The sequence below is a fragment of the Mesorhizobium sp. AR07 genome (genome assembly GCF_024746815.1).
Classification (GTDB): Bacteria; Pseudomonadota; Alphaproteobacteria; order Rhizobiales; family Rhizobiaceae; genus Mesorhizobium.
Window position 1 is genome coordinate 2,325,182 of record NZ_CP080525.1, and the last position, 56,693, is coordinate 2,381,874.

General features: G+C 59.0%; 54 protein-coding genes and 2 pseudogenes (2 of these 56 running past the window's edge). 33 read left to right on the forward strand and 23 right to left on the reverse strand.

Annotated features, from left to right (window positions below; all coding sequences use genetic code 11):
* Positions 1-577, reverse strand: the 5' portion of a protein-coding gene (locus tag BPNPMPFG_RS11810) for an APC family permease (protein ID WP_258595524.1). It extends 893 nt beyond the left edge of the window; only the first 577 of its 1,470 coding nucleotides appear in the window; its start codon is at positions 575-577; the stop codon falls past the left edge of the window.
* Positions 578-763: 186 nt separating this feature from the next.
* On the opposite strand from BPNPMPFG_RS11810, the gene BPNPMPFG_RS11815 reads away from it, so the two are divergent.
* Together BPNPMPFG_RS11815 and BPNPMPFG_RS11820 are read left to right on the forward strand one after the other, a co-directional pair.
* A complete protein-coding gene (locus tag BPNPMPFG_RS11815; RefSeq protein ID WP_258595525.1) occupies positions 764-1,522 on the forward strand; it encodes a DeoR/GlpR family DNA-binding transcription regulator in 759 nt (252 codons plus the stop codon).
* A gap of 97 nt (positions 1,523-1,619) precedes the next feature.
* Complete coding sequence (locus BPNPMPFG_RS11820) at positions 1,620-2,660, forward strand: SIS domain-containing protein (RefSeq protein WP_258595526.1); 1,041 nt, start codon at positions 1,620-1,622, stop codon at positions 2,658-2,660.
* Between the two features lie 1,022 nt (positions 2,661-3,682).
* Here the strand turns inward: BPNPMPFG_RS11820 and BPNPMPFG_RS11825 are convergent.
* Complete coding sequence (locus BPNPMPFG_RS11825; protein ID WP_258595528.1) at positions 3,683-4,069, reverse strand: hypothetical protein; 387 nt, start codon at positions 4,067-4,069, stop codon at positions 3,683-3,685.
* 119 nt (positions 4,070-4,188) lie between these two features.
* Positions 4,189-5,067 (reverse strand): SDR family oxidoreductase, encoded by an 879-nt coding sequence (locus BPNPMPFG_RS11830; protein ID WP_258595529.1) that lies wholly within the window; start codon positions 5,065-5,067, stop codon positions 4,189-4,191.
* A 116-nt stretch (positions 5,068-5,183) separates the two neighbouring features.
* Between BPNPMPFG_RS11830 and BPNPMPFG_RS11835 the strand changes: the two genes are divergently transcribed.
* A complete protein-coding gene (locus BPNPMPFG_RS11835; protein WP_258595530.1) occupies positions 5,184-6,053 on the forward strand; it encodes a LysR family transcriptional regulator in 870 nt (289 codons plus the stop codon).
* Positions 6,054-6,409: 356 nt separating this feature from the next.
* On the opposite strand, the gene BPNPMPFG_RS11840 is transcribed toward BPNPMPFG_RS11835, so the two are convergent.
* From BPNPMPFG_RS11840 to BPNPMPFG_RS43135, 5 genes are all read right to left on the reverse strand, one after another.
* On the reverse strand, positions 6,410-7,618 hold the full coding sequence (locus BPNPMPFG_RS11840; protein ID WP_258595531.1) for an acyltransferase family protein: 1,209 nt from the start codon (positions 7,616-7,618) through the stop codon (positions 6,410-6,412).
* Positions 7,619-7,802: 184 nt separating this feature from the next.
* The gene (locus BPNPMPFG_RS11845) at positions 7,803-7,970 is read right to left on the reverse strand and encodes a hypothetical protein (protein WP_258595532.1); all 168 of its coding nucleotides are present in this window, start codon (positions 7,968-7,970) and stop codon (positions 7,803-7,805) included.
* A 779-nt stretch (positions 7,971-8,749) separates the two neighbouring features.
* Entirely contained in the window at positions 8,750-10,960 is a 2,211-nt protein-coding gene (locus tag BPNPMPFG_RS11850) for a GumC family protein (protein ID WP_258595533.1), read from the reverse strand.
* Between the two features lie 1,484 nt (positions 10,961-12,444).
* Positions 12,445-14,118: a phosphatase PAP2 family protein gene (locus BPNPMPFG_RS11855; RefSeq protein ID WP_258595534.1), complete on the reverse strand. Its 1,674-nt coding sequence runs from the start codon at positions 14,116-14,118 to the stop codon at positions 12,445-12,447.
* Between the two features lie 220 nt (positions 14,119-14,338).
* Positions 14,339-14,776, reverse strand: a complete 438-nt coding sequence (locus BPNPMPFG_RS43135; protein ID WP_413776845.1) for a transposase — start codon at positions 14,774-14,776, stop codon at positions 14,339-14,341.
* A gap of 684 nt (positions 14,777-15,460) precedes the next feature.
* Here BPNPMPFG_RS43135 and BPNPMPFG_RS11865 point away from each other — a divergent pair.
* The 6 genes and pseudogenes from BPNPMPFG_RS11865 (at position 15,461) to BPNPMPFG_RS11890 (ending at position 21,264) form a co-directional block, all read left to right on the forward strand.
* Positions 15,461-15,694 carry a hypothetical protein gene (locus BPNPMPFG_RS11865; RefSeq protein ID WP_258595536.1) on the forward strand — a complete coding sequence of 78 codons (234 nt, stop codon included), beginning with the start codon at positions 15,461-15,463 and terminating at the stop codon, positions 15,692-15,694.
* A gap of 209 nt (positions 15,695-15,903) precedes the next feature.
* Entirely contained in the window at positions 15,904-16,611 is a 708-nt protein-coding gene (locus tag BPNPMPFG_RS11870; protein ID WP_258595537.1) for a CDP-diacylglycerol diphosphatase, read from the forward strand.
* A 287-nt stretch (positions 16,612-16,898) separates the two neighbouring features.
* Positions 16,899-17,100: pseudogene (locus BPNPMPFG_RS11875) on the forward strand (integrase core domain-containing protein); the annotation flags it as partial.
* Between the two features lie 931 nt (positions 17,101-18,031).
* Positions 18,032-18,616, forward strand: a complete 585-nt coding sequence (locus BPNPMPFG_RS11880; protein WP_258595538.1) for a glycosyltransferase — start codon at positions 18,032-18,034, stop codon at positions 18,614-18,616.
* Entirely contained in the window at positions 18,613-19,872 is a 1,260-nt protein-coding gene (locus BPNPMPFG_RS11885) for an O-antigen ligase family protein (protein ID WP_258595540.1), read from the forward strand. The genes BPNPMPFG_RS11880 and BPNPMPFG_RS11885 overlap by 4 nt, the downstream gene beginning before the upstream one ends.
* A 294-nt stretch (positions 19,873-20,166) precedes the next feature.
* Positions 20,167-21,264 (forward strand): acyltransferase family protein, encoded by a 1,098-nt coding sequence (locus tag BPNPMPFG_RS11890; RefSeq protein ID WP_258595542.1) that lies wholly within the window; start codon positions 20,167-20,169, stop codon positions 21,262-21,264.
* A gap of 166 nt (positions 21,265-21,430) precedes the next feature.
* Here the strand turns inward: BPNPMPFG_RS11890 and BPNPMPFG_RS11895 are convergent, their stop codons facing one another.
* Complete coding sequence (locus tag BPNPMPFG_RS11895; RefSeq protein ID WP_258590038.1) at positions 21,431-22,381, reverse strand: IS630 family transposase; 951 nt, start codon at positions 22,379-22,381, stop codon at positions 21,431-21,433.
* A gap of 680 nt (positions 22,382-23,061) precedes the next feature.
* Between BPNPMPFG_RS11895 and BPNPMPFG_RS11900 the strand changes: the two genes are divergently transcribed.
* Both BPNPMPFG_RS11900 and BPNPMPFG_RS11905 read left to right on the forward strand, forming a co-directional pair.
* Positions 23,062-23,631, forward strand: a complete 570-nt coding sequence (locus tag BPNPMPFG_RS11900; RefSeq protein ID WP_258595544.1) for a DUF3102 domain-containing protein — start codon at positions 23,062-23,064, stop codon at positions 23,629-23,631.
* Positions 23,632-24,048: 417 nt separating this feature from the next.
* A complete protein-coding gene (locus tag BPNPMPFG_RS11905; protein WP_258595546.1) occupies positions 24,049-24,312 on the forward strand; it encodes an exopolysaccharide production repressor protein in 264 nt (87 codons plus the stop codon).
* A 556-nt stretch (positions 24,313-24,868) separates the two neighbouring features.
* On the opposite strand, the gene BPNPMPFG_RS11910 is transcribed toward BPNPMPFG_RS11905, so the two are convergent.
* Entirely contained in the window at positions 24,869-25,969 is a 1,101-nt protein-coding gene (locus BPNPMPFG_RS11910; RefSeq protein WP_258590521.1) for an ISAs1 family transposase, read from the reverse strand.
* 397 nt (positions 25,970-26,366) lie between these two features.
* Here BPNPMPFG_RS11910 and BPNPMPFG_RS11915 point away from each other — a divergent pair, with 397 nt between their 5' ends.
* From BPNPMPFG_RS11915 to BPNPMPFG_RS11925, 3 genes are all read left to right on the forward strand, one after another.
* Positions 26,367-26,597 carry a hypothetical protein gene (locus BPNPMPFG_RS11915; protein WP_258595548.1) on the forward strand — a complete coding sequence of 77 codons (231 nt, stop codon included), beginning with the start codon at positions 26,367-26,369 and terminating at the stop codon, positions 26,595-26,597.
* 45 nt (positions 26,598-26,642) lie between these two features.
* A complete protein-coding gene (locus BPNPMPFG_RS11920; protein WP_258595549.1) occupies positions 26,643-26,864 on the forward strand; it encodes a DUF768 domain-containing protein in 222 nt (73 codons plus the stop codon).
* 67 nt (positions 26,865-26,931) lie between these two features.
* Complete coding sequence (locus BPNPMPFG_RS11925; RefSeq protein WP_258595550.1) at positions 26,932-27,240, forward strand: hypothetical protein; 309 nt, start codon at positions 26,932-26,934, stop codon at positions 27,238-27,240.
* A gap of 291 nt (positions 27,241-27,531) precedes the next feature.
* Here BPNPMPFG_RS11925 and BPNPMPFG_RS11930 read toward each other — a convergent pair whose 3' ends face one another.
* From BPNPMPFG_RS11930 to BPNPMPFG_RS43140, 5 genes are all read right to left on the reverse strand, one after another.
* On the reverse strand, positions 27,532-27,756 hold the full coding sequence (locus BPNPMPFG_RS11930) for a hypothetical protein (RefSeq protein ID WP_258595551.1): 225 nt from the start codon (positions 27,754-27,756) through the stop codon (positions 27,532-27,534).
* A 158-nt stretch (positions 27,757-27,914) separates the two neighbouring features.
* A complete protein-coding gene (locus BPNPMPFG_RS42880) occupies positions 27,915-28,742 on the reverse strand; it encodes a diacylglycerol kinase family protein (RefSeq protein ID WP_319945987.1) in 828 nt (275 codons plus the stop codon).
* 456 nt (positions 28,743-29,198) lie between these two features.
* Positions 29,199-29,825 (reverse strand): transglutaminase-like cysteine peptidase, encoded by a 627-nt coding sequence (locus BPNPMPFG_RS11945; RefSeq protein ID WP_258595552.1) that lies wholly within the window; start codon positions 29,823-29,825, stop codon positions 29,199-29,201.
* A 59-nt stretch (positions 29,826-29,884) separates the two neighbouring features.
* Entirely contained in the window at positions 29,885-30,406 is a 522-nt protein-coding gene (locus tag BPNPMPFG_RS11950) for an SDR family NAD(P)-dependent oxidoreductase (protein ID WP_258595554.1), read from the reverse strand.
* Between the two features lie 168 nt (positions 30,407-30,574).
* A complete protein-coding gene (locus BPNPMPFG_RS43140) occupies positions 30,575-30,928 on the reverse strand; it encodes a LysR substrate-binding domain-containing protein (protein ID WP_413776846.1) in 354 nt (117 codons plus the stop codon).
* Positions 30,929-31,120: 192 nt separating this feature from the next.
* On the opposite strand from BPNPMPFG_RS43140, the gene BPNPMPFG_RS11955 reads away from it, so the two are divergent.
* From BPNPMPFG_RS11955 to BPNPMPFG_RS11980, 6 genes and pseudogenes are all read left to right on the forward strand, one after another.
* Positions 31,121-32,026 carry a LysR family transcriptional regulator gene (locus BPNPMPFG_RS11955; protein WP_258595555.1) on the forward strand — a complete coding sequence of 302 codons (906 nt, stop codon included), beginning with the start codon at positions 31,121-31,123 and terminating at the stop codon, positions 32,024-32,026.
* A gap of 173 nt (positions 32,027-32,199) precedes the next feature.
* A complete protein-coding gene (mgrA, locus tag BPNPMPFG_RS11960) occupies positions 32,200-33,225 on the forward strand; it encodes an L-glyceraldehyde 3-phosphate reductase (RefSeq protein WP_258595556.1) in 1,026 nt (341 codons plus the stop codon).
* 62 nt (positions 33,226-33,287) lie between these two features.
* On the forward strand, positions 33,288-34,319 hold the full coding sequence (locus BPNPMPFG_RS11965) for an aldo/keto reductase (RefSeq protein ID WP_136616857.1): 1,032 nt from the start codon (positions 33,288-33,290) through the stop codon (positions 34,317-34,319).
* 47 nt (positions 34,320-34,366) lie between these two features.
* Positions 34,367-35,272, forward strand: coding sequence for an NAD-dependent epimerase/dehydratase family protein (locus tag BPNPMPFG_RS11970; RefSeq protein WP_258595557.1), 906 nt, complete (start codon positions 34,367-34,369; stop codon positions 35,270-35,272).
* 254 nt (positions 35,273-35,526) lie between these two features.
* Positions 35,527-36,411 (forward strand): NAD(P)-dependent oxidoreductase, encoded by an 885-nt coding sequence (locus BPNPMPFG_RS11975; protein ID WP_258595558.1) that lies wholly within the window; start codon positions 35,527-35,529, stop codon positions 36,409-36,411.
* Between the two features lie 225 nt (positions 36,412-36,636).
* Positions 36,637-36,822, forward strand: a pseudogene (locus BPNPMPFG_RS11980) (ferritin-like domain-containing protein); the annotation flags it as partial.
* A gap of 558 nt (positions 36,823-37,380) precedes the next feature.
* On the opposite strand, the gene BPNPMPFG_RS11985 reads toward BPNPMPFG_RS11980, so the two are convergent.
* The 3 genes from BPNPMPFG_RS11985 to BPNPMPFG_RS11995 all read right to left on the reverse strand — a co-directional run bounded on the left by BPNPMPFG_RS11985 (position 37,381) and on the right by BPNPMPFG_RS11995 (position 39,846).
* On the reverse strand, positions 37,381-38,382 hold the full coding sequence (locus BPNPMPFG_RS11985; protein ID WP_258595559.1) for a sugar ABC transporter substrate-binding protein: 1,002 nt from the start codon (positions 38,380-38,382) through the stop codon (positions 37,381-37,383).
* 51 nt (positions 38,383-38,433) lie between these two features.
* Complete coding sequence (locus BPNPMPFG_RS11990) at positions 38,434-39,180, reverse strand: ABC transporter permease (protein ID WP_258595561.1); 747 nt, start codon at positions 39,178-39,180, stop codon at positions 38,434-38,436.
* Between the two features lie 333 nt (positions 39,181-39,513).
* Positions 39,514-39,846: an ATP-binding cassette domain-containing protein gene (locus BPNPMPFG_RS11995; RefSeq protein ID WP_258595562.1), complete on the reverse strand. Its 333-nt coding sequence runs from the start codon at positions 39,844-39,846 to the stop codon at positions 39,514-39,516.
* Here BPNPMPFG_RS11995 and BPNPMPFG_RS12000 point away from each other — a divergent pair.
* From BPNPMPFG_RS12000 to BPNPMPFG_RS12015, 4 genes are all read left to right on the forward strand, one after another.
* Entirely contained in the window at positions 39,780-40,373 is a 594-nt protein-coding gene (locus tag BPNPMPFG_RS12000) for an SOS response-associated peptidase (RefSeq protein ID WP_258596723.1), read from the forward strand. The genes BPNPMPFG_RS11995 and BPNPMPFG_RS12000 overlap by 67 nt on opposite strands.
* Before the next feature lie 188 nt (positions 40,374-40,561).
* Positions 40,562-41,800 carry an SIR2 family protein gene (locus tag BPNPMPFG_RS12005; protein ID WP_258595563.1) on the forward strand — a complete coding sequence of 413 codons (1,239 nt, stop codon included), beginning with the start codon at positions 40,562-40,564 and terminating at the stop codon, positions 41,798-41,800.
* Positions 41,800-42,330 carry a hypothetical protein gene (locus tag BPNPMPFG_RS12010; protein WP_258595565.1) on the forward strand — a complete coding sequence of 177 codons (531 nt, stop codon included), beginning with the start codon at positions 41,800-41,802 and terminating at the stop codon, positions 42,328-42,330. Before BPNPMPFG_RS12005 ends, BPNPMPFG_RS12010 begins: the two co-directional genes overlap by 1 nt.
* Positions 42,327-44,390: an AAA family ATPase gene (locus tag BPNPMPFG_RS12015; protein WP_258595567.1), complete on the forward strand. Its 2,064-nt coding sequence runs from the start codon at positions 42,327-42,329 to the stop codon at positions 44,388-44,390. The genes BPNPMPFG_RS12010 and BPNPMPFG_RS12015 overlap by 4 nt, the downstream gene beginning before the upstream one ends.
* Positions 44,391-44,418: 28 nt before the next feature.
* Here the strand turns inward: BPNPMPFG_RS12015 and BPNPMPFG_RS12020 are convergent, their stop codons facing one another.
* Positions 44,419-44,751 (reverse strand): hypothetical protein, encoded by a 333-nt coding sequence (locus tag BPNPMPFG_RS12020; RefSeq protein WP_258595569.1) that lies wholly within the window; start codon positions 44,749-44,751, stop codon positions 44,419-44,421.
* 435 nt (positions 44,752-45,186) lie between these two features.
* Here BPNPMPFG_RS12020 and BPNPMPFG_RS12025 point away from each other — a divergent pair, with 435 nt between their 5' ends.
* Together BPNPMPFG_RS12025 and BPNPMPFG_RS12030 are read left to right on the forward strand one after the other, a co-directional pair.
* Positions 45,187-45,372: a hypothetical protein gene (locus BPNPMPFG_RS12025; RefSeq protein WP_258595571.1), complete on the forward strand. Its 186-nt coding sequence runs from the start codon at positions 45,187-45,189 to the stop codon at positions 45,370-45,372.
* A 76-nt stretch (positions 45,373-45,448) separates the two neighbouring features.
* Positions 45,449-45,838 (forward strand): hypothetical protein, encoded by a 390-nt coding sequence (locus BPNPMPFG_RS12030; RefSeq protein WP_258595573.1) that lies wholly within the window; start codon positions 45,449-45,451, stop codon positions 45,836-45,838.
* 301 nt (positions 45,839-46,139) lie between these two features.
* On the opposite strand, the gene BPNPMPFG_RS12035 is transcribed toward BPNPMPFG_RS12030, so the two are convergent.
* Entirely contained in the window at positions 46,140-46,310 is a 171-nt protein-coding gene (locus BPNPMPFG_RS12035) for a hypothetical protein (protein ID WP_258595574.1), read from the reverse strand.
* 96 nt (positions 46,311-46,406) lie between these two features.
* On the opposite strand from BPNPMPFG_RS12035, the gene BPNPMPFG_RS12040 reads away from it, so the two are divergent.
* On the forward strand, positions 46,407-46,652 hold the full coding sequence (locus BPNPMPFG_RS12040) for a DUF768 domain-containing protein (protein ID WP_258595575.1): 246 nt from the start codon (positions 46,407-46,409) through the stop codon (positions 46,650-46,652).
* 422 nt (positions 46,653-47,074) lie between these two features.
* On the opposite strand, the gene BPNPMPFG_RS12045 is transcribed toward BPNPMPFG_RS12040, so the two are convergent.
* Together BPNPMPFG_RS12045 and BPNPMPFG_RS12050 are read right to left on the reverse strand one after the other, a co-directional pair.
* A complete protein-coding gene (locus BPNPMPFG_RS12045; protein WP_258595576.1) occupies positions 47,075-48,631 on the reverse strand; it encodes a sensor histidine kinase in 1,557 nt (518 codons plus the stop codon).
* Between the two features lie 547 nt (positions 48,632-49,178).
* Positions 49,179-49,394, reverse strand: a complete 216-nt coding sequence (locus tag BPNPMPFG_RS12050) for a CsbD family protein (protein WP_258595577.1) — start codon at positions 49,392-49,394, stop codon at positions 49,179-49,181.
* A 945-nt stretch (positions 49,395-50,339) separates the two neighbouring features.
* Between BPNPMPFG_RS12050 and BPNPMPFG_RS12055 the strand changes: the two genes are divergently transcribed.
* The 4 genes from BPNPMPFG_RS12055 to BPNPMPFG_RS12070 all read left to right on the forward strand — a co-directional run bounded on the left by BPNPMPFG_RS12055 (position 50,340) and on the right by BPNPMPFG_RS12070 (position 53,522).
* Complete coding sequence (locus BPNPMPFG_RS12055; protein ID WP_258595578.1) at positions 50,340-51,629, forward strand: NRAMP family divalent metal transporter; 1,290 nt, start codon at positions 50,340-50,342, stop codon at positions 51,627-51,629.
* Between the two features lie 213 nt (positions 51,630-51,842).
* On the forward strand, positions 51,843-52,760 hold the full coding sequence (locus tag BPNPMPFG_RS12060; RefSeq protein ID WP_258595579.1) for a hypothetical protein: 918 nt from the start codon (positions 51,843-51,845) through the stop codon (positions 52,758-52,760).
* Between the two features lie 121 nt (positions 52,761-52,881).
* Positions 52,882-53,133: a response regulator gene (locus BPNPMPFG_RS12065; protein ID WP_258595580.1), complete on the forward strand. Its 252-nt coding sequence runs from the start codon at positions 52,882-52,884 to the stop codon at positions 53,131-53,133.
* Positions 53,134-53,345: 212 nt separating this feature from the next.
* Positions 53,346-53,522 carry a hypothetical protein gene (locus tag BPNPMPFG_RS12070; RefSeq protein ID WP_258595581.1) on the forward strand — a complete coding sequence of 59 codons (177 nt, stop codon included), beginning with the start codon at positions 53,346-53,348 and terminating at the stop codon, positions 53,520-53,522.
* A 108-nt stretch (positions 53,523-53,630) separates the two neighbouring features.
* Here the strand turns inward: BPNPMPFG_RS12070 and BPNPMPFG_RS12075 are convergent, their stop codons facing one another.
* Positions 53,631-54,812, reverse strand: coding sequence for an extracellular catalytic domain type 1 short-chain-length polyhydroxyalkanoate depolymerase (locus BPNPMPFG_RS12075; protein WP_258595582.1), 1,182 nt, complete (start codon positions 54,810-54,812; stop codon positions 53,631-53,633).
* A gap of 211 nt (positions 54,813-55,023) precedes the next feature.
* On the opposite strand from BPNPMPFG_RS12075, the gene BPNPMPFG_RS12080 reads away from it, so the two are divergent.
* Both BPNPMPFG_RS12080 and BPNPMPFG_RS12085 read left to right on the forward strand, forming a co-directional pair.
* A complete protein-coding gene (locus BPNPMPFG_RS12080; RefSeq protein ID WP_258596725.1) occupies positions 55,024-56,457 on the forward strand; it encodes an IS701 family transposase in 1,434 nt (477 codons plus the stop codon).
* Positions 56,458-56,618: 161 nt separating this feature from the next.
* On the forward strand, positions 56,619-56,693 hold the beginning of the coding sequence (locus BPNPMPFG_RS12085) for an AI-2E family transporter (protein WP_258595583.1). 1,080 nt of this gene lie beyond the right edge of the window; only the first 75 of its 1,155 coding nucleotides appear in the window; it begins with the start codon at positions 56,619-56,621; its stop codon lies beyond the right edge, outside the window.

The window sequence follows — 56,693 nt, forward strand, 5'->3', positions numbered from 1 at the left end:
GATTGAAACCGCTGAACGAGATACCGCCAGGTCCTGGTGAAATCAGGCCGGAGATCGCAAGCGCGAGGACGATCAGCATCTCGATGATCGACAGGATCGTCAGCATCTTGCCGGAGACCTTGATCCCCCGATAGCCGATGTATCCAACCAGAAGGAGGATGGCCAGCGTCGTGATCTGCCAGGGCAGATTGAAACCATAGTGCTGCTGCAGCTCCGTTTGCAGAACGAAGCCGGTATAGGACGCGAGGCCGCCTGGGATGATTGCGACAAACCAGGAGTAGAGCCATCCGACCAGGAAGCCGGAATGCGGGCCTACGGTGGCGCTGACGTAAGTGTAGAAGCCGCCGGCCGACGGCAGATGCCGGCCGAGTTGCGCAAGGGAAATCGCGACCACCAGGCCGATCACGAATGCGGCGATATAGGTGGATGGGGCACCGAGGCCCGCTTGCTGCGTATTGAACCCGATTGTCGTGAGCACGCCAACCGCTGGTGCAATCTGGGCGATGCTTTGCATGAGCACCGTTGTCAGGCCGACCGAGTCTCGTTGCAGGCCTTCGTCTGAATGGTCCTTGACCATGCGATTCCCCTTTTTTGTTTTATGACGAATGGTGCGGGGCAGCGTCTTACGGATACATATCCCGCGGCTAATAACTATATTGCACGAAATCGTGCAGTCAAGGCGCAATATCGTGCACATCCGGTTGCACGAATTGTCCATTCCGGCTACGGTGGGCCTGGTGCAATTTTCATAAGATCGGGAATCATGAATACTTCGGAGAGGCGCCGTGCCCTGCTGCAGCGCGCGCGTGAAATGGGATATGTCGATGCCGGATCGCTTGCCCATGTCTTTGGCGTCGACAGCTCAACGATCCGCCGGGACCTCGCACAGCTCACACGGGCGGGTCTCATCCGGCGCACGCACGGCGGCGTCCTGCCAGCAGATCCGGGAACCGTCATCGATACACCCTACGCCGTGCGCCAGAATGAAAACCTCGAAGCCAAGCAGGCGATCGCACGCGCTGCGGTCGACCTCGTGCAAGACGGTCAGATCGTCATCCTCGACAATGGCTCGACGACATATCAGGTCGCCAGCGAACTGCGGCGACGTCGTAATTTGACTATTATTACCAATGACTTGCTCGTCGGCGTCAGAACCGCAGGGCATCCCACCAATCGTCTCCACATGACGGGGGGCGTGCTGCTCGACACCGTGTACACGCTGGTCGGCCCTGCCGCAGTTGCGGCATTCGATGGACTTCACGCGGATTGGGCGTTTCTGGGAGCCGAAAGCATCGATGCAGAGGCAGGCGTGACCAACATCAACGTCGTCGAAATCCCGATCAAGCACGCGATGATGGCAGCGGCGGCAAAAACGGTTTTCGTTGCCGACAGTACGAAATTCGGCCGCCGATCTTTTGCCACGGTTTGTCAACTGAGCCAGGCAGACCTCATCCTCACCGACGACGGGTTGGCCATTGAGAGGCGGCCGGCATTTGGGACAAAGCTGCGTTGCGTGCACTGAAATGACTCTCTGCATGGGGGATTGCACGAAAGTGTGCAATCGTGCATAGAAATGGAGCAGGCGTTCCCGCGCCATTGTTCCACTGAGAGACTTCCCCATGACCCTGCCCATGATCGCCGGCTTCGAACAAGACATACTCGATCAGCCGGATGCCCTTGCATCCTTCGCCTCCAGGCCCTTGCCGACAGGTATTGCGTCACTCGATTTGACGCAGTTCGATCGCATCATCATGACCGGCATGGGGTCGTCCGACTATGTAACGATCCCGCTCGAACTTTTGCTCGCTCGCCGCGGCATGCCGATCTGGCGCTTGCAGACGAGCCGGCTCCTGGAAACCCTGGAGATGATCACGGATCGGACATTGCTCTGGATCACCTCCCAATCAGGCCGCAGCGGTGAAGTCGTGGCGTTGCTCGACCGATTGTCGGCGGGCCGCAGAGCCATTGTCGTGGCGGTGACGAATGACCCCGAAAGCCCGCTAGCACGCGCTGCCGATCACGTCATCGAACTCCATTGCGGCAAGGAAGCGACTGTAAGCAGCAAAAGCTACCTCAACACGCTGGCGGTGATACATAGGGTTTGCGCCCGTGTGGAGGGTCGCGCGGACGAGGCGGCAGTCAACGATGTCCGGACCTTGGCCGGCGAACTGCGCACCGCCATCGAGGCGCCGCCAAGGATCATCTCGGTCGTGGCGGAGCGAGCACTGGCAGCTTCAAATCCGCGGTTCGCCCTGATCGGCTCTGGGCCCGATGCTGCGACGGCCCTTACCGGCGCCCTGATCCTCAAGGAAGCCTCCAAAGTCGCGGCGGAGGGGTATATCGGCGGCGCCTTCCGACACGGGCCGCTGGAACTGGCAGGCCCCGGGCTTACCGCATTCCTGTTCGGGTCGGGCACGGACGAGGACCTAACCCTTCGCCAACTCGTGCAGGATCTTTCCAAGACTGGCAGCACCGTGGTCACCATCACACCGCGCAACTACGACGGAGCCGAGCACATTGCGATACCGTCGCATCCTGTATGCAGCCGTATGGCGCACGCCATGATCGTCGTGCAGCATCTCAGCGTCAGCCTTGCACGGCAAGCCGGTTTCGTACCAGGTGAATTTCGCTACGGCCAGAAGATTACGGCACTGCTGTGAGTGTGGTTTTCGCAGGTGTCGACCTTGGCGGAACAGGGAGCCGCTTCGTCGCGCTGGGGCCGCACGGCGTTCTTGCGTCGAGTGTCTTGAAGACCTCGGAACTTGGCGCGGGGGACCTTGAGACGAGGCTGAAGCGCTTGGTCGGCACTATCCGTGATCTGGTGCCTCGAGGGGGCACTTTGGCTGGCGTTGGGATCGGTGCAACCGGACCGGTTGATCGGGCGGGGCCTGTCGATTCTTCACGCCCATTACATGCCCCGCGTTACCGTGTTGGGTGGGAGCGCGGCAGCCTATCTTCACCTGTTCGAGGAAAAGCTGCACAGGGCCATGGAGAGAACTCCAGCCTTCACTGTCGATTCGGTAATACATGTCGCTGCCCTGGGCGACGAAGCTGGAGCAATAGGCGCCGCCTTGATTGCACAAGACCTATTGGCGAAGGGCTAGTGATCGGCCGTCAGTCGTGGAAGCCGAAGACTTCGGATCGCGAGGGGCTTGCTATGGCACTTGATTTTCACTGGCTTTTTCGTCTGGTCCCGCTCGATAACCCACGGATATTCTGGATCATGATCGAGCGCGCTTCGATCTAAACTTCTTTGATTGAGGGCTTACGAGATGTGCTTTGGCCCTGCCCACCGTCCTGCAATGGGTGGTGGAAAGCAAATGTACCCGCTTTGCCCACGGCGTTGCTGCGAGGGCAAGAATGCCCCGCCCGGCCCCCCCCCACAGCTTTCGACAAACCTTCTGAACGCTCAAGATATGGCAGGGTGGGGCAACCGCGACCTCAGCGGCGGCACCAGCATTGTCCGCTTTTGGTACGCGGGCAAGTCGGCCGTAATGACCGAGATAAAGGCGCGAAGCAGCCATTCGGTATAAGATAAATGCCCTTCGGCGAGTGGCTGAGCCAGCTCTTAGGAACTGCTGAGACCGAAAGCCGACATGTAAATCTCTGGGCGCCGAGAAACAAAGAATTTTCATCGGTGATCGTGCGGTCTGCTGAGACGCAAGCCGCAGGATCAGCAGGCTCATCCTCTGCTGCCAAGCTGCCGGACGGCCGCCTCGGCCGTATCCTCTGGGCGCGTATTGAACGCGATTACTGCTTTCGGCGCTGCTCGATGAATCGTGTTGACCACTATCTCGAACAACGGCAGACTCTTCGGCGGTATCCTGAGACCGCCTCCGACCACGACGCAGTCGTAGGACGTGCTCTCCAGCTGCTTCTCGAGCATCTCCCTGCCGACCTCATCCGGGGTGATCATGCAAGTGTCGCCGTGCCAGCCACGCTCCTCAATATTATTGACCGCGACGGCAATGCCGGCATTGATCTTCTCAGCGTTGAAGCCCGGCGGCAGCGACGGGTCCGAAAAATCGACGGTTTCGGGTTTTTGCCCGACGAACAAGATTTTGGTCACTTTGTTTCTCCTTTTGGGGCGGCCACACCATCGTGGCGCCATGTGTCGAAATCAGAGGTCGAGATTATGCCGTAGGAATGCGCCGATCAGCTCGAGCGCCTCGCGCGCGGCGGGTTCTCTCATCCCTTTGCCCATTCCGCGGCCATGCCGTTCGCGAAGTCGCGATAGGAACGCGGCGGATGGCCGAGCAGGTGACTCACGCGTGCAATGTCGTCGGGGGTCGCGATCGCGCCATCGCTCTGATACCGGCGCATCATCAGCTTCATGTCATAGGCGTACCAGATTGCACCCGTTGCCTTAATGCGCTGCTCCAGACCGTCCAGATCGTCGCCGGCATATTTGATTGGACGGCCGAGCACATCGCGCCACAAGGTGGCCAGTGCGTCTCCGGTCAGGACGTCAGGGCCGACCAGCGCATAAGTCTCGCGGGGCAACGGCGCGGCGGCGCGCTCGCGTCGCAGCAGTTCGTTTGCGGCCGCCTCGCCGATGTCACGGACATCGACCATCGATATGCCCTTGGGGCCGATCGGCATGCCATACACGCCGCCGCCAAGCAGAGCGTCCTTCTGGCGCGCATCGTTCTGGATGAAATAGGCAGGGCGCAGGATAGTGACCGGCAGGTCGCCGGCCTCGATCATGCGCTCGACCGTCATCTTGCTACCAAAGTGCGGCACGTCGGCATAAGCTTCGCCCTTGAACACCGACAGATACACAACCCCCTTCACACCGGCATCGCGCGCCGCGTTGAGGGTAAGCATCGCCTGGGTCAGTTCGTCAGGTGCGTTCGGGGCGAGCAGGAACAACGTCGTCACGCCGTCGAGCGCGGCACGCACGCTGTCGACATCGGAAAGGTCGCCCTTCACCGCCGTCACGCCGGCCGGAAACTGAGCCTTTTCAGGCGAGCGGGTGAGTGCACGTACCTCGGCACCCTGCCCGGCAAGGAAGTTCAGCACCTGGGTCCCAATCGTGCCCGTGCTGCCAGTCACCAATATAGTCATGTCATATCTCCTTGGTCTTTAGGACGACCCGTTGTCGCTGGATGGAAGATAGATGTTCCACTGCTGTAGAATAGATGGCATGATAGAGACGTATCGTCTCAAAAATGGAACGACTTATGGACCTTCCGGCACTCGCTGATTTCAACCTGATTGCAACGCATGGCGGTTTCGGACGGGCCAGCCGAAGCAGCGGCAGGCCTAAGGCGACACTGTCGCGCAAGGTATCCGAGCTGGAGGCGAGCCTGGGCGTCCGGCTGATCGAGCGCGGATCACGGACCTTACGTTTAACCGACGAAGGCCGCGCGCTTCACGAACGGACGCTGGGCCCACTCGCAGAAATCGCGGATGCCGAGCAGGCCGTTGCCGCCGGCGCTTCCGTGCCGAAAGGCAAATTGCGGGTCAGCGCGCCTATCGTACTGGCACATGTCTTGTTGTCGGGAATCGCCGCCGAGTTCGTGCGCACTTACCCCCTTGTCGAACTCGAAATCGTCGCCGAGGATCGCAAGGTCGATCCGGTCGATGACAATTACGATCTCGTGATCCGCGTCGATCCAAGTCCCGACGAAAGATTGGTCGGGCGGCGGATCATGGAGGATCAGCGCCTGCTGGTCGCGCCGCCCGGGATGCACATCGCCGTTCCGCCGGAACATGACGACTCGTCGGAGCGCGTGACGGCGGTCGGTCACGTTGCGACGGCGAGCGACATTGTCTGGCGGATCGATACCGATCGCGGCATGCGAATAGTTCGGCCGCACTTTGCATTGCGCTGCTCTTCCTTTCTGATGATCCGTGACGCCGTACTTGCCGGAGCCGGCGTGGCGCTCATGCCGAAATTGCTTGTGCGCCATGATTTGGCCGCCGGTCGTCTCGTTTCGTTGGGCGCACAAGCAGGGCCGAAGGTAGAGATATGGGCGCTCCAGAACGCGCGTCGGCTGTCGAGCTCGAAAGTCCGCAATTTTCTGGACGCAGTGGCCAGTATCGGTTGATTCAGCGGTGGGATGTCAAACGGCTTCCAAAACTGACCCCCGATTGGAGTGGGCCCCTCGGGCCGGACAGAGTCAGGCCCGAGGGGCCTACTCCATTATAGGGTCAATTTTGCACGCCGATTCACAATCCAAGTTCTCTATTATGCCGCTGACGTGCCGTTGTTGCAGTCGATCTACGATGCGCGGGAATGAAAGGGGTTGATGTCGGGCGCCACCATTTCTGCGGGCAAGCTGCGGATGGCATTCGATCGGATCGTCGCTAGAGCAGCGGAGATTGGGGGCATTCCAAAGGAGCCAATCCCGATGACCGGCCGGCCGTCGCCCGGCTCGTACTTCAACAGGGCTGGGACGCTCAATCAATCTGTCTCAGGATACGCTGTCAGGGGGAATTGGCGTGGCGGCCGCTGGATTCCTCCCCCGGCTCCGAGAAGACGTCGGACATAACGCGTCAGAGGCTTCTCGAACCAGCGGTAGGTGAACAGAGCCGCGCCGAAGGAGATCGCCAGCGCCAAAGCGATAAAGGCCCATGGGCCAAGAAACGCGATCAAGCCGGTTCGCCAAAAGATGACGCGCATGGAGCGGATCACGAACGGGTGAAGCAGATAGAGGGCGTAGGACGCATCGCCAACACCGGCGCCCCATCGCGCGGCCAGGCTTTCAGGCCTCCGCCCGCGTGGGGCCAGGGCAGCACCGCCGACAATAAAAGCTGCGGGGAGGCCGTAGACGAGCGGTCGCGGGAGCAAGACGGAGACATCGGGAAATGCCGCCGCGAGCATCAGGGCAGCAAGCCCCGCTCCGGCGACACAGGCTCGGGCCACGCCGGGGAGCTGTAATCCCCAAACACACATGATTCCGATTGTTACGCCGAAGGCGAACTCAAGGAGGATCGGATCGGTCCAGAATCCAAAAGGTTCTGGCAACGGCGCTGCGAGACGGCCAGCTACCACCAACCCCGCCAGGGTCGCGAGCAATGCCGCCAGGGCCCAGCGCACAGGCAGCACGATTGCGGCCGTGAACAACACATAGAAGAGCATTTCATAATTGAGGGTCCAACCGAGTTCGTAAACAGGCTGGACGACTCCGTCGGGACGCGAGGCTGGAATGAACAAGTAAGATTCAATCACAAACCGGAAATTAACGTAGTCCTGATTGAGGAAGGTCGGGGCGAGCAGTGCCACCCCGAGGTAGAGCGTGGTCGCAAACCAATAAAGCGGGACAATCCTGGCGATCCGACGGGAAAGGAAGAGCCGCGCCCCACCCTGTTTTGCGAACAGCTGTTGCGACGCGTGCACCATAATCAGACCGGAGATCACGAAGAAGACGTCAACTCCGGCACTCCATGGGATGGGGTTCCATGCCTGAAAGGTGTGACCGGTCTGTAGTTCCAGGGTTGCTGCGTCATGCTGGGCATGGCGCACCGCAACCGAAGTGGCAGCGATGGCGCGCAGGACCTGGACTTGTGTGAGCGTTTCGCGTTGCCGAGGCTCGCCAAGGACCGATCTCTCGGGCCGACCGCGCGTCGAAGGCGTTGAGACTATCGCGGCCGGTTCTCGTTCGCCAGGCATGCAGGCACTCCGAAGCTTCGCGGGATCACCATTGCACAGCGCCGGAGCCCATGCATCCTGCGAATGACGGACGCGGCCTTAAACGGTGGGGAGCGTACGCGGTAATCAAAGGCACCGCCGCACCGAACAGCGTCGCCGCCGCCAGGATCTTTGCAGGGCGAATCTGATTACCCCTCGTGCCAGATCAAGACGTCCGTTGGCCCTGTAGGCGGGCACGAAGCGCAACAGAGATGCCGAAATTGCGGGGGCCGATGAGGCACGCAATCAACAACTGCGCCAGGTTGGTCAGCCCCGCACTACCGATATCGACCATGAGGGCGAAGACGCTCGCTTGGGCAAGGCGCCGGCCCATGTCTTCCCTCCGCGACGGAATTAAATCCGCTACTTCATCGGCTGGCAGGGGCTTTGAAGCAAGAATGACGGTAGGATGGAATGGGAGTTTTGTGTATGATCGTCGACATCGGTTTGGTATCGAGCGCCTCTTGTCTTTGCTCTCTCTCGGCTGGTCCCGCATCCGCTCGTAACAGTTTCGAAATAATCTGCCTCGGCACGGCAAATAATTTTTGAATGTCAGCTGGCTATCGGGATTATCAATAGAAATAACATTTCGACCAGATTCTACGAGAATACCATTTGTACCTTCAAATAAAAGAGCGCTTATTTATATTAAAATCAGCTTCAAAACCCTGCTCTGCTGGCGGCTCGTGCTCCATCCGTTTTCGCAAGCGTTCCTCCAATATCGGGCGATTGCTCCGAATGAGCCAAACAACGCGAAAGATGCAATATATATTGCCAGATTCGAGCACGCCATATTCGTCGACTCGGCGGGATTAGTCTTACCATCGACAACGAAATAGAAAAGGTCGTTCGCTCTTCCTCTGGAGGAAAACAATATTCTTGAAGTTGAAAATATCGCCGATGTTATTCTTGACCTGATGCTAGGCTCATAGCTGAGAGCAACCTTGGCGTGATACCCTCTCCCACGCAACTGCCGAACGAGCGCGTGTGCAAACGTTGTTTTGCCGGATCCTGGCGGTCCGAAAAATTCAGTGATCATTCTGGGTCAGGCTCAATCATGGGAACGCACTTGGTTCCCTGTGATATTTTTTGGGAGCGGAGACGACGGCCTCATCAAACCCTCGCGAGCAGGAGGTCGGCGCTATCCCCCATCCGGTAGCCAGCATGCTTCTTGAGATTCACCTGGGTGAGAACGCTCGCCACGGGGACTGCGGCTGACCCACGGGCCTGGAGTGGTTCCAGAACACCACGCGCGATACTGCGATGCGTCTTGCCCCAACGAACAGCGAAAAGAACCGCGTCCGCCCAGTACGTCAGAAATCTGGTTTCCGGCCCTCCGAGTCCCAAGGGTCCGTTTATGATGACGACGTCGTAAACTGAGAGCAGCTCATCCGTGAATTGCGAACTGTCCGCCGTAGACAGCAGCGTCAGCAGATCATCCGAGGGTGCAGGAGCGGCCATGAGATCGATGCCGATTTCTGGCATTCTCGTGATTGCATCCTGCAGGGCACAACGGTCACTCACAAAGTCTCCAAAGGAACTGTGAGCCATGACGGTGCTGAATTCGCCACGAAACTCGTTCGTGAGCCGCGCATCCTTGCTGTCCAGGTCGAGGAAAAGCACCTTTCCCCCCAGTCGCGTTGCCGCCAGCGCCAAGCTCCACGCCAACTCGGTCTTGCCATCATCGTGGACGCTCGACGTTACGAGGATGATATGTGGCGGGCGACCATTCGGCTGAGTAGGCGCAGCAGTGACAAGAACGGACGTCACGGCGCGGCTGAACGGCGAGTTCCGCTGGTTCAGAACCAAATGACGCAGCTGCTTCGCGTGAATTCCCGAAACCTTGGGAAGCAGCCCTACGCACGGAATCCCAAGTTCGGCTTCGGCTTCGGCTTCGCTGCGCAAGGTCTGATTGAAGCTGTTGCGGACTATGACGAGGACCGCCCCCAATAGACCGAACACGATCATACCGGGCGGGACCAGGAAAATTGGCGACAGGGTTTTCGCATTTGATGGCGGCCATGCCGCTGAAAGGATCATTACACCTGGCGAAGGCGTCGCGATGCGCCGTATCAAGTCCTGTTGCCGGCCAAGAAGATCGTTGTAGTGCTGTGTTACGATAGCCACCTGCGGCTCAAGGGAACGCAAGCCGGAAAGCTGGTTCGCAATGTCGGCCACAGCCGCGTCGAGCACCCTCTTGCGTCCCTCCAGGGCCGCAACCTGGGCGCGATATACGTTTGCCTCGGCAGCGATGCGCGCGACGTCCTGTTCCATCTCATGGTTGATCGCGTTGCCCAGACCCTCGTCCGCAGCGGCACCCGGCTGGCGGGCCACCAGATCGGCCAATACCGGCGATCCGATTTCTTCAGCCATCACCGAGACAGCCGCGCCCGCCTTTCGCAAATCCTCGATACGGCGAAGGTGTGATTCCGAGGCGGAGAGATCGGCTTTCGACAAGGAAATCTGTCGGCTGAGTTCCGCTGTCTCATTGGCCGCGTTGTTCGCCGCACTTTGATCGACGGCGCCGTGGGTCAGCCGATACGTCTCCAGACGGTCGGTTGCGTCGACCAGATTGGCTTGTACTTGCGGCAGGCTGGCGACCAGCGATTCCAGTTCAAGCTGATCCGATGCACGTCGTTTCTGTATGAGATCGTCGATATAGACCTGAGCGAATGTGTTCGCGACCAGCGCAGCGCGCGCCGGATTGTTATCGGTGTAGCCGATGGTGATGACCCGCGACCGCAGCTCTTGTCCAACCCGCATTCCATTCCGCAGCGTCTTCAGTTCGGCGGCATCCGCTGCTTGCGGACTTCCCGCCGCGGGCTTGCCTTGCGGCCACACGCTGTTCACGAGACCGCTGAGGAACGAGCCCGTATTGCGCTGATCGCCCGAAACGGCGCTCGAGCCGCTTTTTCCAGCAGCATCGGCTGCCTCGGCCTTGCGCAGCGCCGCCAGAACTCGACGCAGATGGACTTGCGACGAAAGCATCGTCAGATGGTCATCGATGCTCGAATCCAGCAAGTCCTGAACGGACTCGGTAACACCCGCACTCCTGCTTGGAGCGTCGATGATTATCTGCGTCGTCGCCTCGAACAGCACCGGGCGAGCAAGGCCGGCAAGCCCGGCCAGGATGCCACCCAGAACCGCGATGGCAAGCAGGAACCATTTTCTCGTCGCCACGGTGACGACGAGCTGATGGAAGGGAGACGACGTTTGCATGGGCTCGCGCAGCGATCGCCGCATCCGCGAGTTGGTTTCGAGCGCAGCTACCGCCATTTGCGTGGCTCGCGGAAGGTGAATGCGGCTGACTATGGAACCTTCCATCTTATACCCCTGTCAGTTCGATCTCGTGAGAAAAGCGTGTTGTCGGCGCCGATGGCCGCATGGCTTCGTTGCGCCACGCCTGGAACATAAGAAGCGGCCACAAATCGCGAGAATGATCTCGTCTTCCATCCACGTGATCGCGCCTGCAGGCGTCGACCTTTGCAGAATCGAAATCCCGTCTCCGGCGAGGCGTATATCGGCGAGAAGATCTGTGGCCCCAGACACCCAGTCCACGCTAGCGACAGGCTTATTCGTTGTCCTCGTCTATTTGAATGAAGCAAATTGAATGAAGCAACCGCATTTGGGACCACGATCGTTTGTATCAAGCTGTTGTTGCATTGAAGCAGTTCTGTTTTCCGACCGGCGAGATCCGAAGAGAATGATCCGACAGTATCTTACCGGGGCAGCATGGGTTTCCCTACAAGACAAGACAAGACGGAAAGTAGCTTATCCGACAAATCCATTGCCTGCCGAACGACGTCGGCCATTCGGAAACCCACGGGGCCGGATCAATTGACGGGCGGTCGATGGCTTGCATCCATATCGCCATCGGCGCGGATATCGCCGCGAAACGCCCGGTTGCGTACGTCACGGTCGGTTTTGGAAACTCGGCAGACAAGGTTTCCGCCTGCCGATCCAGCGACACGGTTCCCCAATGACGCCGTATGTTCTATTAGCTCGGAGTTGTCGATCCGGACATATTTCTTTGGCGGCGCGTTGAATTGCAGAACTGCAAAGTGCCGAAGACCATTTCAATGCGGCCCGTCGTGTAGTCCTCGACGGCACGAAAAGGGGTGACAGTCCAGATCGGCTCGATCGAAAACCGCCTTCTCTTCATGGCAATTCTCCTCTTAGCTAAAGGAAAATCCGCCGAATAACTAACCTAAAATCCAAACCACTCTTACCGTGTCACCTTAGGTCTTTGCGCGATGCTAGGCGTGGCCGGCAAAGCCGGTCCGGATTGAGTAGCCGGCCATAGAGTCGCCTCCGAAGCGGTGGACGACAGCCAACGTCGAGTGCGGCCTCGACTGTGTCGTACAACGCGACGGCAGAACGCCCTAGGCGGGTCTTGGCGCCGACAGCGGCGATCCACTCGCGCAACCCCTTTGCGATGATCTCGGGGCCATAGCACCTACGGAATGGACGGAGATGAGGGCCACGAGACAAGATAATATGCCCGCCACCGCCGTTGATGATGTTGGCGCTGGCATTACCCTGGATGGTCTGGCAGAAATCGTTGCTGATCAGGTTGATTGCCGGCGTGCCGGGCGGGTTCGTGATGGCGAGTAGGTCGATCTCCGAGCCGACTGAAAGAGGCGAGCACTTTGTCGGTGCCGCCACCTACCGTTTCTTTCATCTTATCGCGGAATTGTTGACATAATAGTTTGCCGCCATTGCCGATCATTGTGTCGGCGACGGTTGTTCTGTCAAACACGTCCGTGCCGCTGGTGCCATGAAGAATATGATCGGTGACTGTGGGCAGATTATCGACGGGAAAGATTATCGACGGGGATATTATCGAGGTTGTGGAGATTATGTTGAAGGAAAAAGGCTTGCAGTGCCGGAGCGCTTCCGAGCGCGGTGTCGCCTTGCTGAGAACCCCAAGCGTAAGCATAGTCGAACGCGGGTGACGGAACCAGCGTGGCCCAGTGGGCCATCATGGTCTGTTCCTGGGCGACGGTGGGAAGGGCGTATTTGCCGCCCGTCTCGGTGGTAAAGTTGCCGCCCCCAAACGTCTGATAGACCGGAACGACCTGGCTGAGCGGGACGCCCGACGCCACAGCGGCAGCCACGGTTCTGTCGATCATGTTGTAGTCGACCGCACTTGTTCCAGTTTGCACCGGATAGGCATCCACTCCATAGTAGTCGATATGCGTGTTGGCAGGATTGAAGGTGTTCGAAAAATCCGGATTCGCAAAAGACCCCATGTTCATCGTGGTGATAAAGGTCTTGGCGCCCGGCAAATTGGAATGAATCCAGTCGGATTCCGCTTTCAGATTCGCCGCGGTTGCGTAAGTGCCCCATTTGCCTGTGGGATCCGGCTCATCGACAAGGAAAAAGCCAAATACCTTCGGATTGCCAATGAACGGAGTGACTTTCTGGACGAAAGATGATGATGCCCCGTTGACCTCGTCGAGCCAGACCAATCCTTTCATGCCAGCCGGAAGTGCCTTGAGCTGCTCAACAGATGAAACGTCAGCCAGATTAAAGCCTGCGGTTGCGATTTCTGCGGCTGATCCACCTGATGCGTAATGGAGAGCCATTCGATTTCCTTTGTTTGTTTCGACAACGCCCAGGCTTGAATGGTTGCGATGAACCAGAAATCCTCCCCAAGCGACGCAAAGGACACAAGCGACTGGCGCGATCCAGGCGTGCCTTGGATAAGGATCTGTCTCGATCGTGGACGCTCTCGCGACACCGAACGACGTGACGACGACCGTCAACCATGCGGCGCCGAGGGCCAAACTTGCGAGAACGTCAGACGGCCAGTGCACCCCCAGATAAATCCGAGAAAAGCCAATTGCGAGTATGACCACGGCCGCCAGAAGCGCTATTAAGACCTTTGTCCTCCAGGTCTGCGCCCGATCGATCGCAAACCAGGCAATCAAGCCGTAGAAGGAAACCGCGATGAACGCGTGGCTGCTCGGGAAGCTCCAGCCCTCAGCAGGGACCAACGCATTGGCGATATCCGGCCGCGGGCGGGCAAAACCCGTCTTGCCCAACCAGCTGAGTATTTCCTCACCAACAATGGAGATGAGCAATGCCAAAATCCAGCGCCATTGCTTTGTCACTGCGAGATAGACTGCAATCAGGCCGGCGCAGGCCCCAACGATCTGCCAGTTTCCCAAACAAGTGATGAACGCCATGACCTTGTTCAAATGCGGAGAGCGATACATCTGAACCAAGGACATTAGATGCAGATCGGCCAGAACGAGAGAATCCCAGGGTTTTAGTTCATCACCGATGGAGAAGAAAAGCCAAAGGAAGACCAGAGAGAGAGCAGTCCCGACGGTGAGCCGGAGCCCGAACGGCTCGCCTGTGCTGAACCGCCGTGCGAGCCATCTCCAAAAGCGTGGGTGTGAGGCGAAATTGCGCTGGACTTCTGGATTGTCCCGAATAGCCTCGGTATTGACAGCAGCCCTGATTTCGGCGGGCACCACATCTCGCACTAGGTCCACCTCGTGCTGCTAGCGCGTTAGCGTTGCGCTAAGACGAATAGCATTCCGACAGCCAGTGCACCAATGCGGATCAGCAGCATGTCGATGACAGCTATTCAGGATGCGACTCTCCCATAGCCTCGGAGCGCAGTCATCCTTCGAATGATGGCATCGGGGAACAGCCCCTTTTTGAGCAGACGCGCCACCATTTGATGCGCCTTCAAATGGGTGGCGTGATCATCAACTGAGTGGGCTTGCCGGCTTTCGCCGCCAATTCAGCGAAGATCCGGTTAGATACCCCAAGCCCGGTTCCAACGGATAAGGCGTTGCAGATCGTCTTGTGGAGACCATACTCCTCGGGCGCATCGCGCAACTGCAGCCCGTTCCTGATCACAAATAGGATGCCACTGATCACCCGCCAGTCGTCAACCCGAGGCACGCCGTGCGAGAACGGAAAATACGGCTCGATCCGGGCATCTGCGCTTGCGACAATCAGATCAATCACTCGTCGGCGCGCCTGATTGCGCAGTAAGTGAATCAACCAATCGCCATCTTCGAAAAGGCTGAATTTCACGATCAGATTGCGGCGTCGATCGATGCCCTGGGAGTTGTTGAGGTGTGCGGCCGAGCGCTTCTTCAAAAGCTGCTCGACAGTCACTCCGGATAGCCTGCGTGGAATTTGGAACGCTGCAAGTTTCCGTACCAGTCGGCTGCGCTTAGACATCAGGTTATCGGCTCAACGCGCTCATCAAAAAACGCAACATGCAGGGCCGCGACGGACATTCGTAACTGCGGCAGAGGACATTGATGAAGACCCGAGCGCCTCTGATGAGGATGTTCCGTGATCGGCGGCGATTTCCCTTGCGATTGGGGCTCGGAAACCTCGCATGATTGTCATTCATTCGTGTGATGCGAGTTTCTATCTCGGGAGCTAGGAATTGAGCGGAATCGGTGGACGTGTCTAACCGGGGAATCGGGTTTCGGGACAGCTGCGATGCTGGCAGGATTAGGCACTTGGGAACCTCTCAAAAGGAAGCTGTCGCACCAAGACGAGGATTTGCGAAAGCGCGCGCCCAGGCTCAGTTTCTCGGCAGAATAACAAACGGGCCATTGAGTTGATGCGTACATTCCTTGAGGCGGCCACACGTTTCAGCAATTGGATAATCCTTCACTAAAGATTTTGTTCGGGTTAGGGAGTGTAGTTGTGCAAGAGCAGCGTTCCGGTGTACCAGTCTTGGTCGCACTGGGAAACTCCGGGAGGACGATCTATGCTGTCAGGTGCGCCGTCAATGCTGCATGGATCCCTCTGAATCGGCGGCCTTCGACAACAGTTCAGCACCATGTGGTTGCCGGCAAGGCCTGCCTTGGCGCAACTGAACGGCTGAAGGATGAGCGTTTTGAGTGCTTTCCCGAACCCTCGGGCGGCTGGCTGGTGTGGGACAACGAAGCCGACGAACCGGCGATGGTGGCCGAGACTGTTCTCAGTGGCGTTTCGGAACGGGAGGCTTCTTTCGTGACCGATATTCTTAACGGAATGGGCGATCGGTCGTTGAGTGTTGACACGCTTCGCCGGTAGGATCTTGGCGTGTCTTTCCTGTGCGTAGTAAGCCTGATGGTATTGTGGTCACGGCCGCGCGAGCTTCTATCGTTGAAAGTCAGCGGGCAGCGGCTGTACCTTTGGCAATCGCGCGCTGTTGGCTCCAGGGCATTTATCGGCCGATGGACGCCGCTTGTGGGGCTTTTTTGGCTAGATGCTGGGTTTTCCAAGCTATACTGACAGTGGCAGTGACCGTGTCGGCCACTACTGTCGGCGCCGCTGCCGTGCACCGCAACGCGCTATGGCAGGTGGTGCAAGTTTGCGTCGTTGCATCTGTGCGTCTTGGCGTTGCTTTCCCCTGTGAGGAAGTGATCCTCGCCAGAGAGGGTGTGCCTGGATCAGCTCTCATCAAATCGCCTCTGCTCAAGACTGAGTTTCTGTTGACCCCGCTTACGCCTATTGCCGGGGTGGAAAGCCTGCCTCTCCGTTCGGAGAATAGTTCCCAACTTTGGAATCGGGCATGGGAAGCTCGAAGCAAGGTTTCAACGAGCCTCGGACGATATCTGCCACGCTCGGCCATTGCTCTGGCAGTGAACTCCAGAACAGAGCGGTCCCAGGATCAGTTCCACATCCACGTAGATTGCCTCGCGGCGCCGGTGGAAAAGAAACTCGCGTTAGATGGACCGAAGATTGAGGGACCTTGGCGCCCGTTTCCACGGGAGCTGATGGGGCAACGCTATTGGATCAAGGCGGTAGATAAGTCGGATTTGGAAACCACAAATGTGATCGGCATGATTGCGGCCGGGTTGCCGCAAGCGCGACGCGTTCTGCATCGGGTAAATATCGTTGTCGTCGGGGCCGAACTCGCCGATGCGAGGCCCGGATTTTACATTCTGGCCAACTGGGAACGCTCCGCAGCGGAGGATCTTATGGATCACGACTGTACTTCGCGATGAGAGGCTCAGGCAACTGACCCAAAAGATGACGCCAAGAGAGCGATGCCGAGAATTGTCGCCTGGCGCAGCGATCACAGGCCGATCGGGTTGGGTAAAATCATTTTACCTAGTCGGATGATAGAGGGCTGCTCTGTGTCGGCTGACACGACCTTGCCTCTATCGCTCGAGCGATGAGGAGAGGATGACTTCCTGCATAGAGCCGCTGGGCAATTCGGCCAAGTCTCGGACGGACGGCAAGAGCGCACAGATAAGTGGCTTGTTGGCGGACATTGAGACTTCCGCCACATGGGCCTGCTCTTGATAATGCGATGGTCGAAACGTTATTCAAGACCCTGAAATCCGAATGGCCTGGCGCCCTCGGTTTCAAACCAGCTGGACGCCAAGCGGATCATTGGCCGCAAAATCGCCGGCTTCTACAACCCAGTCAGGCGACACTCCGCCCTCGATTACCAAAGCCCGGTTCAGTTCGAAAACTGGGCAAGAAAATGAGCCATTAGCTGTTCACTAAAGCGGGGCAAGTCCAGAAAAGACCCCGATGACACTTGGACGGTGGTCGACGTGCTCGCAGGCGGCATGCTGAGGTGGATGGGAATTTGATGTTGGAATTGGATGTTGATGATACCGATGACATCGTCGACCTTCTCAACTTCAAGGACATCAAGGGACTGCCCTGAGCGGGGTGAAAGAAAAGGCAAGGTTTCCCGCCGTGTTGCTTACTGAGATCAGTCATCTATGGCAGTCACATCCAATCGCTATTTGATGATCTTCGAGCGCGACGGTGAGGTAATCGCCCACGAGACAGTTGCTGCGCCACGCGAGTTAGACGCACGGATTGAAGCAGCACACCGCAATCGCGAGATTTCGCGCTTCATGGAGGGATCACTGGGGGCGGGAAACAGGGGGAACGGGGATTGGCCAACCAAGGTTCGACCTTAGGAAAAGCTGGACGGGACGTGGACGGTTTTCGACGTCTACCTGTGGCAACCAAGAGTGGCCAGACATCGACTCGGCGGACGATCTGGTCAGTTTTCTCAATCTCCTAGATGTCAAGCGCCGGGGCACCCTCAATCAGCCTTAGGTTCCCCTCATGACTACTCAGCGGTTGACTGGATTTGTCGTTGGCATGCCAGTGAGCGGCTGTTCGCTCACTGGCCGCTTCACATCACCGGCAATTCGGTTGCCGCCTCAGAGCTGCCTGGGATCGGCAGGTTGCCTCGCCGATACGCAACTGCTTCGGTGCATCACAGCATGTTCCGAGCGGGGTGTGCTTCATTCAAACAGACGAGGACAGTGGGTAAGACTGCCCCTAGCGTGGGCTTGGCGTTATGCGCACAGAAGCGATGAACTGGGCCCATGAAAGCAGACCCAAAAGCCAGCCAATTCGCGCGATGAGATGCCGCGAGCATTCAGGAGAGGCAGGATGAACCCGCACCTGGTTTGCGTGGGAGGTGAGGATCACCCATTGAGAATCCCGTTCCTATTGGCGCTGCGCGAGAGGGGCTTTCGGGTCACTGCGGTCTCAAGCGAAGCTGGAACCGCCTTTTCGCCCCATGACATTCCACATCGCCAATTTGGGTTCGATCGCTTTTCCAGTGGCGGCGGAAAATGGGGGGCTATCAGAGCAATTCGCAAATTGATGTTGGAACTCCGGCCAGACGTTGTCCAAAGCTTCGACACCAAGCCCAACCTGCTGACTCCACTCGCAGTGCGCGGGCAGGTTCCGGTCATCGGCACGATCAATGGCCTCGGCTGGACATTCTCATCGCTGGAACCGCGGGCTCTGGGCTTGCGTCCAGTCTTTTGCGGCCTCCAGTGGCTGGCGTCATTCTGGACAGCCATGATAGTCTTCCAAAATCGGGACGATCAGGCTTTCTTTGAGCGTTATCGGCTGGTAGGCCGCGGCAAATCTCGACTGATCCGCAGTTCTGGAATCGACGTCGATGCGTTCGCGATTTTGATGGAAAAGGGTACGGGAAACCGCGGGCTGTGTGAGGCGCGCCGATGATCCGTGACGCGTTCCTGGCTTTCGGCGTCGCGATGTCCTATGCGGCGCAACTCACCGTTCCGGGGATGCCCTTTGGATACAGCGAACTGTTCCTTGTGCTTTGGATCATGCTGTCGATCGGGCGAATTCTCGCTGGTGGCCGCTTGGAGGCTTCACCTGCCCTGACCAAGCTCGGGAGTTTCTGGCTGCTCCTGACACTTGCTCTGGGGGTAGGTACCATCGTTGGCTATCTGACAACCGTCCTGTTCCTGGACGGCCTGCTGCACGACACGTTCGCCTACGTCCTGGCGGCCGGCATCACCTGCTTGGCTGCCGCGGAGCCCGACGCTGATCGCCATCTGCGCCGTAGTGGCTGGTGGGTAATCGCTATCGCGAATGCAGGCTTTGCTATTCAGTTGGGGCTTGGTTGGGGTTGGATCCACCAATCCGGCGTGGATCCATGGTACTGGGATCGTTTCCGTGGCTGGTCCGAGAATCCGAACCAGCTTGCGCTCTATTGTGCACTCTTTGGGCCTCTGGCCCTGCATCTTGCAACCACCACCAGCAATCGTTGGGGGAGGTTCCTCGGGCTCTGCAGCCTGATCCTGACCTTCTATGTTGGAAGGCTGACAAAGAGTGACACCTATCTGTATACGACGATCCTGACTTGCCTGATATTTCTGGGGCTGCGGGTTCGGACCTGGCTCACAACCGGTGGCGACAAGGTCAGCCTTTCCCGGCAAATCGCCCTTTTGTTCATGGTTGGGTTCGTTCCGCTGGCGATGTCCATGGCGCCTTATGCCCTTACCGAGGTCGCCAGCGCTGAAAACTTCGCCAAGAGCCTCACCAAGGACAAAGGCGGGGACGCGACGGTGGAAAGCGCTGCGCTGCGCCTTTACCTCTGGAACGAAGCATTTGACACGGGCGTGAGATCTGGGTCGCTAGGCCTTGGTCCGGGCCCACACCTTGACCGCCCCCCCGTCACCGATCAGCAGTTTCTGCCGCGACCTTTTGAGGCTCACAGCACAGTCCTCGATCTTTACACCCAAGGTGGCCTGATCGCAGTCCTCGCCCTAGTGTGGATCGTCGGCTCGGCCGCGTTGTCCGCATGGCGCGCCAAGCATGAAGCCCTCCTGGCACTCGCTTCGTCGATCGTCGTCTTCGGCATTCCGCACCTGATCATCCGCCATCCGATCGTGTGGTTTGCTCTAACCATTTGCCTTGTCGCCGGAACTCCGCGGGCGACTCCGGCGACTGTTCGCCACCGGCGATATTAGGATGTGTGGGATTGCCGGAATTCTTCTTGCGCCCGATGGCAAGCCGCCGCAATCGGGACTGACCCAAGACGACATTGAACTCTTCGGATCGCCCAGGCCGCGGCAGCTTCGCTGCTCAGGCATCAAGCCCGTCATTCCAAAAGGGCGGCGGGTATCCGTCCCGGCGCCGGCTGGCGACCAGGGTCGAGGGTCCGCCATCGTCTCCCCGCAAAGGGCAGATCGGCAGTTTCAACGTTTTCCTGCCGTTGTAATCCATCCGGCTTAATTGCCTTGGCGCGGCTGTAGGAGGAAGCAATGGCGTCTGGACCGAGAAGCCTCAAAGCCGAGCGCATGGGTTCGCTGGATTTGCTGCGCCTGGTTGCGGCCTTGGCTGTTGTCTGCTTCCACTACCTGTTTCGGGCGTCGATCGCGCCGCCGGTTCTGGCGCACGGCTATCCCGAAGCCAGCGCCTTCGCCATGTATGGCTATATGGGCGTCAATCTGTTTTTTCTGATTAGCGGTTTCGTCATCGCATGGTCGGCCGAAGGCAGGAGCTGGACGGAGTTCGCCGTGGCAAGGTTCGCGCGCCTTTATCCCGGCTTCCTTGTCTGCATGACCGCCAGCTTCATCGTGCAATCCGTGGCTGCCGATCCCAACCTTCCGTATGATCCAAGCACGTGGGTCGCCAATCTGTTCATCGTCGCCCCGGCGTTCAAGAGACCCTTTATGGACGGCGTCTACTGGTCGATCGTCTGCGAGATCGTTTTCTATGGCTGGATCGCGATCGGCCTGTTCTTTGGCGTCTTTTCGCGCTGGAAATTGCAGCTAGTGGCGACATGGCTGCTGATTTCCGTCGTCAACACGATGGCCGTTCACAGCACGGCACTGCAAATGCTATTCATCACGCAATACGCGCCCTTCTTCGCCGGCGGTATCCTTGCTCAGCACATAGTGGCAAAGGGCTTTTCAACCGCGGCGCTGATCCTGCTCGGCACGGCGTTCGTGCTGTCCTGCAAGGAACTGACCGTCGCCGCAGACTGGATGCAGGCCCATTACGGACTGTCGTTGCCCTACCCGAGGATGCTTGCCGCAAATGTCGTCGTCCATGCCCTATTCGGCGGGGGTCTCCTCTTGCGGCGCCGCGTTGCACCGTCGCCATTGGTGCTTGTGCTGGGCGGGCTCACCTACCCGCTCTACCTTTTGCATCAGGACATCGGCACCCTCGGGCTCAACGCGCTGGCGCCAGCCGTCGACCGCTGGGTCGCCCTCGGCCTGGTGATGACGGCGGTACTGTCAGCGTCCTTCGTGGTTTCGTTTTTCATCGAAAAGCCGCTACGCAAGCCTTTGATATCGTTGCTGCTGCCCCGCCTGAATATGATGGCGAGCAAGCTCCGGCTCGATCGACCGGCATAAAGGTACGCAGCAGTTTTGGGACAACGACATGCGCAAAGACTTAAAAGCGCGTCGCATGAATCCGTTCAAACGCGACGCGCTTGCAAAAAGCCCGCGCAGTCAAAGCCGGGCGGGCGTTTTGGGGAAATGTCGTCTATTATCGCGGCCTGGCTAAAGCGTGTCGCGATTAATTGGCCTCATATCCGGCAGCCTTGAAGAAGTTTCTGCATTCGGCTGGCTCGAACAGGTGGCAGATATCGCCGAGAGCGTCGCAGAGGGCATCGAAAGTTCTGGCCGCCTTCTTTCGCAGCCGCGCCTTGAGTTTTGAGTAGGCCATCTCGATCGGATTGAGATCGGGTGAGTATGGCGGCAGGAACAGGAGCCATGCGCCCCTTTGGCGAACCAGTTGGGCAGCGCGCTCGTTCTTGTGGAAGCCGACATTATCGAGAATGACGACATCGCCGGGCGACAGTTCGGGAGCGAGCTGCGTTTCGACGTAGCGTTCGAAGATGGCGGCATTCATCGGCGCGTTGACGATCCACGGCGCGACAAGACCGTGACATCGCAGCCCGGCGATGAAGGTCTGCGTCTGCCATTTGCCGAATGGCGCATGCGTCCTGAAGCGCTCGCCCTTCGGCGCCCAGCCGGTGCGTTTGGTCAGTTTGGTATTGGTCGACGTCTCATCGATGAAGATCAGCCGCGCCAAAGCCTTGTTGAAGAAGCGCTTTCGCCGCCCGATCCACAGTTCACGCGCCTGGCGCACGTCGGCCCGCTGCTGCTCGCTGGCCAGTAGAGTTTTTTTATGACTGAGCCCAAGGCGATTGAGCAGGCGACCGACATTGGAGCGGTGCACGCTCACCCCGCGCACCTCCAGCTCGACGCAAAGCTCATCTAGCGTCAGTTCGCCGGTCTCGGCCAACCGCGAGCGGACAAACTCGGCATGCGGCTCAAGCTTGCCGCCGCCCACATGGCCCTGCCGACGCGCTTCAAGCGAACCGGTCTGCCGCCGCAGGTTGATCAGATTGTTCACAAAGCGAGGCGAAACGCGGAAATGGCGCGCAGCCTCGCGGTGACCATGTCCCTCATCGACATACGCAACAACACGCCGACGCAACTCAAGCGGTAGCGGCTTGCCCATCGCGGTCTCCTTTCAGCCGCAATGAATCACGAACTCAAATCTATGGGAATCCTGAATCCCTTAAATCGCGACACGCTTTAGTCGAACCGCACGCCTCGATCGTAAACAACCGCAAGCTCATTTTCGATGGCACAAGCCGCTATCATTTCATCGAGTGCGCGGTCTTCGATGCCCGCTTTTACAACTTTGGCGGATTGCTCTTGAAGCGTGATCGGTGGACACAAAGCCGTGTCGCCGCTTTCTCACATCTACATACTGTTCAATAGCGATTTTGAGCCGTCTACTCGGAATATCATCGACGTTTTGGAACTGAGCCTCCTGTCTCCAGTCTGCCACCCGCGCTCGCTCCCCGTTACCACTTCGAGGGAGGTCGCTGTCCAGACCTTCGAGAACGCAAAAACCCAGACGGGCCGATCCGCAGGACAGTCAGGGCACAACGTGGTAACTCCGCCACCCTTCCGGATGACGGGCCAGTTGCCAAGGCGCCGGGACGCCGGGGTAGTGATAATGCCCTTTACCACTACCAATCAGGGCCGCGAAACTGGCCGGCGCGTCAACGTGATGCTGACCAGCGCCCGCGTCACGCAAGCGTTTCGCGACGCTCTTTTCCTCGCGGCCGACAAGGCACGGATGACCCCCAGCGACTTCGCCTGTCAAACGGCTTCCAAAACTGACCCCCGATGCCAGGCGAGACCCGTGCGACGGGCACCATCCGCCGACTGATCGATAAGCACGGCGCCGAGCACGCGCGCCTGGTGATGTGCATCCTGGCCGAGGGCAAGGGCAACCATGCGCTGATCGACGAGACCAGCCTGCGGGCCATCTCTGACCTGCTGCTTGCCTGTCCCGATATTGTCGAGGCCAGCATGTCGGAACTCCTCGAGCTTTTCGACCGCATTCCTCTTGGGCCGTACATGGCCATTGCCCATGAGCTACGCGGTAAGGTGAGACAATGCGATGCCTTGGCCGGAATGCTCTACCTGCACCTCCGCAGCCTCAAGGGCGGCCTTGGCGCGGGCAAGGAACCCGATCCGAAACGGCAGGATCGAGTGCGCATCAGCGAGGCAGAGAAAGGCCGTGTGACGCTCACAGCGCGGCAGCGGCGAGCAGCAGAGTTTGTGGAGATCGGCAGGCATCTTCTGGCCGCCAAGGCGTCCCTACCGCACGGCGAGTTCGGCCGTTGGCTTGCCGATCAGCCGATGACCTATGAGAGGGCGTTGAAGGCTATGCGTCTGGCGAAAGCGGCTTGAGTGTCTACTCGACCTCGGGCGGATCCGCATCGTTGTCCGCCCAAAGACCAATAGCCCGATCTAGATCGCGCCAAAGCCAAAGAAACGCTAGGTCCCCTCCGGGGCTGTGAGAGGGCTCTGGAGAGGTCGTCGTGCGAACCTCAATCCGGCTTGTCCCCGAGCGTTGCCCGGCGGTGCGGCAGGTGGCACATTAGCCACAGTTAATATTAATCGGCAATCCTGTTTTGCGCCATTGGCATAGGCGTCCCGTAATGGGTCCAATAGGTCTGGCACCGCAATTGCCCTGTCAGCAATGCCGGGGTCAACCATCACCCCGGCGATGGGGGGCCCCGCCGCCTCGCAAATGGAGCGGCGGGTTCTTTAACGGCTGATTTGAAAGCCGCCTAAATCGCCAAAACATTGGGGTGCTGGGCAACTATGTATCTTCCGCAAGTTTTGGTCGGCATGTTCGGGACGTCGTTCATCATGGCGGTCTGGGCTGACATGGAAACTGGTTCCGCCTGGAAGGCGCTCGCTTGGACCGTCCTCACGCTGATTGTATTGCAGGTTGGATATTTCCTGCTGGCATTCGGGCTTTTCTATAAGCGCTCGAAGAAAAGCACCGACGCAAAACCGGAGCCCGTCAGCCGTGCTCAGCCGCTTCGTCGAGATGGTGGTGTTTCATCCCCTGGCGGCCAATAGGAGCCGTGTTCAGGAAGGTTTCACAACTCGGCCAGCCAATCGAGCGTCCAGCCCATTTTCGTAGATCCGCGCGAGCACGTCGCGGGCAGTCTCGGCACGCTCCCGTGCGCAGCCGACAAGTATGTTTCCGCCCAAGGTCGCAGGCGCACCGGCAACGTCGTCCCATACCAGGTAACAGACGGCTCAGGGACGCAGCTAAATCTAGGTTGGTAATCTTCCGCTGTTGTCGGTGGTCCTGCAGGCCTCCGAACGCCTACGGCGAGGCCAAGGACAGTCGTTGACGGCAGCGGCCCGACAGTCCGTCGTTGGGGTAGGTTTGGCTGACCGTCGGGCCTAGCCGACTCGGGCAAGCCGGCTGAGTCGAATCGTAATATTAGCAACTGTGCAATAAAACCCGGATCGGCCGTTTTCCCCCGCTCAGATCAGCCTCGCGCTTCCAGCAGTCCCATTTCGGGAAACATAACTGGCATCCGTCTTGCTGCGTAAGCTTGCCGGCTAACCCCGGTCCTGATTTAGCGTACTAAATCAGGTTGGGCTCGCCGGGTGTTGTGCAGGGCTATCGCATATGAGTAAAGAGCTGGAAGAAGAAGTCTTTGTTCCATCTGGCTCTGCGCATTTTGCTTGCAATGGGTTTGTCGAGAGGATGGGCTTGCAAGATGTTTTGCGCGAGGCGTCTGATGACGGCGAGGTTTTGCGGGGCGTTGTCCTTGCGGGAGCGAGCGTCGTCCTCATGGAAGACGACGTCGAGGCTCCAATGCAACTGGTTCTCGATTGTCCAATGTGCTCTGAGCGTCTCGGCCAGTCTTTTAGGGGTAAGCACTTTGGAGAGCGCGACATAGCGCACGGAGGTACTGGATTTGCCGCCTGCCACGCTGCGAGAGGCCTCAATGCGTCCGATCGCCTTGAGGCCGGGAAAGCCCGGCAGGTCGAGCAGCCGCTTGAGCGGCAGGACCGAAGCCCTTCGCGTCTCGGTGCGGCCATGCGCGCTGTCGCTGGTCTCAAAGAACGCGATCTCGCCGGCTTGGGCGAAGCTTCGTTCGGCCGCGGCAAACAGCTTGGGACGATTGGGCTTCAGCCCCAGCGCATAATGCGCCTTCTTGCCGATCAGCGCCTTGGCGGTGTCGGGGCGGCAGTGCAGCGCATCGGCCGTCACTGTACAGCCCTTCAAATCCAAGCTCTTCAGAAGATCCAGCGTGGCTTTGACCTCGTCGCCCTCAGGCGCGCGGGCAGCGGCAATCGACAGCCTCGTCTCGGCGTCCCACACGCTCACCATCAAAGGTGGCATGAAAGCCCGCCCCTTCGCATAGCCGCGCCGCAACGCCTTGCCGTCGACGGCCACCACGCCGCGTGGCGGCGAAAGTCCGAGCGTTTGGCGCAGCGCCGCCATGAAGCTGGCAAAGCTGCGCGCAAGCTCATCGGCATCGAGAAGTCGAAACACCCGGCTGAACGTGTCGTGGCTCGGACAGCCATGCTCCAGCACCACGATCTCTTTCAGCTCTTCTTCCTGACCCTCGACGAAATCGGCAATATCCACGCAGCTTTTGGCGCCGCACAACGTCGCAGCCAAGGCCAAAAACAGAAGCTCCGCCAGATCATGACGCGCGTTGACGTCACGCGGGTCTTGAACTTCCCGCAAAATCGAAAGCAGCAATGGCATTGGGCCTCTCCTTCAAAGACAAAGCCCCTAAAGAATCAACCTTTCCACCGCCCGCAAGACCTACTTTTACTCAAATGCGATTCCCCTGGGATGTTGTGGCGGTTGGGGTCTGCCTTCCGCGCGATTCTCTGCCCGCGAGCTATATTAACGTCCCGTTAACCATTCGAGATCACCCTCATTAAGCGGCTCAAGCACCGCAGTTACAGGCAACCGACAAGGCCCGTCGCTCCCCGTACCCCTCCGAGCGGCGGGCTTTGCTTTAGAAGCTAAGCCTCGACGAGATCTTCGTCCTGAACGAAGCCGGACTTTCCGACTTCGGCGCACTGCGGTCGGCAAGCCGGCTGGGTGAGCCGCCTTGCAAGCTTTCTCCGTCTGCGCAATATTTGCGGCAGGGGAAATGATGCACACGCTGCCGCCCAATATCGATATCGATGCCGACGTGGTGCTAGCCATCGGCCGGATGCTCGACGACCATGCAAAGTTGGCGTCTGTCTCGCTCGCGGATTCGGTCCAGCAAATCCGCAACGATCACAAAACGGCCCTTAGCGACTTCGATCTGGAAGAACTTGTGGTCGAGATGGCAGCTTCACGCGGACTTTCCGTCTTACTCGACCGCACAGCGAGATAACGGCCGCTCCTCGGAACCTAACCGCCGGGCCGGAATTTTGGGCCAATGAGCACGCGCGGCACCGATTTTTTGCATCAGTGGCCTAGCAACAACATTCCCGAGACCATCGGCGCGGACACAATCTCGGTGAGCGAGCTGACGAACGAGCTATTCGCCGATGCCAAAGCCCTAGATATTAGCGAGAACGAAATCGAGGAAGATACCGGCAGTGTTTATGGGGCGATCCTGGACGCAATCGTCCACTTCGATCCTGGCATTCCCGAATAGGTTTTTTTAGCCATTGCCAGTGAGATCGAGACGAGGAATATACGCCTCCCGTTGCGGCGACCCTTCCGTGGAGCTCGCCATGCCCCTCAAGACCCTCGCCGACACCTTGGCCGCCCGCGAAACCATGTACGTCAATTGCGGGCATCCGTTGTGCTGCAAATCGACAAAGCTCGATATTCAGGCGCTGATCGACAGGCTCGGCGCCGATCACGGCTCGATGCATTGGGATCTGGTCGGGCTCTTCGGCTGCTCAGATTGCAAGGCCGCGGGTCGCGACCGCCGACCGGTGTTCTTCACATGCATTCCTGATTACGAAAGCCAGCAGCGGGAGCGCAACCGCGACTGGAAGCCGACTTTCGAGCGAAGAGCAGACTAAACCCACTGCAGCAGCCGAGCGCCTGAGGGAACCATCTGGCGGCGGGAGGCTTACTATGATCGAGGGAGCCAAGGACTAGTTCGATGGCCGAGGAAACAAGGCGGCCTCAGTTGGCTGCTGAAAGCATTCGCGCGCTAGCGATTGAAACGGGCATCACCGAGGAACAGATTAGCGATATTGTCTCTATGGTTGGCCCTAATCGGGCGTCGATCCTGAGAGAAGCGCGGCTACTCAGCCAGGCCAGACAGTTTCCGAATTGGCCGCCACGGTGACCGTGCGCCAATGAGGCGTCTAGCGGCGACGCTGCTCGTAGCGCTGATTGCGATCTGAAACCCCGAAAAGTCCGGCCTTCAATTCCTCAGCACTGGTCGCGCCGTTGTTGAACAACGACATGACCAGCATCGCGATCATCTCCCGTTCCGATTCATCGGCGATGCCAAAGGCCACGCAATGGTCGTTCAAGGCCTTGGTCAGGATTGTTAATTGCTCCGAATCGGCAATGCCATTGAAAAGCATGTGCTCTCTCCCTCCAGAGGGGCGAAAGCGTGATCGACTCTTTCAAGCGCCAGCGCCCGATACAAGGCTGGCGACGTTTGCTTTATACGCTTTGGACAGTCGGTTAGCGAGTCATCCCGTATGCCGTGGTTGTCAAATAGATAATCCCCCGCCTGCACCTACATCTCGTTGTTATCGATGATGCCGGCTTCGCCGTCCGGAAATTGAGTGTCTGTCGCACGTGATTTCTTGAGCCTCACGCCGGCGCCGCCGCCGTTCTCGGGGATGAACTCGACGCCGGCCGATTCGAAAGCCGTCTGAACCGCTGCCATTGAATGGCCGGGCGTGGTCGCCTCGGTCTCAATCCTGGTCACAGTGTTCCGGTGCACGCCGGACTTCTCAGCAAGGTCGCGGACTGTCCAATTTAGTAGCCCGCGAGCCGCTCTGACTTGTGCACCTGTCACCACGAAATGTTCCTGTATAGTGCATGTGTCACCATAAAGGTGCGTATAGCACAATTTCAGGAGAATACCAATGCCGAACACCCACGTTCCGGCCGCCGGCGAAGCTATGCCCGCTGCCAATCTGAACCGCCGCCTGGCCCTCTTTGTCGGGCTGTCTGGCGCCGCGATGCTCGCCGCCATGCCGAAGGCACATGCTGGCGCGGAGGAAGGCCACGACCCGCTTCTCGATGTCTGACCGATCGTCCGTGCGAAATCGTTCGCTGTGCCAAGGGGGAGCACGTCCAACAGAAGCGATGCCGCCAGGAGACCTGGCGCAGCCGCATTCAACGTCCCATCGCCGCCACCCACGATCACCAGGTCGCAACCGCCCGCCCGACGCTTCATGACGTCGGACAGATTTTCGTCTGGACTGGGCCCGGCGTCGATCAGTTCAATCCCGCCGCGTTGCAGCAAGCCGCGCACGTAATCAATGGGCTGCGATCCTAGACGTGCTCGCCGATTGACAAGAAAAAGCGCGCGGCGCTTCGTCAGAGAGCGGTTCATCAATGCCCGCTTCGAACAAGTAGTGGCTTGCCTGTTTCAACGACCCGATGACAGGTCGAGGACGTCGACAGAACCTCTGACTGTTCTTGGGAGCAAGGGCCGTTGACCAGAATCTGATCCAAATGTGAACAGCAGCCACGCCAATCGACAGTTGTTCGGCACCGCAATGCCCGGTCGCGGATAGCGCGGCGATCATGGTCGGTCTTATCAAGAGACATCGCACATATCTGCCGGGCCGACCTGACGGGTCGATGACAAGAGGACCGGCGATTTGCACCATACCCCTCCGGCGCAGCCGATTTGCCGCCTTCAGGTCCAGAGGCGCGTGGTGGGATACCAACTGTCTTCAACGGCACTATGGAATAAATCGGCTCATGGAGAATAGGCGCGACGGGCGTCCCTAGAGAGATTCAGAACGACAGGCGTTCAGGCTGACGAGCAGCCTGGCTTGCAAGACTATTTTACCGAGCTGACCAGCGCTTCGTCGCCGCCCAGGATGGACACCCAGCGCCCCGTATTGTCGCTCGACTGTCTCTTCAGGTAGCGATAGCCGGTCTGGCTCCAGAGGCGAACCTTGTTGGTAAGGTTGTCGAGAATGAAGTCGCCCTTGTCCGTCCGCACTGTCAGCACGGCGTGGCCTTCGCCATCCGGCTTGCGAACGACGGTCATCAGCAGGTTGGATACGGCGACGCCGCTGGAGATAAGTTCCCGCCGCTTTTCAAGCGCGTAGTCCTCGCAGTCGCCAAACCCGTCCTCCGGATAGGCCCACCACTCTTCCTTGCCGTAGTTATCCATGTCGCTCATCGGCTTGACGCGCGTGTTCACGGATAGGTTCACCGCGGTGATCTGCCGCAAAAGCTGGCTGGACATGTGCTCGGGCGTGTTGTTGGACGAACGGATCGAGCATTCGTCGACGTGGATCTTGCAGAAATCGTAATGGCCGATCGGCTGGGATGTCGGACCGCCGATGACCATCGAAAGTTCGGACGCATTCGCCAAATTCGACGCCGAACTCAACACCGTCAAGGCGACGGCAAAGCCAAACCTCCTTGCCGTACAACGCCAACCCACCGAGGATGCCATGAGTGGCCCCGCCCATTCATTCTTGTTAACGAAATGTTAACGGCTGTTTTCCCGGCGTGTCAATGAATGTGCATCACCGATCGTTCGTCATGGTTATTTGCCCTGCCGGCGTTGTGCCCGGACAGACCCCAGTTGCCGTGCAAGGTAGCCGTAGACGATATGTTCACAATCGCACCGCCACCGGAATCCCGCATCACCGGCAAGGCGTAGGAGGCTACAAAATAGGTGGAGTCCAGGTTGGCGCCACGCATCTTGTCCCATCTCGATCCAGGGCGATCGCCTGGTTCGATGCCGCTCCGGCGCGAACCAGCGCCTGCATTGTTGACCACAACCCGCAGCCGCCCCCAATGGCCGATTTGGCCGATCAGATCCTCGACTTGATGTTCCTCCGATAGATCGCACGCGAAAAAGCGGGCTTCACCCTCAATCGCCTTTGCTTCCGCTTCAACGACGCGGCCCTTCTCGCGATCGCGGCCCGCGAACGCCACCCGAGCTCCCTCTTTCAGGAAATAGTGGACGATTCCGCGGCCTATCCCCGAATTCCCGCCGGTCACGAGAACGTCCTGACCTTTAAACCGCATGGTACCTCCTGCAGACGATGCAGATGCGCGCACATCACGGCATCTCTGATCTATTCCGCTGAAAAACGGTGGACCGAAAAGGGATATGCTTCGCTATTCAATTCAGCGTCAGTGCCACAGCGGGTCAAGGATTGGACATCGAGCGGGAGCGAGTTCTTCCCTTTGAAGTCATGGGGCCTTTATTGGTTGAAAACTGCTGTCAGGTCTCCTCGTGTCCGCCAAGAGTTGCAGACAGACCTTCGGCGCGTGATCTGGAGGGCAATGATTTGGGCCGTCACCGGCTGCGTAGCCTACGACCGCAGAGTTCTGTTTGTGCGATCGGGTTGATGCTGAGCGTGCAGACCGTGCTTCGGCGATGGCTTCCGGAACAAAGGCTATCGCGGGATCGCGGGCAACCAGTTCCAGGAGTGTTTCAAGGTCGCTGACCTCGAAGACTGTGCGACGCTCGATGCCAACGTCCAGAAAGGCGCGATCGACGCGTTTCCCCGTCTCCCAATCCGACCGAAATCGACGAATGTTCATCTTTCAACGCGGAGAGCACACCCGTCACGGCCGGCCAAGGCATGTTTCAGCGCACTGGTGAGCTCGACACATCTGGCGGGTGGCGGCGTTATTTTTCTGTGGCATGGTGGATCAATCGTGAGGATTTCGATGTCGTCTGCTTAATGCCACACCAACGCCCCGGCCGTGGCGATCTAGATATTGGGAGTTGTTATGTCGCTCAGTCGCGCTGAAATGTACGACCTTTCGATATTCCTGCTAATCGTACAGTATCGCAGTTTTAGAAAGGCGGCGGACAATCTCGGCGTAACCGCATCAGCACTCAGCCACAGGGTAAAAGCACTTGAGGAGCGACTTGGCGTAAGGCTGCTGAACCGTACAAGCCGAAGTGTTGCTCCAACAGTGGCTGGAAGCGCGCTTGCCGAAAAAGTGAGTGCTGGCCTCGATCTTATCAATTCCGGCTTGGAAGAACTGCACGGGCACCACGAAGGGACCGCCGGTAGTGTGCGGTTGAATGTACTGCGCGATGCGTCAACTTTACTTCTGCGCCCGGCATTGCCGATCTTCTTGCAGCGCTTTCCCAATATCGAACTGGAGATTGCCGTCGACGATCACTTCGTCGACGTGACAGCGGAAGGCTTCGATGCCGGTCTCAGATATGGTGGCACGATACCGGAGGACATGATCGCCATTCCATTGACGGCGCCACTCAAGTGGGTGGTCGTCGGCGCACCGGCTTACTTCGAGCGCCGCGGTCGGCCGGAATTGCCTGACGATCTTCATTCCCATCAATGTATCCGCATCCGCACGGGGCGAGGGCAGATTTACAAATGGGAATTCGAGCAGGGCGACGATCGGCGCGAGATCGACGTTCCTGGCTCACTCATCTCAAGTGAGTCTGCCTTCGCCATCAATGCTGCGATCGACGGTATTGGTCTGTTTTATTGCTTGGAAAAGCTCGCGAGCCCTCACCTTGCGGCTGGACGGCTGGAAGTGGCACTGCCGCAATGGTCGTCAATCGGCCCACCATTGTCCATGTACTATTCGAGTCGCCGGCAACTGCCCTTCGGGATCAGCGCCCTTGTTCAACTGATACGCGAACTCAATCCGCTGAAATGAACTTTGCGGAGGCCGGACCATGGGTGACAATCAATTGGCCATCGATGAGCACAGCTCACTGATCTGATTACCTATCACCCATTGATTCATTAATCGACGATGCTATTCAATCTCTCGAATGCTGCGCGGCCGATGGACCGGAATGGCGCATGCAATGCAAATACGAGGCTTGAATGTACGTTGCAGATGCCAAGAGATACGACGCGATTGCCTACCGCCGCTGTGGTCGGTCCGGGCTGAGGCTCCCGCCGATTTCGTTGGGGCTGTGGCAGAACTTCGGTGGTCAAGATGTCTTCGAGACCGGCCGGTCGGTGATCCGGCGTGCCTTCGACAAGGGCGTCACTCATTTCGACCTGGCCAACAATTATGGCCCGCCCTACGGGTCGGCGGAAGAGAATTTCGGACTGGTCCTCAAAAAGGACTTTTCGAGCCACCGCGACGAGATGATCATCTCCTCGAAAGCCGGTTGGGATATGTGGCCGGGTCCTTATGGCGCGGGTGGATCCCGCAAGCACCTGCTTGTTTCGCTCGAACAGAGCCTGAAGCGAATGGGTGTCGAATATGTCGATATCTTCTATTCCCACCGCCCGACACTGGATGTTCCGCTCGAAGAAACCATCGCCGCGCTCGTGCAGATGGTGCGGCAAGGCAAGGCGCTCTACGTCGGAATTTCATCGTATGGGCCAGAGCGGACGCGGGAGGCAGAGCGCATCCTGCGCGCTGAAGGCATTCCCCTGCTTATCCACCAACCCTCCTACTCGATGCTGAACCGCTGGATCGAGGACGGGTTGCTCGATACGCTGGAAGAGCTTGGCGCCGGCTGCATCGCTTTTTCGCCTTTGGCCCAGGGGCTGTTGACATCAAAGTACCTGAACGGCGTCCCGGACGGCGCGCGTGCGGCGCGTGGCGGCTCGTTCGACACAAAGTTGCTGAGTGATGCAAACATAGAGCGTGTCCGCGGACTGAACGCGATCGCAAGCGACCGCGGGCAGACACTTGCCCAGATGGCGATCGCGTGGACCTTGCGAGATCCACGCGTAACGAGCGCGCTGGCGGGCGCGCGCAACGTGGCCCAACTCGATGATTCCCTCGGCGCTTTGGAGAAGCTCGAATTCAATACCGAGGAACTCCGCAAAATCGACGGGTACGCAACCGAGGGCGGCGTCGACCTCTGGCGAGCTCAATCAAAGGCAGCCTGAGGAGACGATGGCATCGGCCCGCGGCGCGACAGGCCCGATCAAATCCCTGAAGGAGCAAGACCATGGAGTATCGCAAGCTTGGCAATAGCGGCGCCGTCGTCTCGGCCTATTGCCTCGGCACCATGACTTTTGGACACGAGTCCGACGAAGCTACGTCGTTCGCGCTTATGGATGATTATGTCGAGGCCGGCGGCAATTTCATCGATACGGCCGACGTCTACAGTGCCGGCGTGTCAGAGGAGATTATCGGCCGTTGGCTCAAGAGCAAGCCCGGAACCGCCAAGGATCTGGTGATCGCCACCAAGGGTCGTTTCCCCATGGGCGCGGGACCGAATGATCTCGGCCTGTCCCGCAAGCATCTCGGGTCAGCGCTCGATGCCTCGCTCAAACGCCTGGGCGTCGAGCAGGTTGATCTTTACCAGATGCACGCCTGGGACGCGCTGACGCCGCTGGAGGAGACGCTGCGCTTTCTCGACGACTCGATCCGTAACGGCAAGATCGCCTATTACGGGTTCTCCAACTTCCTGGGCTGGCACCTGACCAAGGCGGTGTGGCTGGCCAAAGCCAATGGCTACACACCACCCGTGACGCTGCAACCGCAGTACAGCCTGCTGGTCCGCGACATCGAACATGAGCTTGTGCCGGCCTCGCTCGACGCCGGTATCGGCCTCCTGCCGTGGTCGCCGCTGGGCGGCGGATGGCTTTCGGGCAAATACAAGCGCGACCAGGTGCCGGCGGGCGCCACGCGCCTTGGCGAGAATCCCACACGCGGCATGGAAGCGTTCGCCGCCCGCAACGCCAGGCCGATCACCTGGAACGTGATTGGCGCGGTGGAAGATACCGCGAAAGCGCTTGGGGCGAGCATGGCGCAGGTGGCGCTGGCATGGGTCGCCGCGCAGCCGGCGGTCACGTCGGTTATTCTCGGGGCCCGGACACGAGAGCAACTGGCCGACAATCTCGGTGCGGCCAAGCTGAGGCTGACGGACGAGAACATTGCCAAACTCAACGTGGCGAGCAAACCGGAAATGTCGGAATATCCCTATGGAACGGGCGGCATAAGCCAGCGCGACCGCAAGATCGAGGGTGGCCGCTGACTTCGGCGGCACGCCAACCGCATCGATAAACATCAAAGGAGGCCAGCATGTCCGCATCCGATACCCCAGGCAAGCGCATCGTCTTTACCGGCGGCACCGGCAAGGCCGGCCGGCACGCTATTCCCTACCTGCTGGAGCGCGGCCACGAGGTGCTCAACCTCGATCTGGTGCCATTCGCCCACCCCGGTGTCAGGACGTTGATCACCGACCTCACCGACAGCGGGCAGGCCTTCAACGCGCTGTCGATGCATTTCGACAGCAGCGGGCTCACCACGGGCAAGGGGCCTACGCCGGTGGATGCTATCGTGCATTTTGCCGCCATCCCCGCCTTGTTGCTGCGCCCCGACAACGTCACCTTCCAGGCCAATGTCGCTTCGACCTACAATGTCATCGAGGCGGCGACAAAGCTCGGCATCCGCAAGATCATCATCGCCTCGAGCGAAACCACCTATGGCATCTGCTTCGCGGAAGGGGACAAGGACCTCCACCAGTTTCCCCTGGAGGAGGATTACGATGTCGACCCGATGGACAGCTACGGCCTGTCCAAGGTGGTGAACGAGAAAACGGCGCGCGCCTTCGCCATGCGCTTCGGTACAGACATCTATGCGCTTCGCATCGGCAATGTAATCGAGCCGCATGAATACGACCGGTTCCCGAGTTTCGTCGCCGATCCACCGTCGCGCAAACGAAATGCCTGGAGCTACACCGACGCGCGCGACCTGGGTCAGATCGTCGATCTTTGCGTCCGTAGGGACGGTCTCGGCTTTCAGGTATTCAATGCCGTCAACGACACGATCACCGCCAATGAGCCGACCGAGGCCTTCTTGAGGCGTTGGTGCCCTGATGTGCCGCTCACCCGCCCGATGGGCGAATTCGAAGCGCCGCTGTCCAACCGCAAGGCGCGCGAGGTACTCGGATTCCGCGAGGAGCATAACTGGCGGAAATATGTCTGACGAAGGCGCCGGCGCGGTGTGGGAGTACCGGCCGTTCGTTCCGCTCGTCCTGGGGGCAAAACGACACCCGAGAACTCAAAGCACAGCCGTCGCGACGAAGAAATGGAGTAGGATCGTCAGCGCACGCTGATGATCTCTGCGATCGGACCAGAGTCCGAGGCAGCATCGATCATCGCCCCGGCCGCTTCAGAGCGCTTTTCCAAGACGGAGCGAACTCTGGATCTGCACGTGGGTCATCGACAAAGGAGACCCTTATGAATGTTGGTTTCATTGGACTCGGGCGCATGGGTGCTGGAATGGCAGCCAATCTTTTGAAGGCCGGGCATGACGTTACCGTCTACAACAGGACGCCCGGCAAGGACGAAGAGCTCGTCCAGATGGGCGCCCGGTCTGCCGCCGAGGTTGCGGAAGCCTGCGATGGCGAGATCGCCGTGACGATGCTGGCAGACGACCATGCGGTCAAAAGCGTGGTGTATGGCGACCAACGCATACTTGCGAGCCTGGCCAAAGGCGCGATCCATGTCTCCTCCAGTACAATTAGTGTTGCCTTGGCGGGGCGGCTCGCAGCCGATCACGCCGCAGCCGGCCAACGCTTCGTCGCCGCTCCCGTGTTCGGTCGGCCTGAGGCTGCGGCGGACGGAAAGCTCTTTGTCGTTGCCGCCGGCGAGTCGGAGGCGGTCACAACAGCGACTCCGTTCTTCGACGCCGTTGGGCAGAAGACTTTCGTTGTATCCGAGACGCCCAAGGCCGCCAATCTCGTGAAACTCAGCGGCAATTTCCTGATCGCTTCGGTCATCGAATCACTCGGCGAGGCGCTTGCACTTGTCGGTAAAGGCGGCGTCGATCGACATCAGTATCTCGATATGCTCACCTCGACGTTGTTTGGCGCTCCTGTCTATAAGACCTATGGCGGGCTGATCGTCGATCGAAAATTCGAGCCGGCAGGCTTCGCTGCACCACTCGGCCAGAAGGACATCCGGCTGGTGCTCGCGGCGGCCGAAGAGCTGCGCGTACCGCTTCCCATCGCCAGCCTTCTGCGTGACCGCTTCCTGAGCCTGCTCGCCCATGGCGGCGACAATCTCGACTGGTCGGCACTTGGTTCGCTTGCAGCAAGAGATGCTGGGGAGGCAGCAAAGTAGGGACCCGCGATTCCGCGCCAGCAAAGGCAGACCAGGAGGTGGCCCCCTGTCCAAGGATCGACCTGACTGCGCATTTCATTCAAAAAGGATCGCAGACCGGGAGCGCTCTTGGGCGGCCACAGCTTTCTTGGATACTGCCCTGCGCGCCGCTGAACCGCTCGACGTGGCCAAATCGACGATCGCTGAGCACGCTCTTCCTTGTTCGGACCACTCCCGTTGGCTCAGCCGCACGAGATGCTCGCCGAACTGCGCGAGGACAATGCAACGCTGGTCGCGAGCATGCGCTCGATGCACGATCTCTGCGACGAATATGGCGATGTGGCCACCGCCAGCCTTATGGAAAACTGGATCGACGAGGGCGAGAAGCGCGTCTGGTTCCTATTCGAGACGCTGCGCGGCACTAACGGATAACGCATTGCCGCCGCGCGGCGACGGGGTCAGCTCGAATTAGCCAACGGTTTGAGGATGCTCGCCATGACTGCTTCGATCCGACCGGTCTATGGCAGGGAAAATGCAGACTTCCCCCTTGCCACATGAGCGCCCAACCATCCCATTTGCACGTCGTTGCCGCCGATCACCGCACGGATCGCTCAGCGCTCTTTCGGCGCCAGAATTTCTGTATTAGGTGTGACGTGTGTCTTGGATGAGAAGGAGAATCGACGCGCAAAGGGCCCAAATGTTTTCTTTCGAACGCCATGAGCTTAGCCGAGATAATTGAACTCACCTGTGAATATTTTCGGGTAGCCTTTGATATACATTAATATGGTGGGCCCGGAGGACGTATTCAAACCTTTGATTTTATTGCTTTTTTCGTGGGCCAAAATCTGAAGTCTTCCCGTATCGTTCCGTCGAAGCCAAACAGCGAGCACCTCCGCGTTTGCATATGGCAGGAAGGAGCACGCGGCTGCCGTGTCGGAGCGAGGAGAGCCTCTTTGCCGCGGCGAAGGCAGATCGCCTTCGCCGCGACCGTCATTCGCAATCGGCTATTTGACGTCCCGTGACCAGAGATCCGGCGTGTCCTTGATGGTGGCCGGCGTCACAACGCGCCCCTTGGCAAGGCAGCCATCCGGTCCGCACTTCGGATCCTCGCCCTTCTTGATGGCGATGAGGACGCGAACGGCTTCCTTGGCCTGCAAATACGCATCCCAGGTTGGTTGAGACGTCGATGTAGCCATCTTCCATCGGCTTCACCGCCGCCGACAGGAGGTCGTTGGTTGCGAGCCACATATGCTTCGGCGCGCCGGTCGGTGCCCATCGCCCAGCCTTTTCCAAGGCGGCCTGGATTGATGGAAACGCGAAATCGCTCGCCGCGAACACACAATTGGCCTCCGGCTTCGCCGTCAGCGCATTGGTGAGACCCGAGAGAAAAAGCTCGGGATTCCATTCCGTCGGTACCTGGAGAACCGTCTCGTACTGACCGGTCTCCTTGCCGACTTCATTCCAGCCCTTGCTCCGGTTGACGGCATTGATGTCGGTCAGCATGCCCTGAAGCTCGATGCACTTTCCCTTAACGCCAGCCTTCTTCAGGATCTCAGCGAAGGCCAATCCAGTGCTGCGCGCCTGGTCGTAGCTGTCGCCCCCGACATGCGCGGTCGGCTTCCCACTGGTGGAGCCCCGGTCGAATGTGACGAAAGGTATTCCAGCGTCCTTTGCCGCCTTGATTGACGTCCCGATCGCACCCGAGTCGAAGGCACGGGCGATGATGACGTCGACGCCGGCAGTGATCAAATCATCAATGTTCGCCGCCTGACGGGCAGGATCGGCATTTGCGACGTTGATCGTCCATTCGAATTCCAACCCGGCAGCCTTGCCCTGCTTTTCTCCCTCGGACTTCAGGAAGGTCTCCCATGCCGTCTCAAGCGTGGACTCCTTGGTGTCCAACGAGAATCCGACCTTCAGCGGCTCGGCATGAACTGGTGACAGGCTTACGAAACCCAGCAGCAGCGCAGCACTCAATATGTAACGTTTCATTTGTTCCTCCTTTGGTTAGTTGGCTTGTACGCATATCCAGAACGGACCCGACTAGGGAGCTGTCCTCCATCTGAGCGAAACGCGTCCGCTCTTCAGTGCATCCGCATACATCGCTGCGAAGATCACGGCGCCACCGACAAGCCGATAGGAATAAGGCGTGGCACCGAGATGGGTGAGACCGTTGCGGATCATCTCGAAGATGAATGCCCCGGGGATAATGCTGAAAAGGATGGTTCCACGGCCACCGAGAAGGCTGATGCCGCCCACAACGACCGCCGCGAGCGCCGTGAACTCGACGCCGCTGCCGAGCCAGGGACTGACCGCACCGTTCTGAACCGTGGTGAGAATGCCGCCCACGGACGCCAGCACACCGGCAAGCACGAAGCTGAGGAAGCCTGCCCGATCAACCGGCAACCCGACCTTTCGCGCAATGGCGATATCGTTGCCCATTGCCACGAGTTGTCGACCGAACGCCGTCTTGGCATGGAGCAGATGCACGCCGACAAGAATGACAACCATGATGAGGATATCGGTCGGAATGGGGCCTAGCCGAGCATTGCCCAACACGCGAATTGGCTCGGGCAACGGGACCAGGAGCGCATCCGTCAACGACAGCGCAATGCCTCGATAGGCGATCATCGTGCCGAGCGTCGCAATGAGGGAGTTGACCTTGAGCACCGAAACGATGGCGCCATTGACCGCGCCCAGATGCGTGTCTGCGACCGCTATCTGATCATCAGTCGTGGACGGTTGATCGGAGAACTGCCGGGATCGGCGACCAGTGGAGAGTTGATGCAATCGATCTCGGCGATCAACTGAATGTTAGGCGAAGTCATGATTATCAAACGCACCATGGAAGGACTCGTCAAGTATGGGTTCTTCGTTGTTCTGGGCGCAACGTTCCTGCTGTTTTCCGTTCTGACAGAGCATTTCCTGTCCGGCGAGAATATCTTGAACATTTTCCATACGATGGCGCCACTGGCGATCATTGCCTCGGGTCTCGGCCTCGTCATCATCTCGGGCAGACTGGATATTTCCGTCGGCTCGACCGCATTCCTGTCATGCGCGGTCGGTGCGCTTCTCATGAAGGATCATGGCCTCGACCCGATCCTTGCTACGTTTGTCGTCCTGCTATGCGGCGCGTTTCAGCTCCTCGAGTTCCGAAGAGACGATCAGGCAGCTGCAGCCCTGGTCGGCCAGCTCGACGATGAGTTTCATGATTTCCGCCTTCGCGCTCACGTCGAGACCGCGCGTTGGCTCATCCAGCAGGAAGAGACGCGGATTGGTGGCCAGCCAGCGGCCAAACACGACCTTTTGCTGATTGCCACCGCTCAGCGTACCGACGCTTTGCTCCGCGTTCGAAACTTTGATCTGAAGTCGTTTGCCCTTGGCGCTTACTGTGCAATGACTTTGAGCAGCATATTCTTTGGGCCGAGTACTGCAGGATGATGCAGTCGCTGGCACTCAACATCCCCAGCCATCAGACCGAACTCGACCTGCCACGGTCGGACGACGTCCGGATCAATGATCCTGCCCCGGTCATGCGCGCGGCTGGCGACGCCATCGAACTGACGCGGATGACATTTAGCTTTCCGCCTTCCGGATCGAAAGGCGGACCCATTTTCAACTTTCGCTCGGAGGGGCGCCAGTTCGGCAACAGCAAACGCTGTCTCATTCCGGCGTCGGCCTTCTTTGAATTCACAGGCACGAAATATCCCAAGGCGAAGCACAGATTCACTCTCAACGGCGCCCCGTTCATGGCGATCGCCGGATTGTGGCGCGAAGGGTCTGGCAACAAGCCACCCACCTTTACAATGCTGACGACCGAGCCTGGTCCGGACGTCGCCCCGTATCACAATCGGCAAGTCGTGGTGCTGCGGCCGGAGGATTGGTCGGCATGGATTGGTCTCAGCAAATCGGAGGCGGAACTGTTACGACCGCCGGCCGCCGGATCGCTTGCGGTCGAGACCGTGCGGGAGGAAAGATCGTGACGCCACTGCATTCCGTGGGAAGAACGCTCGGAAAAATATTAAGAGACGCACATTACTACTCGATACTGTTGTAACGACGAACGGTCTTTTCAATCAGAGAACAAGTCTTGCCCCCTGAGATTCAAGCTAAGCTGCTCGCCTCAATGAACGCTGGACGGCTGGTGGTCGTCTGCGGTGCGGGCCTTTCCATGACACCGCCAAGCAATTTGCCTTCCGCCCGTCGGGTTGCTGAAATGTGCTTTGACGAATACCGCCTAACGGCTGATCCCAATTGTGACATTGCGCTGCGGGAAAACCTTGAGGGACTTGCCGAGCACTTCGTTGGAATGAACACTCTGGAGTCGGTCTTCATCGAGCGCATAGTACCGTGGAAGGCGTTCACCAGGCCGTCCAACCCAGGGCATGCGGCAATCGCAGACTTCCTGATTACCCGGGCATTCACCGCAGGCATTTCGACGAACTATGACACCTTGATCGAACGATCCGCGTGGGACAATGGCTTCGATTTTCGTGGGTCATTGGATGGGGATGAAGCGAACATTCAAGCCGCAAAGCAAGGACCGCTTCTCAAGTTTCACGGATGTGCTCTTCAAGATCGACTTTTCACGGTCTGGGCGCCGTCGCAACTGGCAGAGCCGAAGATCGCTGCGCGTATCGAGAAGAGCAAAACCTGGATGGCTGCCAACCTGCGGCAGCGCGACCTTCTTGTGGTCGGCTTCTGGTCGGATTGGACCTATCTCAACGCCGTCATTGGATCAGCACTAAAGGATGTTGCGCCTCTGTCAGTAACTGTCGTCGACTTGTCCGATGCGCAGCAGCTTGAACAGAAGGCGCCGGATCTTTGGGCGCTCGCACATGGCAACAATGTCACCTTTGAACATCTCCGCGAGTCCGGTGCCGATGTCCTGGATGAGTTGCGCCGCGCATTTTCAAGGAACTTCCTCCGCCAGATGCTTAACGCTGGCCGAGCCGCATTCGAAGATGACATCGGCGGCCAAGGCGACCCTAACTGGTTTGAGGTCTCCGACCAGAATTCTGAAACACTTTATGGCTGGCGCCGAGATGCCGAAGGCGTTCCGGCCGGGGAGCCAGCCGCCCAACTCCACCCGATCAATTGTGAGGTGCTCGGCTACTTCCACCTCTTACTGCGTAGGGCCGGCGCACAAGAGCACCCCAACGGATATGAATTGAACGGCCGGACGATCCGAGTGCTAAATGGCGCCGGAGCGTTGTTAAGCAAGATCCAGTCTCGGTTTGTCGAAGCCCCACCACTACCGGCGGCAGATGTAGTTGTAGCAGTCGGTGCGACCGACCTTGGTGTCCCGGCCAATGTGGTTCGGCGTGGTCAGGTGGGAAGTGTCGTTCGGCCTGCAGCCGGGGGAGCATGGCTGGATACAACGCGCGCCAGAGCGGAGTTGAACGTTTGATGGATATCCAAACCCAAGCCGAAATTGTCCTGCGCGACGCGGGCTATGAAACCTGGTCGTGGACCGGCTCTCCGCCGTTGGTGGCCTGCTTTGAAAATCAAACGGTGATCGGATTCGTCCACGTCTTCGATTCTGGAGCGGACCTGATCCGAAGGTGGGAGATTGATCAGCAGACGGTTCTCGCGCGCCACAGCACCGCCCTTCGTTCAGCGGGTTTGAAGGCTTGGAATGTCTACTCGATCTTCCTGACAGCCGAGCAGGCCTCGCCGCACGAGCAGCGTGCTGTTGAGCGCATCGAGGAAGATTTTTCGCTTGCCCGGAAGATCGCCCGAACCGCCGTTCGTACGCCACAAGATGTTGAGCGTGTTTTGCTTCCCTTGATTGGCGTGAAGGCCCAGCCGCTGCTTGGCGACGCGAATTTCGAAGCTCGCCTTCGATCCCGACTAAAGGACATTCCGGCCGACGCAGTCACAGCGTTCCTAGCGTCCACAAAAGCCGAAGACGTCGCGCGCATCCTGGGGGATCAATGATGAGACTGCATTCTGTGGAAGTCTGTGGTTTTCGGGGCTTCCGCGACAAGCTCCATATCGCCTTTGGAGCCGGCTTCACCATTCTGAGCGGACGAAACGGCGTGGGCAAGAGCACACTGTGTGACGCAGTGGAGTTTGCCCTAACTGGCAAGATCGACAAGTACAAGGTCGAGACATCCGCCAAGGAGTCGATCAGTGACTATCTCTGGTGGCGTGGCGATGGGACGCCGGCGGCTCACTATGTCACCACGGTCTTCATTCAAGATGATGGCACTCTATTCGATATCACTCGCACACGGGAAACCGGGTCCAATCGGACCGATGAAGAGGTGCGAGCTGTGTTGTGCTCGGGGCCGGCCCCCGACGACGCCCTCATCCAGCTGTGCAAGACGTCGATCATTCGCGACGAATGGATTGCTGCCCTGAGTCTCGATCTTACTGAGACCGAGCGGTTCGAACTCGTTCGGTCCGCGCTTGGAGCTGTCGAGGGGGCTGACTTCGGCGGGAAAGCCAAGGACGTGTTGGCGAGCGCCGAGGCCAGCCAAGATAAGTCGGATAAGATCTATGAAGCTGCTCGTGGCCAGTTAGCGGACAGGCTTACCCAACTCTCCGAAGCTCAGGATGCGGCGGCACGCGCAGGCGACGTCGCGGCCGCTATGCAGGTCCTTAGTGCCGTCACGCAAGATGGATCCTCCGACCTGCTGAGTCGCTTGGCGGCTGGAAGACGTATGCTCGCAGACCGACGAGCTCGGCTTGGCCCAATGGGAGAAGCTGTCCAGATGGGCCGAGAAGTCTCCGCTCTTCGTCAGGCCTTCGGATCACCTGACAATGTCCAGCGGCGCTCAGAGGCACGTCAAGCGCTCGCGAACGCAACTGTCGTTAAGGAAACCGCCGACAACGCCGTGGCCGACGCCAAGCTTCAGCTGGCGCGTGAAGAGCAGGCCGACGCAGTTGCGGCATCATTGACCCTGCTCGTGGAGCATGGTGAACGCCTTGGACTCCACGACGATCATTGTCCGTTGTGTGCCGCAGCTAGAACCCACGACCAGTTCGCTGCTGGCTTGGCGATCGCGCGCGCTAGGATCGAAACACTAGCTTCGGGCGTCAGCCAGGCCCGCGATGCTCTGAGGGTGATCGCCGCAGCGGCGGAGCAACGTCGTCAGTCGTTGGCTGCAGCTCAGGCCCAAGCTGCCGCCTTCGATGAGGAAGAGGCTCGTCTGCGAGCGCGCGAGGAAGCCCATGTGGAGTTTCTCGGTCTTCACGATCTGGGCTTCCAGTTTGCCCAAGATGCAGATGGCCTCGAGCATGAGCTGCTCGCGGAGCGGGATCGGTTGATCAATCTTGAGCGTGCTCTGCTGACACTCGAAGCTTCACAAGCGGTTTCCCGCATCGCCGCCTTGGAAGACCAGGTCGCGGCGCTCCGGACTGATGTCGACTCTGCTGCCGATCTAATCGCGATTTCACAAGCTGCGGTCGCCTCAGCCAAGGTCATCGAACGCGCCGTGCGGCGCGTCAGCGCGGAGATCATTGATGAACGGCTTGCGCAGATCAGCCCACTCCTGAACGAACTCTACCAACGCCTGCGACCACACGCAGCCTGGCGGACGATTGACTATCGCGTTCGCGGCGATGTCCGTCGTTTCCTCAGCCTGAAGGTCGGAAACGATCTCAATCCTCAGTTTGTATTCAGCAGCGGTCAACGTCGCGCTGCCGGCCTGGCGTTTTTGTTGTCAGTTCATTTGGCCCGCGCTTGGACACCGTGGCGAACGCTGCTTCTTGACGACCCGGTACAGCATATTGACGACTTCAGGGCTCTACAGCTCGTGGAGGTGTTGGCTGCATTCCGCCTAGATCGGCGTCAGATTATTTGCGCGGTCGAGGACGCAGACCTCGCCGATTTGCTATGCCGACGATTGCCGAGTACCGCCGAAGAGCCTGGTCGTCGCTACGACATAGACTTAGGCCCTGACGGTGCGGCAGTTGTAGCTGTGGCGGCTGCAATCCCACCTATGGCAGTCGACGTCTTGCGGAGAGGTTCGGGACTTCAGGCCGTTAGCTGATCGAAAGCTAACCACGCGGCGTCGTGATTCACTGGTCGACGTCGTCGAATATCGAGCGCGTCTGCGCTGCCGATCGTTGGTTCCATGGGGCATCAGTTTTCTCGGATACCGCAGAAATCTGGGTCCAGTCCGCATTATCGTCCTTTTCGCTGTCTCGCTCCTCCTTTCGCTCGGCAACTCTCTTTGTTTGTGCGGTGATCGTCCTGCGGGCAGCGTTGATTAGATCGGCGGTTTCGTCATCAGGAGAAATTCCTTCGAGTTTATCGAGCGCGCTTGAAATCATGTCGAAATGGCTGTCCGGCTCCTCGTCGAGATCGGCTTCGTCCGCAAGTTCGGCGATACGCTCGGGCAGGTTTGGCAAACTGTGAACGCGAAGTTCCGTCGCCGTGGATAGCACCTTTCAAGGGTGCGGAGGTACCCAGGACCCCGACCCGCAGCAGCTTGGCAGTCCTATACTGCCCGTAGATAGACCACAAAGGGGTCCTGCATGCCGACCCTCCTGCGGTCGGGAGGCGGCTTCACGATTAACCACGTCGTGGCGATTCACCTAGTCGAAGGGCGAGCGCTTTTTCCTTACAGGAAACACTGCGGCCGAACATCATGATCTGAATGAAGAACTCCTGCGCGGACTTGTTCCTGCGACAGCAGGCTGGTCCCATCGCCGGATGGATAGCGACGCGTTTTGCGAGCGGTTGGGAACAAGATTTCACCACGGGTGTTATGGGGCAGTGACCGTCCGATGAAATGAAGCCAAGCGGCCGTCGGAGTTGCAGCCATTGAAAAGAGGAGGAACATAATGGGTTTCTTCGGCAAACTGTTTTCTGGCCTCAGCCAAAAGACAAGACACGGGAAGAAGGTAAGCGGAGACATGCGCAAGGCCACCGGGGCGGGACCCGCAATGGCCGCGCACTCCAAGGACGCCAAGACCACCGCGGCCACTGGCCAAAACCCGGCCGCTGCAAAAGAAGACAAATCGAACTGACGGGAGAGACTCGCACGGATTGGGTCGATCAGGTCTTGTGGTCGTTGGACGATCCGTTGACGAACACGCCAATCTCGTGGCATCGCTCTACGTAGACATCGGCGACGAGGTGATGCCTGCTATCACCGTCATCAAGCGGCTGGACAACGGTCGCCTCCGAGTCAGCATTCCGTCCTATAAATTCCCGTATTCAATCGAAACGCCTCGGCGGCTCGGTCACCGTCGACATCGGGTCGATCACGGGCTTGAAGAAAGCACTGCCCCGCACGAAACCATTGCGCGACATTCAGGACTAATGGAAACGGCCAACGCGAAGAAAGCCCGCCGGCCGGAGATCGCCCTATCAACGATCACGGAATCGCCCCGTATTTCCCCCCAAAAAAGACGAAAATCACCCCGATCGACCGATTCTTCCGGCCGTCAAAAATGGGGCTATCTCCCTTCCCGACGCTTTTCGATCTCATAAGATAGCCAACGACAGAACATTCCGACAATCGACGCGGTGGCACCGCCGAGTAGACAGGCGAGCAGGAGGAAACTTCTCGAAGCGCTCGACCAACTTACGATGGCCAAGAGGATCACGCTCACCATTGAGATAACATAGCCTATGCCCTTGAGCATATGCAATGAAGCTTTTGTCATTCCGGGGCATCCATCATCTGAGCGGTGCAGTGAGGTCATCGAGCATGCAACGGCATCTGCCGCGTCCGACTGGCTCGGCTAACCGTTGGGCCTGCGACGCCTTCCTAAACGCTTCCAACGCCGACCTAGGCGTTCATGTTCCTCACATAGGCCAACATTCGAGCCGCGTTCTGGCAGTTGATTTCCTTCTTGTTCCGCCATTGGCTGTCGAGGGCCTTTGTGGCCTCGCCGATTGATGAACCGATCGCAGTCCACCCACCCACAAAGGTCACTTTGACAGGAAGAACGGCAGCCATCGCGTCACCTCCAATTTCTCGACGGCACATAACGCCGGTGCCGGAAATTTGGTCGCGAGAGTTGGAACTTAAGTTAGCCGTGTGCGTATCACAGCCATGAGCGCACGCGGATCCAACTTTTTTCATCAGTGGCTTAGCAACAACCTGCCCGAGACGGCCGGTGCGGATATCATCTCCGTGAGCGAATTGACCCACAAGCTATTTGCTGACGCCAAAGCGTTAGGCATCGGCAGCAACGAGATCGAGGAAGACACTGGAAGCGTCTACGAGGCGATCCTTGATGCGATCGTTCATCACGACGCTGGCTTGGGGACTGACGTAGTTGGAAGAGAGACAGGATGATAGCCCAGGATAAAAGTGAGTCGTCTTTACCGCTGGAGCCGAGTTGCATTTGCCGCTACGAAACGCCACCCTCCGGGATGTGCTCAATACGCAGAAATGTGACGCCTCGGCGATTCGTCTCGTTGTCGAAGAGCGCTACATCGTGACGCGAGCCATTGAGGTTAGGTCGGATTTAATGTCCAGAGTGAAACACCCGCCTGCACAACCCCAGATCCCGTCCTTGATCGGGCGCTTGAGGCGTCCTTTCGCGATTGTCAGCCTTATCACCAGCCGATTCCACTGAGCGACATCATGATCAAGCTTCGGGCGAACTGAAAATCATCGTGGGGAGGTATGAGACCCTCCACGGATTTAACTTGTACTTCGAGTAGCGCAGCGCCTACGACACCTGTCACGCTAAACGTGCGAATAAATAAAATCTTTCATTCCGCCAATCTTTCCGCCGGAGCCGAGAGGCGAACGATAACGCCCTCTGGTTTCCAATCATAGAAGGTCGTCCCGCCAAGCTGACCCTCCACGCTTCGGCTGACCAGCAGGCTGCCAAAGCCTTGACCGCTTGGCGAACCTTCAACGGCTGGTCCGCCACGTTCTTTCCAGGTCAGCACGAATTCGCCATCATTCAGGGACCAATCGACAGCAACGCGTCCGCTCGGAGACGACAAGGCCCCATATTTGGAGGCATTCGTCGCCAGCTCGTGCAAGACGAGCGCGACGCTTGTGGCGGCTTGCCCACCAATCGGCAAGGGCGGGCCATCGAACAAGAAACGGTCAGCACGCTCCAGGTCGAGGTACGGCGAACAAATGGCTCGGACGAGCGCATCAATGGTTGTCGCCCGTGTGCTCTCGTTTACAGCGCCGGTTGGCAGCACGAGTTCATGCGCGCGCGCGAGTGCTTCGAGCCTGCCTCGGATCGCCTTCGCCATTTCCTGTGGAGTGCCTGCCGAACGCGCACTTAGCCCCACCACGCTACCGGTGACCGTGAACAGGTTCTTGATCCGGTGGTTCATCTCTCGGAGCAGCAAGCTTTGCCTCTCATCGCGCTGCCGCAGGGTCTCGGCCAGTTCTTTCTGCTCATGGATTTCGGTGTTCGAGCCGGTCCACATGGATATGTTCCCGGCAGCATCCCGCATGGCATGGCCGCGGCTTAGATGCCATCGATAGACCCCATCATAACGGCGGAAGCGGTGTTCAAGCTCGAAATCTTCCCCGGTCTCGATCGAGTGTTTCCACCGCACGATGTTTTCCTCCACATCGTCGGGATGGATGAATTGCAGCCAACCCCAATCGCGAATCTGCTCGAAGCTCAACCCCGTGAACTCGGTCCATTGGCGGTTGAAGTAATCCACGTCGCCGTTGGGCTTAGCGGTGAAAATCTTCTGCGGCATAGACTCAGCCAGGAAATGAAACCGTCCAGCGCTGTCGCGCAAGTTCACGAGCATGGCGTCTTTAGCGGCGAATGCCTCTCGCGCTGATCGCCGAAGCTCCATTTGATCCATGACCAGGGAGGCAAGATCATTGAGATGAGCGATTTCTTCCTGGCCGATTTCCCGAGGCTCCCTGTCAATTACACAGAGAGTGCCAAGATTGAACCCGTCGTGTGTCCGCAGCGGCACGCCAGCATAGAAGCGCAGGCCGAATTCACCTGCGACAAGCGGATTGGCCAACGCGTAAACGTCGCGTTTTGCATCGGACAGAATATGAGGCTCATCCCGCAAGATTGCTGAAGCGCACAAGCCTGGGTCACGGCCGATCTCGGTGGTGCTAATCCCGTGGGCTGACTTAAACCAGATGCGGTCGTGATCGACGATGCTGATAACTGAAATAGGAACGTCAAACAGGCGTGCGGCAATGGCCGTGATCCGATCGAACGCGCCATCGGGAGGAGTGTCAAGAATATCGTACCGTCGAACGGCTTCAATCCGCTTCGCTTCGTTTTCAGGAATGAGGTTCGCCGGTTCCGGAAGTGCTACATCCACCATTCCTCAGATCTCACCCAATGCGCTTAGGGAAAAATACGTTAAGCCGGAATTCCCCAGATAGCCGGCCAATCCGCCTATAGTTGAGCGGCAATCTGCCCGATAAACGCCCGTCGCGCACCTCCTCTTTGCGATTTTTTGCTGGTTGTGCCCTTGCCCCCGTCTGCGCCCGAGCCTCGGTGGTGATTTGCCCTGTCCGGGCGGATTTTGGGCGCACTTCGCCTGTGGAGAGGCGGGGGTTGGGGTGCGGCCGTCGTCAACATGGGCCAGCCTGAGGCGGCGCGACTGGCCATGATGTCCAGGATGGCCCCGACAGATCGCGCGGCACGGCGACCTCGGCCGCCGCCGTCCAACCTCAAGCACAAGAGATTTAGTTGTGGCAAGAATCGGGCTGCTGCCACATAGTCTCGGAGCCGCCACGAGCAGCGCTCCACGCATACAGCTGGGTCTGGGGTGCGAGGTGCGAAGCGGACAGAAATCTGATCGGAGGATCGGTCTGCAGAAAAGGCCGGCGAGGCAACGCCGGCCTTTTGCCAGTGACTGACACCCGTCAGAGATTTTTGTTGATTGCTGCAGCCGCTTTGTTGGTGGCGTCTTTGGCCGCGCCTTTGACGTCGCCCACCGCCTTCTGGACCTTCCCCTTGGCTTCCTGCGCAGCACCTTCTGCCCGCAGGCGGTCGTTGCCGACAGCTTTTCCGACGCCTTGCTTGACGTCCCCGACTGCCTGATTTGCGAGGCCTTTGGCCTTGTCGCTCGTGCTACCCATGATTCACTCCTTGAAGGATGAATTGACAGGCTATAACGGACCGCTGTCGTTCCGGTTCCTCCCCATCGTTATTCTGTGCCTCTGAACGATCGCCTGATCGATGCGGCGTATGCCATCGCACTGTCCACAACCGCCTCAAGTTGCAAACCTCTACGGCACGATGCGGACATGGGCCAAAGAACTTGGCTTCAAAAGGCGACGCTTCCGAAGAAGGGGACCGACGAAGCCATGACGGGCATCGCCACGACCGTGTCAATCAACGAGCAGAAGCAGCTTAGTCCGGAACTTACTTTAAGCCGCAAGGCGGCAAAGTAGTAGTGTGGGTGTTCCCTAACCATCTTTTGGGACCCCCGCCGCCGGGCATTGAGATATCAAAGGATTCACCGTGCCAGCCGGAACATTCCTTCCCGGAACTTGTTCTGACTGAGGGCAGTGAAATTCTATCCAGTGTTCGGTGCTGGTCGGTACGGCAACCGGCCGGCCCGCGTCTTGCAACAGAGGCGCGGGCCATTGCCGGTTAAGCCTCTTATCCATTCATCGGGGAGTTCTGCACCATTTTACTTCGTCTTTGCAGCTTTTTGGATTCTGTCCAGTCGGAGCTGTGGTTTTGCATCCTTTCAGTGGGTGGCAATCGCAGGGCCAGCGCCCCACGTCTTCTTCCGCATATCGCCCGTCGTCGGATGTGGCTTCGCTCTGATCAGTCCTGAGAAATACTACCCGAAAAACTCATATAAGCTCCTTTTGCGCCTCCACGCATGGTGTCGACGAACTGCAAAGTGACCCTGTTGAACTGGCACCTTCGCAAGGCAGTTTCGACTGGCAATTTTGTTCCCGCGCAATCGGGCACTTGCCATGGGTGCTACCAACCACGCCGGAACGGCTAAGCGTGGAGCTTTTTCCGACATGCCGAGTTGTTAGACAGATTTCATCATGAGGGGGCAATAAATGGACACCAAACAAAGCGATCCAGTCGTGGGGCCGTCGAAGCCGCGACTGCTCGGCGTGCTAGGGCCGGGACTGATTACTGGAGCCTCCGACGATGATCCAAGCGGCATTGCCACCTATTCGCAGACTGGCGCCCAATTCGGATTCGCCCTGACCTGGACGATGCTTTTCAGCTACCCGCTGATGTCGGTCGTCCAGGAAATCAGCGGGCGGATCGGCCGTACCACCGGCCGCGGCATCGCGGGCAACATGCGGCTCTACTATCCGAATTGGCTTTTGCAGTCCGTCGTAACCCTCCTGCTCGTCGCCAACACCATCAACATTGGTGCCGATCTCGGCGCCATGGCGGACGCCTTACGGCTGATCGTAGGCGGGCCTCTCCTTGTTTACGTCGTTCTGTTCGGGGCGGTGTCGGTCGTTCTCCAGGTCTTCCTGAAATACAGCCGCTATGTCTCTGTTCTGAAATGGCTGACGCTGTCGCTGTTCGCCTATTTCGGAACGGCGATGGTGGTTCACGTTCCCTGGAATGAGGTGGCGAAAGGTCTGTTCATCCCCACATTCACCTCGGATGCCCAGTTCTGGACCGCGGTAGTCGCGATTTTTGGGACCACCATCAGTCCCTATCTGTTCTTCTGGCAGGCCTCCCAAGAGGTGGAAGACATGAAGGCCAAGCCGGAACGCGACCCGCTCAAAGGTGCCCCAGAACAAGCGCAAGGCGCGATCGATCGGATCCGCCTGGATACCTATGTCGGCATGGCGTTTTCCAACATCGTCGCGCTCGCCATCATGATCACCGCCGGAGCTACCCTGCACGCCAACGGCGTCACTGACATCGAAACCACGAGCCAGGCGGCAGAAGCCCTGAAGCCAGTTGCCGGCTCTTTCGCCTTTTTCATTTTCGCGCTCGGCGTAATCGGCACCGGGTTGCTCGCCATCCCTGTCCTGGCCGGCTCGGCTGGCTATGCACTGGGCGAATCGCGAAAGTGGCCAACCGGGCTGGAGCGCGAGCCACTGGAGGCGAAGGCCTTCTACGGGACAATCGCGGTGGCCACCCTCATCGGCGCGGCTCTCAACTTCACCCCGATCAATCCGATAAAAGCCCTTTACTGGAGCGCGGTGGTCAATGGTGTAGTCGCGGTCCCCGTGATGGCGATCATGATGTTGATGACGGCCCGGCGAGAGGTCATGGGCACAAGCACGGTTTCGCTGGCGATGCGGTTGGTCGGCTGGCTCGCAACTGCCGTCATGGCGGCGGCAGCTGTGGTCATGATCTTCCAGCTGTTCTGGTAATTAGTCCCGATGCCCTTCTGCCATACGGCAAATCGTTGATCGCAAATGACCTCTCCATTTGGACACGGAACGAAAGGCCGATCACCGAATTATTACTGCATCGTAACACAGTAACGGGAGGCTATCATGGGACGCGGCATCTTGCTCTGGTTGCTCGGAATTCCGATTCCGATCATCATTCTCATCATGCTCTTCGCCCGATAGGAGGCAGCTATGCAAACAATCCTCTCGGGGGTCGACGTTTCCCCCTCCACGGAATCCTCTTCCACCGCCGTCACCTGGGGGCCGATCATCGCTGGCGCGTTCGCGGCCTGCACGCTCACCTTCATTCTCATGTTGCTTGGCTCCGGCCTTGGACTGACAATGGTTTCGCCCTGGTCAGGTTCGGGTGCCTCGGTCACCACCTTCGCTGTGTCCACCGCCGTCTGGCTGATCGTCGTGCAATGGCTGTCCTCGGGCGTCGGCGGCTATCTTGCCGGACGCCTGCGCACCAAATGGGCCGGCATCCACACCGATGAAGTCTATTTCCGTGATACCGCCCACGGCTTCCTTGCCTGGGCACTCGCAACGCTGCTCGTCGTCGGTGTGCTCGGCTCGGCTCTCTCAGCGGCCATCGGCTCCGGCGTGCAGGCGGTGTCGACCGTCGCTTCGGGGGCCGCCATGGGCGCTTCGGCGGGTGCAGCGGCAAACGTTGGCGGAGCGGCGGACAACGCGACATCCTATTTCGTGGATTCGCTTTTCCGACCCACCGACCCGGCCAAGCTTGCCGCCGCCAATCCGCAAAGCGATACGTCGGCAACGGCACAGGCATCGCGCATCCTGATCGCCAGCGCTGCCACAGGCGAAGTTTCGGCCGATGACAAGACATACCTATCGCAACTGGTAGCGGCGCGCACGGGATTGTCGGAAGCGGATGCCAAGGCGCGCGTTGATGCTATCCTCGCCAAAGTGCAAGACGCGAAGGTAAAGGCCAAGCAGGCTGCCGACACCGCCAGGAAGGCGAGCGCCACTTTTGCGCTTCTCGGTGCGCTGTCTCTGATCATCGGCGCCTTCGTCGCCAGCGCCGCGGCAGCACTTGGCGGCAGACAGCGCGACGAGGAGGAAGCTGTGTTCCTGACCAGTCGTCGCTAACGCGGTCTGACTCGATTACCGTCAAAGTTCGGCTTCGCGCCGGGCTTTGACAATTCAGCCTCCCAGCAGCCGGCCCGGCCCGCAAACCCTCGTTTGCCGTGACGCAGTCATGGACAGTTGCTTGGACTCCTCCGTGCAAGCTCGTCTTTTCACAAAGGCGCACGCCATGAAAATACCCGTGGTCCTCGTGCTCGATGAAGAACTCTTGATCGCGATGGACCTGGAGGTTGCGCTTTCAGATGCTGGCTACCTAGTCGCGCTGGCCACATCCTGCGGCGAGGCCGAACGATGGTTGGCAGATCAAAGGCCGGATGCCGCGGTCCTCGAAATAACGTCGAAGGACGGCCATTGCGTTGCGGTGCGAAAACGCTGATCGCGCAAAGCGTACCTTTCATCGTCCACACAGGCGATCGTCTGGCTCACCGCGACGATGTGTTCAGCTTAGGTAAGGTCGTTAAACCAGCCAGCCCTTCAGCTTTGGTCAGCCTCGTCAAATCAATGCTAGGAACTTAATTTCCGCAACCAGCTTGTTTCGTCATGAGTACACGCGGCGTTGATTTTCTCTACAAATGGATATCTGTACACATGCCAACCGGGCCGATCGACGACCCCTTGCTGGTGATTACAGATCTCGCCGATGAGGCGATGAGGGCTGCCCATGCCAAAGGCATCACCAGCGCCGAGATCGACGAGGAAATCGGAATCGTCTACGACGCGATCATCCATGCCATTCGGCATCGGGAGGGCGGCATTGCCGATTAAATAGTCACGCAAGCCGTTGTGGAGGACAGATCTTCGGCATCCGGACAGGATCAGTCCCCGAGAGAATGGTCGGATGAGAAAGATGTACTGAATAACTTCAGTCCCGGCCTAACGCATTAACCCGGCTGCCCGCAAAGCACGCTCGATCACCTCTTTCACGCCATTTGGCTGACCCTCCATGCCAGATGGGGCGGTATTGTTCATAAGGCGGGTCGCTGGTTGGTGTTTTCCCGGATCGATGCCTACCCGCAATTCGGAACCTGAAGTCGGCGCCGGAACTGCCTTGGGCGCTGTCGCTGCAAGCTTGTCCTTGGCCTTGTCGCCTGGCTCGGATTTCAAGATCCCCCAGAACCTGGCGATGGATCGTGTGGAGGATATTCCAACATCCAGCATGAACGGCCCGGCAGTGCCGAGACGGTCCTCCCCTTTCGTTTTGAGCGGCGTCCCGTGTCCCATTCCTACAACGCTGTATTGCTCGATGACGTCTCTTCCCTGTGCATCTGTCCAAACGCGCCGTTCATGACCGCCAATGACCTCAGAGCGCGTCGGCGTGGCCTTTAGCCGGTGCACGCCGCGCCATTGCGAAACGACACTGTCCGCATTTGCCGGCACTACGGTATGGTCGGCAAGGCCTTGCCAGACGGACACGGACGGCCATGGCCCTTTGTGCGATGAGGCGGACTGCACCAATGCCGGAAGGTCGACGTAAGACGGACCGGCGTGGCCCCGCATGCGGTCAAAGGCTTCCGGTATGGTCTTTGCACTGCCATAGGCTAGCCCGGCGATGCTCGCACCGCCGGCGAACACTTCCGGATAGGTCGCCAGCATGACCGAAGTCATGGCGCCCCCAGCCGAAAGCCCCGTGATGAACACACGCTTGCGGTCCAGGCCATGTGAATTGACTATGGCCTCGATCATCTGCCGGATCGACAGTGCTTCGCCGCAGTCCCGTTTGATGTCGTCCGGCACGAACCAGTTGAAGCAGAGGTTTGCATTGTTGGAGCGTTGCTGCTCCGGAAACAATACAGCAAATCCCTCTTGGTCAGCCAACTGCGACCACCCGGCGCCCCGATCGTACCCAGCCGCGTTCTGCGTGCAGCCGTGAAGGACAACCACAAGCGGAGCGCCGGGAGCCAGAACATCCGGAACGTATGCATTGGCACGAAGGGCACCTGGATTGGTGCCGAAACTGTGCATTTCCGACAAACGGCTGGGGTGCTGGACCTCTCCCGGCCAACGCCGAGCACGTCCTTGCTGCAGTCGGGAAATCGTATCGGAGATCGATCGCATGTCGGTTTCCTCTTGGTCGGCGTCAACGCACAAGAATCTGTCAGGAACGCACATGCAGCATATCGTTGCTGCACTGCACAATGACAAGGCGAAATCATTCTCTCGCATTGGATTAGTCTTACTGAGTCAGAAAGTCGCGGCTGCGGGGGGGATTCGCGCTGGTTGCGGATTTGTTAGGGTGCTGCTTCGTGATCAGGGAAGCACCCCCGCCATGCCCGACTGGACAGCCGAGAGTGAAGCCGCGTTCGACGCCTATGTCGATGCTTTGATCGGGGTGATCGGCCACGCCGACCGAGCTGAGCCGCTGAAGGATGATTGCCTGGGACTTCTGATGCCGATGGAGCGCAAGAGCGTGGAGTTGGCGGCCGTCACGGCGCCGTCGCGGGTGTCGGCCAAGCATCAGTCTCTGCTGCATTTCGTGGGACAGGCGCCGTGGTCGGACGCGGCCTTGCTAGCGCGGGTTCGCGACTGGGTTCTTCCACAGATCGAGCAGCGTGGACCGATCCGGGCGTGGATCGTCGACGACACGGGCTTTCCCAAGAAAGGCAAGCACTCGGTGGGCGTAGCACGCCAGTATTGCGGCCAGTTGGGCAAGCAGGACAACTGTCAGATTGCGGTTAGCCTATCGATCGCAAATGACGCAGCCTCGCTTCCGATCGCCTACGAATTGTATCTCCCGCACAGCTGGGCGGAGGATCCGGAACAACGCAAGAAGGCCAAGATTCCGGCAGAGATCTCGTTCCGGACCAAGCCACAGATCGCGCTCGAGCAGATCAGGACGGCCAAGGCCGAAGGCGTCGCGCCCGGCGTGGTTCTGGCCGACGCCGGATATGGCGCCGACGGCGGGTTCCGCGCGGGCCTGTCCGAACTGGATCTGACCTATGCTGTCGGCGTTCAGCCCACACTCAGCGTCTGGCGCCCAGGCGAGAGCCCGCTGCCGCCCAAGCCTTGGAGCGGAAGAGGCCGGCCGCCGTCTCGAGTCGGCCGTACCGACAATCACAAGCCGGTCTCGGCCAAGGCCCTGGCCGAGGAGTTCGACGCCGAGACCTGGCGCACGATCGCCTGGCGTGAAGGAACCAACACCGAGCTCAATTCCCGCTTCGCCGCCGTGCGCTTGCGGCCGGCATCCAGGGACTACAATCGGCCCGAGGCTCACGCCCAAGAGTGGCTCCTGATAGAGTGGCCTGAAGGCGAGGTCGAGCCGAGCAAGTATTGGCTCTCCACCTTGCCGGCCGACGCTACGATCACCCAGTTGGTCGACGCCGCCAAGCTGCGTTGGCGGATCGAGCGAGACTATCAGGAACTCAAGCAGGAACTGGGACTGGGCCACTACGAAGGCCGAGGGTGGCGGGGCTTCCACCACCACGCCAGCCTCTGCATCGCCGCCTACGGCTTCTTGGTCTCTCTGAGGGAGACGATTCCCCCCTCAACTCCAACTCGCGCCCAGGGCCGCCAAACACCTGGTCTTCCCGACGGTTATCGACCCCGCGGATCCTCCGATCCGACCAGAGCGGCACGTCCCGACCTCGATCCCAACCATCCGGCGACGCCTGACTGTGGCCCTGGCCAACCGTCTGCAACGATGTCCGTGCTGCATAAGGGCAATGGACAGTCCGCGTCAGGCTCGCAATTTATGACACAGTAGTATTAGGCGCCTGACGTGCCCGCTCTCGATGCCCGCATCGCGATGTCGACCGTGGCAGAGCATAGGCCCTCCCCGATGTACGTGAGCTCCCCACGGTCTTCTTACTGTGCCGCAGCAGAGCGAGTAGGATGGCGACCATTCAAGCGCGTTGGAGGATCCCAATGAAAATCGAATCCGCTCGGATGCCCGCAGGAGAGTCAGCCACCCCCAATTCGCATGCCGATACGCGTTTGATC

Coding starts and splice junctions, on each gene's coding strand:
- BPNPMPFG_RS11815 (WP_258595525.1), top strand. CDS start 764: ATGAATACTTCGGAGAGGCGCCGTGCCCTGCTGCAGCGCGCGCGTGAA.
- BPNPMPFG_RS11820 (WP_258595526.1), top strand. CDS start 1,620: ATGACCCTGCCCATGATCGCCGGCTTCGAACAAGACATACTCGATCAG.
- BPNPMPFG_RS11830 (WP_258595529.1), bottom strand. CDS start 5,067: ATGACTATATTGGTGACTGGCAGCACGGGCACGATTGGGACCCAGGTG.
- BPNPMPFG_RS11835 (WP_258595530.1), top strand. CDS start 5,184: ATGGACCTTCCGGCACTCGCTGATTTCAACCTGATTGCAACGCATGGC.
- BPNPMPFG_RS11840 (WP_258595531.1), bottom strand. CDS start 7,618: ATGCCTGGCGAACGAGAACCGGCCGCGATAGTCTCAACGCCTTCGACG.
- BPNPMPFG_RS11845 (WP_258595532.1), bottom strand. CDS start 7,970: ATGGGCCGGCGCCTTGCCCAAGCGAGCGTCTTCGCCCTCATGGTCGAT.
- BPNPMPFG_RS11850 (WP_258595533.1), bottom strand. CDS start 10,960: ATGGAAGGTTCCATAGTCAGCCGCATTCACCTTCCGCGAGCCACGCAA.
- BPNPMPFG_RS11880 (WP_258595538.1), top strand. CDS start 18,032: ATGAACCCGCACCTGGTTTGCGTGGGAGGTGAGGATCACCCATTGAGA.
- BPNPMPFG_RS11885 (WP_258595540.1), top strand. CDS start 18,613: ATGATCCGTGACGCGTTCCTGGCTTTCGGCGTCGCGATGTCCTATGCG.
- BPNPMPFG_RS11890 (WP_258595542.1), top strand. CDS start 20,167: ATGGCGTCTGGACCGAGAAGCCTCAAAGCCGAGCGCATGGGTTCGCTG.
- BPNPMPFG_RS11895 (WP_258590038.1), bottom strand. CDS start 22,381: ATGGGCAAGCCGCTACCGCTTGAGTTGCGTCGGCGTGTTGTTGCGTAT.
- BPNPMPFG_RS11900 (WP_258595544.1), top strand. CDS start 23,062: ATGCCAGGCGAGACCCGTGCGACGGGCACCATCCGCCGACTGATCGAT.
- BPNPMPFG_RS11905 (WP_258595546.1), top strand. CDS start 24,049: ATGTATCTTCCGCAAGTTTTGGTCGGCATGTTCGGGACGTCGTTCATC.
- BPNPMPFG_RS11910 (WP_258590521.1), bottom strand. CDS start 25,969: ATGCCATTGCTGCTTTCGATTTTGCGGGAAGTTCAAGACCCGCGTGAC.
- BPNPMPFG_RS11915 (WP_258595548.1), top strand. CDS start 26,367: ATGATGCACACGCTGCCGCCCAATATCGATATCGATGCCGACGTGGTG.
- BPNPMPFG_RS11920 (WP_258595549.1), top strand. CDS start 26,643: ATGAGCACGCGCGGCACCGATTTTTTGCATCAGTGGCCTAGCAACAAC.
- BPNPMPFG_RS11930 (WP_258595551.1), bottom strand. CDS start 27,756: ATGCTTTTCAATGGCATTGCCGATTCGGAGCAATTAACAATCCTGACC.
- BPNPMPFG_RS42880 (WP_319945987.1), bottom strand. CDS start 28,742: ATGAACCGCTCTCTGACGAAGCGCCGCGCGCTTTTTCTTGTCAATCGG.
- BPNPMPFG_RS11945 (WP_258595552.1), bottom strand. CDS start 29,825: ATGGCATCCTCGGTGGGTTGGCGTTGTACGGCAAGGAGGTTTGGCTTT.
- BPNPMPFG_RS11950 (WP_258595554.1), bottom strand. CDS start 30,406: ATGCGGTTTAAAGGTCAGGACGTTCTCGTGACCGGCGGGAATTCGGGG.
- BPNPMPFG_RS43140 (WP_413776846.1), bottom strand. CDS start 30,928: ATGAACATTCGTCGATTTCGGTCGGATTGGGAGACGGGGAAACGCGTC.
- BPNPMPFG_RS11955 (WP_258595555.1), top strand. CDS start 31,121: ATGTCGCTCAGTCGCGCTGAAATGTACGACCTTTCGATATTCCTGCTA.
- mgrA (WP_258595556.1), top strand. CDS start 32,200: ATGTACGTTGCAGATGCCAAGAGATACGACGCGATTGCCTACCGCCGC.
- BPNPMPFG_RS11965 (WP_136616857.1), top strand. CDS start 33,288: ATGGAGTATCGCAAGCTTGGCAATAGCGGCGCCGTCGTCTCGGCCTAT.
- BPNPMPFG_RS11970 (WP_258595557.1), top strand. CDS start 34,367: ATGTCCGCATCCGATACCCCAGGCAAGCGCATCGTCTTTACCGGCGGC.
- BPNPMPFG_RS11975 (WP_258595558.1), top strand. CDS start 35,527: ATGAATGTTGGTTTCATTGGACTCGGGCGCATGGGTGCTGGAATGGCA.
- BPNPMPFG_RS11985 (WP_258595559.1), bottom strand. CDS start 38,382: ATGAAACGTTACATATTGAGTGCTGCGCTGCTGCTGGGTTTCGTAAGC.
- BPNPMPFG_RS12005 (WP_258595563.1), top strand. CDS start 40,562: ATGACACCGCCAAGCAATTTGCCTTCCGCCCGTCGGGTTGCTGAAATG.
- BPNPMPFG_RS12010 (WP_258595565.1), top strand. CDS start 41,800: ATGGATATCCAAACCCAAGCCGAAATTGTCCTGCGCGACGCGGGCTAT.
- BPNPMPFG_RS12015 (WP_258595567.1), top strand. CDS start 42,327: ATGATGAGACTGCATTCTGTGGAAGTCTGTGGTTTTCGGGGCTTCCGC.
- BPNPMPFG_RS12025 (WP_258595571.1), top strand. CDS start 45,187: ATGGGTTTCTTCGGCAAACTGTTTTCTGGCCTCAGCCAAAAGACAAGA.
- BPNPMPFG_RS12035 (WP_258595574.1), bottom strand. CDS start 46,310: ATGGCTGCCGTTCTTCCTGTCAAAGTGACCTTTGTGGGTGGGTGGACT.
- BPNPMPFG_RS12040 (WP_258595575.1), top strand. CDS start 46,407: ATGAGCGCACGCGGATCCAACTTTTTTCATCAGTGGCTTAGCAACAAC.
- BPNPMPFG_RS12045 (WP_258595576.1), bottom strand. CDS start 48,631: ATGGTGGATGTAGCACTTCCGGAACCGGCGAACCTCATTCCTGAAAAC.
- BPNPMPFG_RS12050 (WP_258595577.1), bottom strand. CDS start 49,394: ATGGGTAGCACGAGCGACAAGGCCAAAGGCCTCGCAAATCAGGCAGTC.
- BPNPMPFG_RS12055 (WP_258595578.1), top strand. CDS start 50,340: ATGGACACCAAACAAAGCGATCCAGTCGTGGGGCCGTCGAAGCCGCGA.
- BPNPMPFG_RS12060 (WP_258595579.1), top strand. CDS start 51,843: ATGCAAACAATCCTCTCGGGGGTCGACGTTTCCCCCTCCACGGAATCC.
- BPNPMPFG_RS12070 (WP_258595581.1), top strand. CDS start 53,346: ATGCCAACCGGGCCGATCGACGACCCCTTGCTGGTGATTACAGATCTC.
- BPNPMPFG_RS12075 (WP_258595582.1), bottom strand. CDS start 54,812: ATGCGATCGATCTCCGATACGATTTCCCGACTGCAGCAAGGACGTGCT.
- BPNPMPFG_RS12080 (WP_258596725.1), top strand. CDS start 55,024: ATGCCCGACTGGACAGCCGAGAGTGAAGCCGCGTTCGACGCCTATGTC.